The following is a 41,265-nucleotide window of genomic DNA, read 5'->3' on the forward strand; positions in this document are numbered from 1 at the left end:
CTCACAAAAAATAATTCTTGAGTTTTATTATTGCTTCATGGCGATCATTTCTGCCATATCTTCAGATGAAATCATCTGAAACTTGCCTTGAGAATTAGCAATTTGCGCGATCGCAGCATCAAGACAATCAAAGCCATCCTGCACCGACTCAATCCGACAGAGGCGATCGCGCAAAGCCGCCGCACCGACAAAGCCCTTCGCATACCAAGTCATATGCTTGCGGGATTGCCTGATGCCACGGATACCTTTGTAATCCCAAAGCCCTTGTAAATGCTCTTTAGCCACTTGCAAACATTCGATCGCAGTCGGTTTTGGTAAATATTCACCCGTTTTTAAAAAATGATCAACCTCGCCCACCAAAAACGGATATCCCAAAGTCCCCCGCGAACACATCACCCCATCCGCACCCGTCTGCTCTAAACAAGCGATCGCTGCCTCCACCGAAAAAATATCACCATTGGCAATTACAGGAATCGTCAGCACCTCTTTGACCTTACGAATCCACTCCCACTTGGCAACACCCGTATAGCCCTGCGATCGCGTCCTCGCGTGGACGGTGATCATCTTTGCTCCTGCATCCTCCATCCGCTTAGCAAAGTCCAAAATCGTAATTTCGGCATCGTCCCAACCGATGCGGGTTTTCACCGTGACAGGAATATCGACGGCATCGACCACCGATCGCACAATTTGGGCGGCGAGTTCAGGCTGACGCAACAGAGATGAACCACCGCCTTTTTTAGTAATTTTATTGACTGGGCAACCCATATTAATGTCTACGGTGTCTGCGCCTTCGATAACTGCTTTTTGGGCAGCCTCTGCTAAGAAATCAGGACGACAATCAAAAAGCTGAATGCTAATAGGTGTTTCATGGCGATCGATCTCCATTAATTTGGGCAAAGCTTTCATATGATGCAAATCCGTAGCGCTGATCATCTCGGTGTAAAGCATCGAATCGGGCGCATAGCGCCTTACTAACCGCCGAAACACCAAATCTGTCACCCCTGACAATGGCGATTGCAGCACCCGACTTTTGAGGATGACATTGCCAATAGTTAAAGTATCAGCGAATTTTTGCGGTAATTTTGATAGACCAGAAATCATGTCTGCAAATTTTGCCCTCAAAGTTGATCATTTTTTGCTTTCTTGGGCGCTATATACAAAGGTATAGTAGTTTTAAGATTTTTTGTGACTCGACCCCATTTAGGAATTGCCAAAGATCGCCCTAGCCTCCCTAAAAAAGGGGAAGAATTAAATTCTTGTCCCTTTTTTAGGGACTGAGGGGATCTCTTCGAGTCTTTGACCGTAGAAAGTAATTCTTAAATGGCTGCTGCGGGCGATCGCACTCACGCTAATAAAAAAGCACATAAATTAAATAAAATTAAGGAGAAAAAATTTGTCTAAAAAACATCCAGTTATTTCTGTAACAGGCTCGTCAGGGGCTGGTACTAGTACCGTTAAACGTGCTTTTGAACATATCTTTTTGATGGAAAATATTAAGGCAGCGATCGTCGAAGGCGATAGCTATCACAAATATAACCGTGTAGAGATGCGTGAAGTGATGAAGAAAGCTACGGCTGAAGGTCGCAACATGAGTCACTTCGGCTTAGAAGCAAATGTGTTAGATAAGCTAGAAGCACTCTTCAAGGAATATGGCGAGACTGGGAATGGGCAAAGACGTTACTATCTCCACAGTACCGAGGAAGCTGAGCATCACAATGGTCGCTTAGGTACTGAGGCAAAACCTGGAGAATTTACTCCTTGGGAAAGCATCGAATCTGACACAGATATGCTTTTCTATGAAGGTTTGCATGGTGGTATCGTTGCCAAAGATATTGACGTTGCTCAGTATGTTGATCTACTAGTGGGTGTAGTTCCCATTGTGAATTTGGAATGGATTCAAAAAATTCATCGTGATAATGCTGAACGTGGCTATAGTGCAGAGGCGATCGTCGATACAATTTTGCGTCGGATGCCAGATTATGTAAACTATATTGCACCTCAATTCTCGAAAACTCATATCAACTTCCAGCGTGTTTCGACTGTTGACACTTCCAATCCTTTCATCTGTCGCGATATTCCGACCCTCGACGAAAGTCTTGTTGTTATCCACACCAATCGTTGCTTCCGTGAAAAGTTTAATATTGACTTCCCTTACCTTCTCGACATGATTCATGATTCTTTCATGTCTCGTCATACGACCTTGGTTGTCCCTGGCGGCAAGATGGGCTTTGCAATGGAGTTGATTCTCCAGCCACTCATCGATTCAATGCTGATTGAATCGAAAAAGTTGAGATCATAAAAAAAGGGGCGCAATGCGCCCCTTTTTTATGATCGATCGCACCAAGCCTGTTCTACAAACTCCAAAAACTCTGTTTGAAATCTCTCCGTTGAGAAGCGCATCGCATTTTCGTGACAAGTCGCAGGTAAAATGCGATCGCTATTCTCTTCAAACTCAAGCACAGCTTCACGGATACTCATCACCGTTTGTTGTGCAAAAAATACACCTGTGGGGCGATCGCAGTCTAAGCCGCGCACTGATTCACTTACCCCACCCCGACCGTAGGCAATTACTGGCGTGCCACAGGCTTGAGCCTCTACAGGCGTAATCCCAAAATCTTCCTCAGATGCAAATACAAAGGCTTTAGCATTTTGCATGTATCCGCGTAATAAATCTGGTTCTAAATGCCCAAGAAACTTGATATTACTGCTTGATTTGGCACGAATTTTTGCCATCTGTTCGCCATCACCAATCACAATTAATTGGCGATCGCCCATTTGCGAAAATGCTTCCACAATTAGATCAATCCTTTTATAGGGAACCAACCGTGACGCAGTGAGATAGAAGTCCTGCTTTTGTTCGCACAATGTATAATTTTGCAGATCTACAGGTGGATAAATTACTTCTGCCGATCGCCGATAGACTTTTTGAATCCGACGGGCGATAAACTTGGAATTAGCGATAAACAGATCAACACCGTTTGCCGTGCGCGTATCCCAAATTCTGATCTGATGCAAAATCCATCTAGCAATCCAGCTTTTAATACCACGATCTAAATTTGACTCTTTTAAATATTGATGTTGCAAATCCCAAGCATAGCGAATTGGTGAATGCACATAGGAAATATGTAATTGATGCGGTGCTGTCAGCACTCCTTTGGCGACAGCATGGGAACTAGAAATAATGAGATCATAGGCTGACAAATCTAGCTGCTCGATCGCTAAGGGCATGAGCGGCAAATATTTGCGAAACTTTGTTTTGGCGAAAGGAAGCTTTTGAATAAAAGTAGTTGTAACTTTTTTGTTTTGAATAAATCCCCGTTGAAAATCATTGAAAAAATCCACGACCGCAAACAGATCGGCATGGGGAAATAAATTTAAAATTTGCTCGACCACGCGCTCCGATCCTGCATAGGTCACAAACCATTCATGGACGATCGCAATCTTGAGATTTTCGAGTTTTGACATGATTAAGCTAAGACCAAATTCACAGTTTTCACGAAGATTGTTTTGATAAAAGATAATACCAATTCACAAAAATGTGACAACAATTCTGTGAATTAAAAATCAAACCCTGTAAGGGTTTTAAAAACACAAAATGGCTGCGCTACTTTGTGTTTTGGTATAAAAGCTCAAAAGAGAGTTGCGGCGCTTTGCGCCGCAACTCTCTTTTGAGCTTTTATCTTGTCCTAACATAAGTGGCTATAGCTATGTCGTTTAATAGTGAAACTTACAAGATATAATGGCGATCTCCTCGTCTGTTACCCGATACACTAGGCGATGTTCATCTGTAATGCGTCTCGACCACAAGCCTGACAGCTCATGCTTTAATGCTTCGGGCTTACCTAATCCAGTGAAAGGATCGCGATGGATATCTTTGATGAGGGTGACGATTTTGCTGTAAATTTTCTTGTCTTGCGTTGCCCATTGGCTAAATTCATCGAATCCACGAGCTAAAAATGCTACTTTTCTCATAATGCAGCAATGTCAACGTAGATATAGTTCTGTGGTTGTTTTAATTCTTCCAAGCCTTCTATTAGATTGCGGCGATTAGCTTCTGTGGAGAGTAAATATGCTGTTTCGTCAATATCTATTTGTGATTCTTGCTCAATTAACAAGATAGCTTCCACAATAGTTCCTTCAGGAAGATTGATGATCGGCATATCTAGTCTGCCATTTTTTACTATGGCTTTGTATTTGATGGCGTTCATCGCGTTTTAGATAAGATGACTATAGTTTGTATTGTATGTCAGGGTAAAGAAAAAATACTGATTTTAGAGTATTTGGCGCTGAGAGAATTATGGTTAAAATAGCAACGTTGAACAGGTCTGCCTTATGAAGTTTCGCCGATTATCTTCTACATTATCCTCCTTGGGTCTAGCGATCGCTAGTCTTGCCAGCCTCTCAGCGTTAACATTTTCCCCGCACATGACTGAGACTGCGATCGCCCAAGAAGCAGCTCCCACTGTGACAACAACATCCAGTGCCAATGAGATCGCCTTAGCCAAGCATTTACGTAAAATCGGCGCAAAGCTATATACCGCCTATTGGTGTCCCCATTGCCATCACCAAAAACAACGCTTTGGCAAGGAGGCTGTAAAACACTTAGAAGTCGTTGAATGCGATCAGCGCGGTGTCGATCCTCAGACCCAACTTTGCCGCGACAAGAAAGTGCGAGCTTATCCGACATGGGAGATCAACGGCAAACTCTATCCAGGAAACCACTCCCTAGAGAGTATTGCTAACTTCTCAAAATATCGTGGTAACTTGTAGACCCCAAAGATTGAAAGGCGGCGCTTCGCGCCGCCTTTCAATCTTTGGGGTTGCATGATAGGGCTTTACATGCATTAATTGAGTCCAATGCACTAAATAGCTAAATTTGCAACTAGTAGTTTCGGGAAACTTGTTAGTGTAGTTACCGTCCTACTAAAAAATAGTAATTTTCTGCATAAACATTGTATATAGGTTAAGAAGGTATTTAATAAGCCCTTGATTTTGTGCTTATTGATCTTCCAGTTTCTTTTGATTACCGCGAACCTTGCAGGCTAATATGTCTACTCTTGTCATTGTCGAATCGCCCACTAAGGCACGCACCATTCGGAATTTTTTGCCTGCTGGATATCGAGTAGAGGCATCAATGGGGCATGTGCGCGATTTGCCACAATCAGCTAGTGATATTCCTGCCGAGCTAAAGGGTACGGAGTGGGCAAAGCTCGGCGTAAATGTTGATGCTGACTTTGAGCCGCTATACATCGTCCCAGATGACAAAAAAAAGATAGTCCGTGAACTTAAGTCAGCGCTAAAAGGTGTCAAAGAGCTCATTCTAGCGACTGACGAAGACCGTGAAGGCGAAAGTATTTCTTGGCATTTGTTGCAAATCTTGCAGCCGAAAGTACCGATTAAGCGCATGGTTTTCCATGAGATTACCTCCGAGGCGATCAAAGCGGCGCTAAAAGATTGCCGCCAGATCGACGATCGCTTAGTCCATGCCCAAGAAACCCGCCGTATTCTCGATCGCCTTGTGGGTTACACACTTTCGCCTTTGCTTTGGAAAAAAATTGCATGGGGCTTGTCAGCGGGACGAGTACAGTCCGTAGCTGTGCGTGTGATCGTCAACCGCGAACGCGAACGCCGCGCTTTTAAATCTGGGAGTTATTGGGACTTGAAAGCAAATCTATTTGCGCCAAAACAAGAATTTCCTGTGCAGCTAGTCTCAGTTGGCGGCGTGAATGTTGCCACTGGTAAAGATTTTGATGAAGCGACGGGCAAAATCGCCAAAGGACGTAAAGTTTTATTGTTGGATGAAGCGGCTGCGATCGCACTGCAACAGAAACTAAATGGCAAAGTCTGGTCGGTGAGCAATCTTGATGAACGTCCGACCACCCGCAAGCCTTCACCACCTTTTACTACATCAACATTGCAACAAGAAGCTAACCGTAAACTGCGCTTGTCGGCAAGGGATTCGATGCGTGTAGCTCAAGCTTTATACGAGCAAGGCTTCATTACCTATATGCGTACTGACTCAGTGCATCTGTCCCAACAGGCGATCACGGCGGCGCGTCAATGCGTGACTAGCATGTATGGTAATAACTTCTTGAGCAAAGAGCCACGCCAATATGTGACCAAATCCAAGGGCGCACAGGAAGCCCATGAAGCAATCCGTCCCGCAGGCGCAACTTTCCGCACTCCGCAAGAAACAGGACTGTCAGGGCGCGAGTTAGCCCTCTATGACCTGATTTGGAAGCGTACTGTTGCCTCACAGATGGAAGATGCACGCCTGACGATGCTTAGTGTGCAATTGACCGTTGAGGATGCTTTATTCCGCGCATCGGGTAAGCGTATTGATTTCGCAGGATTTTTCCGTGCCTATGTGGAAGGCTCTGATGATCCCGATGCAGCGCTAGAAGAAAAAGAGGTAATGTTGCCTCCGCTCAAAGTTGGGGATCATCCAGTCTGCCGTGAATTAAATACGGTCGGACATGAAACTCAACCACCTGCAAGGTTTACCGAAGCTGCCCTTGTGAAGATGCTCGAAAGTGAAGGCATTGGTCGCCCCAGTACCTACGCCAGCATTATTGGCACGATCTGCGATCGCGGCTATGTACAGCTTGTAAATAATACGCTCATTCCTAGCTTTACCGCTTTTGCTGTCACTAGTTTATTAGAGGAGCATTTTCCCAATCTCGTTGATCCTAGTTTCACTTCCAAAATGGAACAAACCCTCGATGACATTTCCACAGGAAGTGTGGAATGGTTGCCATACCTCAAGAAATTTTACTCAGGAGAACAGGGCTTAAGCGGACAGGTGAAGTCTCGCGATAGCTTAATTGATGGTGAATCCGCAAGAACGGTGCGTCTGGAAGGTTTAGATGATGATGTCAAGGTTAAAATCGGTAAGTTCGGCGCATATATCCAAGTTGGAGAAGGCGATCGCACAGTTAATTCCTCCATTCCTCAAAACTTGACTCCTTCTGATCTAGTTCCCGAAAAAATCGAACTTCTGCTCAAGCAGAAGCTCGAAGGCCCTGATCAAGTTGGTATTCATCCAGAACTGAATGAGCCAATCTTCATGATGATGGGTCAATATGGCCCCTATGTACAGCTAGGTCAAGCTACAGATGCTGTGCCTAAACCTAAACGGGCTTCATTGCCCAAGGGAATGCAGCCCGAAAATGTCACCGTCGATATTGCGGTCAAGTTACTAGCTTTGCCTCGCACTTTGGGCGCACATCCTGAAACTGGTAATCGTGTTTTTGTGAATACGGGTAGATTTGGCCCCTATGTTTGTCATACCAAAGGGAACGGCGACAAGGACGACAATCGATCGCTAAAGTCCACTGATGATCCCTACACGATCACCTTTGAACGCGGCTTAGAGTTGCTCGCCCAGCCCAAGACTCTACGTGGAGCCGCTGCCGCCAAGGTCTTGAAATCCCTCGGCAAACATCCCGATGATAGTGAAGCGATCGAGATTCTCGATGGTAAGTATGGCGCATATGTGAAGCATGGCAAGGTGAATGTGTCGCTAACTAAGGAGCAAACTGTGGAAGGTCTGACCTTAGAAGAGGCGCTGTCGATGTTGGCAAGTAAGTCTGGCAAAAGTACTAGTAAGCGTACTAAGTCTGCTTCTAGCGAAACCAAGAAGGCCACCACTAAAAAGACCACCACAAAATCCACAGCGACTAAAGCCGCAACGACCAAAACTGCCGCGAAAACGACTAAAAAGACGACAACGAAAAAGGCTGCTGCAACTAAGTAACCTGCGATCAGTTTACAGAAATAACAAACAAAAGCTTTGCTCAGCAAAGCTTTTGTTTGTTTGGTCTCAAGAGAATACAATAACTAATTTTAGTGATCGCATTTTTTAACCGATAGTGATCAATTGGAATCATACTATGGGTGAGTTTTGGACATTAGTTCTAGGATGTCTAGCCATAAAATTCTAAAACGTTATACTAACCAATTTTTTAGGGGGTATAAGTAACTGTAGTTTTTACTTCATTTTCAAGCAGAAAAAATTGTGAAATATAAATTTACTTGTAAATTTATTAAATATTCTATCAGGGTTACTTCAAACTTATTAATCTGATTAACAATGTAAGTAATGAGTAAAATCTTGACATGGAATTGTTGTAAATCAAATAGATTTATAATTAAAGAGGCTTACAACATGAAATCTCAAATACCAGACAAGTCTTTTCCTCCAAATCAATTAAAGAATGGCAATCATTATTTCAAGTATTTGCTACACTTTTTGAATGAAAGATTGATAAGATCTATACATTTTGATCTGGGGTTACAGTTTTTAGTATCTATAGTTTTTACTGTGGTTTTTATTTATATAGGACAAATCGTAATATCTACATTGAATCCTAAAGATAAAATTATTTCAAATCCTGTATTGAGCATATTAAAAGCTGGAGTTGGTTTCGGCAAAAATCATGACAATGCTATCAGTAATCAGATTTTACAGAAGGAACAAATCTTAAGTGACAAAAAAGAATCATTTGGCTTTATTGTGTCTGCCGTGGCAATAGCAGGATTATTTACAACAGCTAAAAGTATACATGACCGTAACCATCAAGAAAGACTGACAAGGGCAGCCTCTTTTGCTACAGAATGGTATAGCTCCGAGATGAAAGAGTCAACACTAAAAATTAGACAATATACAAGTAAGAAACTTGAAGAACTTGAAGAAATTAGAAAGATTAATAAAGATGGTAATAACAATAAAATAGGTGCAGTAAAGGTGTTAATGGATTTGAAGAATAAGAATCCTAGTGCATTAAAAAATATCCAAAAAAATATACACAGATCTTTTGAGTCAACAGGAAAATATTATGAATTGAAAGACCACTTAACTCAAATATTAACTTTTTTTGAAAATATGAGTCTAGATGTCAGGCTTGGGGTTGCTGACGAGGAATATTTAAAAGAGCTGTTTTTCTCGGTCGTGATTAAGTATTATGAACTATTCAATTGCTACTTAAATAGTGCAAGAGAGAAGCATGGTTCACTAGCCTACTGCAATTTTGTAACTCTTGCTCATCGATGGGAACAATCTCTCATCTATCCTGATACTCCATCTGGTTGTCCACCAGTTCTTGATGAGCAAGCTTTTTTTGTGGTCTCTAAAGAAGAAGATAATATAAGACTAGAATCTTATAAAGAAGAAGATAATATAAGACTAGAATTTTACAAAGGAGAAGATACTACGTAGAAGGAGCATAATGTATGAATATGCAGTCTAAGCCAAATAATTTGAAAATTTAGCACAGTGATCGCAGTATGGTCATAGCATAAGAAATTAACCACACTGATGACTTCCAAAGAAATCACCGATCGCATCACTAAACTCTCCGAAGGTTTGCTATTCCCAAGCGAGTCCGAATATCCCCTAGAACCTTTCACTTGGAAATCGGCAACCCTCAACCGTAAAACTATCCTGACTCAAGCGGGTAAACCCACGAAAACGCCCATCGAAGCGATCGCCTTAGAAGATTTCTTTGCGCCCGTTGTCACCGATGAAGATTGGTTTGAAGATGAAGATCGAGAGATCGCGCAAAGGTTTCGCGATCTCCAAGCTGCGATCGCCACATTAGAAAATGTCCAAGTATTTCGCCTTGGCAAAATCGAGATCGATGTTTATATCGTTGGTGCGATCGGGCGAGATCTAGTGGGCTTAAAAACTAGAGTTATTGAAACCTAACAGCCTTTCTTTGACTCAATTTGCTCTTGAATATCGGGCGGCACATTGGAAAAGAAGTCGTAGCCTGTTAATTTTTCAACATCATCAACCGATACGCAAAAATCTTGCCACTTATTGTTGCGTCCTTGCTTGTTCGGCATAAGCACAGCGATCGTTCTCGTACTAGCGGTTACACCTGCCAAACCTTTGGTGGGATCGTCGAGAACCAAGATCACTTTCCACATGGTTTCAGGCACAGAGACTTTGCCCTTCAACTGAGAAACAACACCATTGCTGCCTTCTCCACCAGTGCCAAAGCCACCAGCGATGATATAAAGCTCTTTGCCTTGATTAGCTAACTTACGACTGTAGCTTTCTAACTTTTCCCATCCGCCTTGGTTGTTATCGGGTGCTTGAGGCACGATGTTCGTCATCAAAAAAGTCGAGGAGTTAACCTCCACCGATTGACCGCGATCTTCAGAATTAACGAGATGACCGCGATCGAACCCTGATCCGCCATAGTTAGTAGTTACTACCCGATACCATCCCTTAGGTAAAGCTGGATCAGGACGAAAATTGTTTTGACGCTTTGCCTCACCCATCCATGATTTATTTAATTGCCATGAAGCCCAGTTTGCTATGTTGCGACTTTTGCTATAGCTCAGCACATACTCAGGCTTGAGCATCAAATAGTTATCGGCATTAGCAACGTCAGGCTTTGCTTTGCTAGGGTTTCCCGCTTTTAAATTTGGATTGCCATAGTCATTGTCAAGCGTATGTGCGGGGTTTGCCTGAATAGGGACTGTGGTTGGTGTTACTTTATTGGTGACATTGTTGTCAAGCGTTTGCTCTGATTGTGCGTGAGCTCGGTCTATGGCTAGTGTAGTAGTTTGGCTAAAACCGATAACCAGTAAAGCCGTCAGCAATAAGGCTAGTGGCGATCGCATATTGTTCTTAGGAGGAATTTGCCAATAGCATAGCGCTTGAAATACTAATTCTCAAAATGGCGTTGCCATAGTGGTCTAAAAAGCCAAAAAAAAGTTGCGGCACTTTGTGGCGCAACTTTTTTCTCTAAAGTCTGGGTGGGGCTGGCTCGGTAATTTCTGATGGTCTGTTTTGATTCATGTTGTGTAGCGTTACAGGATCTGGCGCACGCAGCCCTATTAATCGATATTTTTTAGTGTAAGTAGGAGCAATCTCTGGGGCTTCTACCCACTCATTAGTAGCCACAAAATCTTGAGAGGAACTACCACTTAAACCAGTTCCAACGGCATTACTGCGATTTTCACTGGCTCTCGATTTGGAAGCTTCGTCTCTGGACGGGGCTGAAGCTGATGGAGGAAACTCTTGAGTTCTAGGTAATGGCTCTAACGCGATCGCAGCTCGGCGTTTAATTGGCTTAAATGTGACTTCAATTAAACCTAAATCAGGGTTGTTAATGCCGCCATCTCGATCTAGTCCTGGATTCCCTTCTTCTAAAACAATAAACTGCTTCGCGATCGCACGAGGACGTTCCAAGATGACAGAGCGATCGCAGATTAACCCATCAATAATGGAAACACCATCAATTTTTACGCTAACTGCACTGGTGTAGTTAGGTGAGTTAATTTCAATCTTGTAGGTTTCTCGAATACCTACATTGATATATCCCCTAGGGTCGGCTCTGCGGATATTCCCATTCTGGTTGATGGCGATCGATACAGCCGAGTTTTGAGGGATATAAGGTCTTGATGGTACTGAGGATATGGTCTCTGTAGAGTTATTCCTGAGCTTCTCTTCGCTTAAACGATTGGCAGTAGCTGATGACGCAGTTGAACGAGCAAAACTAGCAATAACAATGCCGCCAACCAATACAGAACAAATTGCCAAAATTCGCAGGTTTGATGGGTTAAGCATGTGAGAAGCCTCAAATTTCTATTACCTTCAATTTACTCTAAGTAACGTTTCAATTTTTGCTGGTTACAAATTTAGTAACGAAATTGTTTTGCGATCACAAAGCCCAAAGAGGATATGGAGCTTTTCTCTGCATCCCCTTTGGGCTTTGATCTGTTCCAACTTAATCATTGCTATATAGCTGCAATTCTTACTTTAAAGATAAAAATTTATTCCTGATTGCTACAGCCCATTGCCGATCGCAAAAAATGCTGACCAATAATTAGGATGATTGTATTTTGGAGATTTAATCAGAGCAACTTGCGCTCTATGTAAAGCCTCAGTGGGTGAGATATCGCCTTTTTTGAGTTCGCTATAAAATGCTTCCATTAACGCTTGAGTACCTTCATCATTGACTGACCAAAGCGAGGCGATCGCATTTTTTGCTCCTGCTTTTTGGACTTGATAACCAAAACCTAAAACCTCTACACCATCACCGAGTTTGCCTATTCCTGTCTGACAGGCACTAAGAATGATCAGGTCTATATTTGGGATTTGCCAATCGCTAATTTCGTTTAATCGAATTTTGTCACCATTACCAAAAATGATGAAAGAGTTGTCTGGTACACCAACATTAAATTTCGCATGGGTGGCAAGATGGAGAATATTATGATTTTTGAATTTGGCTTCGATCGCTTGGCGGCTAAATTGATCTTCGATGAGGGTGACTGAGTTTTGAAATGAATTTGCGATCGCTTGAACTTCTATAAGTGTGGCAGGTAATCCAATTTGTCCAAACTTTTTCTCGTTAGCCTTGCCGCCAAATGCTCCTGCGAGGATGTTGGGTTGAGTTTTTAGATTTGGGGCAAAGTCGAAGAGGCTGTAGGCGATCAGGTTACTAATGCGGTATTTCTCTGCTAGCCATTGTTTGCCGTCATAGATTGCTGCAAGGGGAATATAGCGCAAGATGCCATCGGGTGCGTAGAGGATTGTGGTGACTTTGGCTTGGGTGAGTTCGGCTTCGATGGGTTTAATCAGTAATTTGTATAGTTTTGCCGCAGGTTCTTTGACATCTTCAGAGCCAGAATCAAGGAGACCCGCTCTAAAATCAATCACTAGGGTTTCTAGTTCTTTTTGCGAGATTCTGACGGTGCGGCTGATGGGGATGGTGTTGGGTGAGAAGAGGATGATTTCTATGCGATCGCCTAAAATCAAGGGATAAAGTAAAGCTGTTCCTTGAGGAATTTTTTGGAGATATTCGGGTACTTTGTTGATTTCTGATTTGGGAAGTTGTTGAATCTGTTTAGCAAGTTGACTATTGATTTCTTTGCTATTGTCTAAGCTAACCGCTAACAATTTATCGCTAATCGCTTTCTCTGGTTCTAAAAGTCGGACACCTTGAGCCGATCTGTCACTACCTTTGATATTTTTGAAATATTCTTCAAGTTCTTGGACTTTGAGAAGATCGAGGATTTGCAGAGCTTCCATGATGCGACCTTGCTTGAGAAGGAGATCCGCAAGGTTTCGATAGCTACTTGCAATGGTATTGGTAAAAGATTGCTGTTCTTCTTCTCTAAGACCTTTGAGACTTTGGCGAATAGACTCAAATACATTAACAGATTGCTTATAAAAGAGAATCGAGATTTCAGTCTGACCAAGCTGATTAAAATCAACACCCAAATTATTGAGTGATGTTGCCTCACCTTGGCGATCGCCAATTTGTTTTTTGATTGCCAAGGACTGCTGATGTAAATCAATTGCTCTTTGATACTGTCTAAGATTTTTGTAGACAACACCCAAATTATTAATTGACTTAGCCTCGCCTTGGCGATCACCGATTTTCTCCTGCATTTCTAAAGCTTGTCCATAGAAGTCAATTGCCTTTTGATATTGTCCAAGCCTTTCATATGCTGCACCCAAATTATTGAGTGATCTTGCTTCAATACTGCTCTCACCGATTTGCTTGGCGATCGCTACGGACTGCCGATAAAAATCAAGCGCCTTTTGGTACTGTCCCAGATAGTCATATACAAGTCCCAGATTATTGAGTGACGTTGCTTCACCATCGCGATCACCAATTTGCTTTTTGATCGCTAAGGATTGCTGATAGAAGTCTATTGCTTTCTGGTATTGCCCAAGATTTTTGTATATAGCTCCCAAATTATTGAGTGATCTTGCCTCTCCATTGCGATCGCCGATTTGCTTTTTAATTGCTAAGGATTGTTGATAGAAAACAATGGCTTTTTGGTACTGTCCAAGATTGTCGGACGCAAGTCCTAAATTATTGAGTGATATTGATTCCCCTTCGAGATCGTCGATTTTCTTTTGAGTTGCTAAGGCTTGCTGATAGAATTCAATTGCTTTCTGGTACTGCCCAATATTGTTATAAGCTAATCCCAAATTATTGAGTGACGTTGCTTCTCCATAGCGATGACCAATTTGCTTTTGGATTGCTAAGGCTTGCTGATAGAGTTCTATCGCTTTCTGGTACTGTCCAAGACTATCGTATGCGCCACCTAAATTACTGAGTGCCATTGCCTCCCCTTTGCGATCGCTGATTTGGGTTGTGATCGCTAGAGATTGTTGATAGAAATCAATTGCTTTCTGATATTGTCCAAAGTTTTCGTAGGCAGTACCTAAATTATTGAGTATAGTTGCTTCGCCTTTACGATCTTTGATAGTGCGATAGATTTCTAAAGCTAGCTGCCATGTTTGAATAGCGTCTCTATACAGACTGGCTTGATATAACTGATTTCCTTGCCTTAATAGTCGAGTTGCTTCTGCTTGGGAGTTTTGCGATGTTTGAGCTTGGATACTTTCAATGATTATGATGGACATCGGTAAACAAGACAAACAAGCCAACATTACAATACCGATCGCCTTATTCATCGTCCACATCCTCACATTTACATCAAAACCACAGTGGCACACCAGCCAGCATAAAGTGATATTCCCCAAAACAGGCAATCGTTACAAAAAACATAACCAAAATCCACCAATTCTCCGTAGGGGCGAAGCATTACCGCCACCATTTATGCATATCACCCCAATTATCAAACGGTAATGCTTCGCCCAAACCTCACAACGCAGCCACAATTTATCGGCGGGAGCGAAGAGGGTTAAGCATTTGCGTATTGAGATTTTTTGTGAGGAGTTTGAATATTGTGGCGCAAATGCTTAACCCCTACAGATCGGTGATAGAGACAAATTACAACAACTCATCAATCCCCTGTGGGGCGCAGCATTACCGCCACCATTTACGCATATCGCTGCGATTAGCGATCGGTAATACTTTTTCAAGAAAAAAAGGAAAGGTAAAAAAAATTTTCCTTTTTCCTTTTTCCTTTTTCCTTTTTCCTTTTTTTACAGTCCATTGCCGATCGCAAAGAAAGCTGACCAGTAATTAGGATGGTTGAAATTAGATGATTTAATTAGCGAAACTTGCGCTCTGTGTAAAGCTTCAGTAACATCAACATCACCTTTCTGTAACTCTTGATAAAAAGCAGCCATAAGAGCCTGTGTCCCAGCATCATCGACCTTCCAAAGCGAGGCGATCGCATTTTTTGCACCTGCCTTCTGGACTTGATAGCCAAAGCCTAAGATTTCCACACCATCGCCGAGTTTCCCAACTCCCGTTTGGCACGCACTCAACACAATCAAATCCAGATTCGGGATTTTCCAATCCGCGATTTCACCCAGACGGATTTTGTCACCATTGCCGAAGATGATGAAGGAGTTATCAGGTGTACCAGTATTAAACTCAGCATGGGTAGCAAGGTGCAGCACATTATGATTTTTGAATTTAGACTCGATCGCTTGGCGACTGAAATTGTTTTCGGTGAGGGTAACTGAATTGGTAAATGAATTAGCGATCGCTTGAACTTCTGTGAGAGTGGCAGGTAATGCATTCTGTCCAAATCTCCGCTCTCCCGCCTTACCACCAAATGCTCCTGCGAGTATATTTGGTTGAGTTTTTGGCTTTGCTGAAAAGTCGGAGAGACTGTAGGCGATCAGATTACTAATACGGTATTTCTCAACTAGCCATTGGTTGCCGTCATAGAGAGCAGCAAGGGGAACATAGCGTAGTATGCCATCGGGAGCATAAAGAATGGTTTTAGCTTTGGCAGTAACCAGCTCACTTTCGATCGGTTTAATCAGCACATCATAGAGAGCTTGAGAAGCATCTTTGACATCGTCAGAACCAGCATCAAGCAGACCTGCTCTATATTCACTGATCAATGATTCGAGCTTGGCTTTGGAGATTTTGACGGTGCGACTGATGGGGAGGCTGTTGGGTGAGAAGAAAATTATTTGTAGTTGATCACCTAAAATCAATGGATAGAGTAATACGGTTCCCTGTGGAATTTGTTTGAGATAGTCAGGAACTTTGTTGATTTCTGATTTGGGAAGTTGCTGAATCTGATTAGCAAGTTGGCTATTGATTTCCTTGCTATTGTCAAAGCTAAACGCTAACAGTTTATTGCTAATCGCTTTCTCTGGTTCTAAAATCCTCACGCCCTGTGCCGATCTGTCGCTACCTTTAATGTTTTTGAGATAGTCTTCGAGTTCTTGAACTTTCAGGAGATCGAGGACTTGAAGAGCTTCCATAATGCGACCTTGGTTTAAGAGTAAACCAGCCAACCTTTTGTAGCTGCTAGAGACAGTTTCCAAATAAGAAGTTTGTTCGTCTTTATTGAGCTTACGAATATCTTTGCGAATCGATTCAGTAACATTTATAGATTGTTTGTAAAATAGAATGGCAAGTTCAGTTTGACTAAGATTGGTAAAGATAACGCCGAGATTATTGAGAGACTTTCCTTCATCCTCGCGATTTTTGATTTTCTGCGCGATCGCTAAGCTTTGGAGATAGTACTCAATCGTTTTGTCATATTTGCCGAGCGCATAATATGCGATACCTAAATTACCTAGCGACTGTCCCTCACCCCTTCTATCTTTGATTTCCTGCTTGATTGCTAAGCTTTGGAGTTGGTACTCAATCGCCTTGTCATATTTACCAAGCGAAAAATAAGCAATGCCTAGATTACCTAGAGCCTGCCCCTCGCCCTGTTGATCTTTGATTTCCTGTGCGATCGCTAAACCTTGGAGATGATATTCAATCGCCTTGTCATATTTGCCAAGAGAATAGTAAGCAATACCCAGATTACCTAGCTCCTGCCCCTCACCACTACGATCCTTGATTTCCCGCGCGATCGCTAAACCTTGGAGATGATACTCAATCGCTTTGTCATATTTGCCGAGAGAAGAGTAATTGAGCCCTAGATTCCCTAGTGTCTGCCCCTCACCTCTTCGATCTTTGATTTCCCTTGCGATCGCTAATTTTTGCAGTTGGTAATCAATTGCTTTGTCATATTTACCCAGAGTATAGAAAGCATTTCCCAGATTTCCCAGCGAATTTCCTTCGCCCAGCCGATCTTTGATTTCCAGCGCGATCGCTAAGCTTTGGAGCTGGTACTCAATCGCTTGGTCATATTTACCGAGGGCATCATAAGCGTTTCCCAAATTGCCCAGCACCGAGCCTTCACCTCGACGATCTTTGATTTCCCTAACGATCATTAAGCTTTGGAGATGGTACTCAATCGCTTTGTCATACTTACCGAGGGCAGAGTAAGCAATACCTAGATTTCCCAGTGCTTGTCCTTCGCCCATCCGATCTTTGATTTCTCGAATGATTGCTAATCTTTGCAGTTGAGACTCGATCGCTTTGTCATATTTACCGAGGGCATAATAAGCAATACCTAGATTTCCCAGTGCCTGCCCCTCCCCCAGCCGATCTTTGATTTCCCGCGTGATTGTTAATCTTTGCTGTTGGTACTCAATTGCTTTGTCATATTTAGCGAGCGCATCGTAAGCTAACCCCAGATTGCCTAGAGCCTGTCCCTCACCCCAACGATCTTTGATTTCCCTCACAATCACTAGTCTTTGGAGTTGGTACTCAATTGCTTTGTCATATTTGCCGAGTGCATAGTAGGCGAGACCCAGATTTCCCAATGAATTCGACTCACCCCGTCGATTGGCAATTTCCTTTGCGATCGCTAAGCTTTGCAGTTGGTACTCAATTGCTTTGTCATACTTGCCGAGAACATCATAAGCGATACCCAGACTTCCTAGCGATAGTCCTTCACTCCGCCGATCTTTGATTTCCCTTGCGATCGCTATGCTTTGCAGTTGGTACTCAATCGCTTTGTTATATTTACCAAGAGAAAAGTAAGCATTTCCCAGATTTCCCAGCGACTGTACTTCACCCAGTCGATCTTTGATTTCCCGCGCGATCGCTAATCTTTGTAGCTGGTACTCAATTGATTTGTCATATTTACCGAAAAGCTCATAAGCGACACCCAGATTTCCCAGTGCTCTGCTCTCACCCTGTCGATCTTTAATGTCCTGATAGATAGCCAGAGCTTGTTGCCATGACTGGAATGCTGCCTCAAACTTGCTGAGATTGTATTGCTGACCACCTAAATTCAAAAGCCGATCTGCTTCCGCTTTGCGATCTTGTGTTGTTTGCGCTTGGACGCTCTCACTCATCACTATCTGCACTTGACCACAAGCTAAAAAGGTCAACAGCGCAATACCAAAAACCTTATTCACAGCCAAAATCCTCGCATTTACATCGAAACCTGCGATCGCATACCAGACAGCATAAAGCGATATTCCGAAAAGTAAATAGTCGTTACAAAAAATATAACCAAAATCCCAAATCACCTATTCCCCATAGTTCAGATCCCCGACTTTTTTGTGGTTAGCACAACTAATAGGTGAATGCGCCCAAACCTCACAACGCAGTCACAATTTGTTGGCGAGAGCGAAGAGGGTTAAGCATTTGCGAATTGAGATTTTTTGTGAGAAGTTTCAAAATTGTGGCGCAAATGCTTAACCCCTACAAATTTTTTCCTTTTTCCTTTTTCCTTTTTAAGGATGGACTTGTCCTAAAATTGCGCCGAGGCGATCATAATCATCCTTTAATAGAATGCTGAGCTTGCGTCCTGCTTGAACTAGCCAATTGCGATCGCATTTTCTCACTTGATAGACATTGCGTAATACCGCCGCAATTAGTTCATCGACAGGTGCATTGGTCATCTGGACTAAGGTTCTGATAAAATTCAACTCTTCTGTAAAGTTCTCAATTTCTGAGTCTTCACAGCCATATACGGCTTGATGGATTTGAGGAGGTTGTGAAGGTAGATGTTGATAGATATTGCCAACAGAACTAAAGCCTAATAGTATAACTTTAATTTCAGAACGGAGCATTGCGAAAATTTGGGGCTGCTGTTCGCGTAACTCTTGTAGACTCAAACCTAGAGCCACCGCACGATGAACAGAATCAATTGGGGCTGTTGTCGCATGATAAACCACGCCATAGGTAATAACTTCGCTATTCTCATCCTGTTGCGACTTTACCCAACTACCAAAAGATGGCATCAGTGGAAAATCTAAGTTGTCAGGTTCAAGACACTGAGCGAGAAACTCTGTCGTGGAAGTTGCCACAACTTCAGCAAGATGTTTTGGATGGCGATCGCGGCTAGATTGAACTAAAGGTAAAAACATTGAACTGGTGGTCTCTTAAATATCAAACAAACCATCTGCGGCTCTGCGTCCACCCCAACGCTGCACAATCAGATCGTCATAATGATCAGCACTTTCTAGCACTTCAGTTAAGGCTAGTTTAAATTCATTTTGTTGGCAAGAACTACCGAGCAAAGTCACATGAAATCTGATATCTCCTTCATCAGCCATGCTAAAGCCGCCAAAACGAAAAACATCATTCTGTTTAAGCAAATAGAGCATTAGTTCGTCACGAACTTCTACATCTGTCGCCACATATGCCCAAATATAAATAACGGATTCTGCTTCACGAAAGGGTCGAATCTCCACAAGCACAGTTGCGGAGCCGAACTGCAAACTAAAGATTGGGCTATCACTAACAGGATTGGATATCCGATCGCAAATATCGGGCAGCCAATCAGCTACTTTTTGATAGCAGTCTTGTTGTGATTCTGATTGAAAATTCACGACTGTAAATTACCATTTACTTAAAACCTCTTAGAGTTTACCGCGAGTTTACCGAATAATTTACAGACTTCGCTCTAAAGCTCTTTCGCCCCCCCATGAGGCAACGATCGCATCGTCGTATTTATCAGCGGTTTGAAGGACGGAGGATACTGAGGTCTGTAATTCGTTGCGATCGCAGGTGGAGCCAACTAAGGTTGTATGAAAACGAATATCACCATCATCATCAATACTGAAGACTCCAAATTGCATCTCAGAATTTTTTTTGAGCAAGAATTTCAGCAGATCTTGAGTGATTTCTGCTCCTGTAACTACATAAGACCAAGTAGAAATGATTGCTTCTGTATTTCCCCAAGGTAAAACTTCAACAGTTGCTGTTGCTGATCCGAGGGGTAAGACAAATACAGGCATATCGTAGGGCGGCGAATAGACATTTTCGTACAAGTCATTTAGCCAAGGTTGAATCTTTTCGTAACAGGCTTGTTGGATGGGTGTCTCGAATTTCATTTCCTGCGATCCTATTTCTTATCTTCTATCTGCTGTCCAATTTAGTGAAGACTGATGGCATTTGAATTCAAAATTTTGGATTTATTTAACAATTGTGTTACTAAACATTAATTTTTTCAGTATTCTCTGTTACGCGATCGCAACTTGAATAGTTGTCGTTATGCTCCGAGAAGAAAAAGACAGCGCTTCGCACTGCTTTCTTCTTCTCAGAGCATAATGAAAATTATAGCGATTAACTTTGTCTGAATTTGGTGTGAATAATTTTTATGGCAGCTAATCCAGTTTGGACAATGGAAGGGAATATTTTGTTTCCCACACCAGTTTTTAGCTTTGCAGCGCTTTGCGCTCAAACCCAAACCAAGAAAAAAATTTGAAAGCGTTGCGAAGCAACGCTTTCAAATTTTTTTCTTGTGATTCGTTTGATCGGTAATTGCTGTAACTACGTCTTTCTTCGACCTTTATAAGCTGGTTCTCAATCTTCTAAAAACGTCTCTTAGAAAGAGGCGAATCATCCAGATCAGGAATGACCAGAGGAACTAGATTCGGATTTGAAGACTGGGTAAGTTGGAAGGTTGGCAGCGAAGTTGGCGCTACAACAACGGGAGAGGTAATATCAGAGGGCGAGATACTGAGATTAAAGTTGCTAAAGTCACCTAAAACCGTAAAAGGAACTTCAGGAACATCCGCAACAGTATAGACGCTGAAATCTGGACTTGTGACTTTGGCATTGGCTTGAAATGTGACAAGGCGATTATTGATATTGGCAGTGCGCCCATCACTTAGCGCAATCGTGCCATTTACGACAACGCTAATATCTGCTGGGCTAGCAATAGGAATGAAAGATCCACATTCGCATGGAACCGATGCAGGAAATGTAAAGGTAAGATTGGCGGTTCCTAGTGGTGTGATTACACTATTGAAGGTAATCTCAGGAAATGCGGCTTGGTTATCAGGGATATTGAGTGTAAACGTTCCATTTGTAATCGGAATCACAAATTGGGGTGAGGGCAATGGACTAAATGCAGACTGCGGCACATTGACTGAACCACTGCGGAAGTTTGCTGTAATCTCTGTGATTGCGCCAAACAATGGCTCGTCAGGGGAAAAGGATGTTTTCCCCACAGTCACTTTAGCGATCGCTTGCAAAAATGCTGAGCTGTTAACAAGTGCGGCATTTCTACCATCATTGAGAGAAACACTGCCATTGATGTTCTCGATATTGACCCCAATTGGGGTATCGGTTAAATTGATCGAAATTCCACCTTGCCAAACAGGAAGATCAGGAGTACCCGTTACCGCAATAGTGCCAACTGGAGTAACAAAGGTTGGAGTAGTAACATATTCATTGGAGCCCCATGGGTTGGTGTCGTACCGAACCACAAAGCCACCACCAGAGACAGGTACTGCCACCGTCTGCGCTTCGGCGGATGGCATTTGCATCACTGCTGTACCTGTCGCCACTGCCACAGCCGAGATTTTCAACATTAATGAGTTATACATGTTTTCTCCATTAATTAAAATAAAATTATACCGAAGCAAAAAATGGCTACGCCATTTTTTGCTTTAAGAGCGTGTTTGAGAAGTTTTTACCCCCTCTAACTCCCCCTTGTAAAGGGGGAGGATCTGAGTTTCCCCCCTTTGCAAGGGGGGATTAAGGGGGGTAAAAGCAGAAATTTACGCTAAATTAAGAGACTTCTCAAACATGCTCTAAGAATCCTTACTGGGTTTGATCTTTAATATCCAAAAGTGTCGTCACAATTTTGGATATTGGTATTAGAACGAGAAGGTAGTACGTAAAGTACCAACCGTGATCATGTCACTGCTGCTGGTATTAACTGGGTTGAACAGAAACAAAATCCCAGGGGTCACACTGATATTATTGGAGACACGAAAACGATAAAAAAGCTCGGCGTGAGTTGTACTAGCGGGTTGCGCTCCAAATACGCCCCCAGTGCCTGAAATGGCGCTAGGCAAATTTAAAGCAGGGACACCATTTAAGCTGATAGTGCTACCAGTAATTTTGGGTGGTTGACCTACATAAATACCCGCCAAATCACCCTCGGATAACAGATTGGGCATATTTAAATATACCATCCAATTTGTGGTTTCAACCGTGCCAGACAAGCCTGCACCTAGTACATTTGTCGTAGTGTATCCACCCCAAGTTCCCAAGATCAAATTTCGACTAGCCCGCCACGAAAGGTTCGCTCCAAAAGCATTGGTTGATAGTCGTGAGCCAAGAGAACCAATAATGTTGTCACCCACGCCAGTCCCCAAAAGCGCATTGGTCGAGTAGGAATTGAGGTAATACAGCGTGGTATCAAGGCGATCAACAGGAATCATCGCTAACTGTACGCCAATTGTCGAAGGTCCATTAAACAAGCCACCGCTACCTGTGGGGTTGGCCGCGCTATCAAAGCCGTTGCCTGCTGAATAAACTGCTTGTAAGCTAGCGCGATCGCTAATTTGCCAGTCAATACCAAGCCCCGCTTGCGTATTTCCTAAACCAAGGATGGGGTTGCGTTGAGCAAAAGCCGAAATTGCCCCTTGTCCAGCACTCTCATAACGATTTGGTCCACGAAATACTGTGATTGGATTCACACCCTGTGACCCCACAATCAAGGCGAGATTGTCGCTAACTCGATATCGATAGGATAAATCACTCAATGAAAGTCGATTACCAGTATCCGACTCGTATCCTAAGCGCGTAAATGTATCGTTGAGAAAATATGGAGCATTGCTAAATCCTGCGCCTGTATTCAGATTTCCAGACTGTAAACCTGTGATTAAGTAGCCGCGATCGCTGAGCTGGGTCAGCAAAGTTAGCTGTAAACTGTATCCATAGGTAAGTGTCGCCGCAGGATCGCGAGTATCTTTAACACCATTCCGAGGATTTAAATCTGCGGTGTTACCAAAGCGCCCCTGTAAACCAAAGATAGCTTGTCCATATAGTTTGGTCGTCGTTGAAAACTGCTGTGATTCTAGTTTTGCGGTCTTTGCATCCAAAGCATCTACGCGACCTCTGAGGGTGGCTAACTCAGCCGCAAATTCTTCTTGCAATTTTTTGAGAGCGGCGAGGTCTTCTTGGCTGACTTTATCGGCAAGTCCAGAGGAAATAATTTCATTAATTTTATCGAGGCAAGCATTTACACCTGCGGCAAACTCATATCGCGAGATGGAGCGCTGTCCACGAAACGAGCGATCGGGATAGCCTGCAATGCAACCATACCGCTCAACCAGAGACTGTAAAGCTGTAAAAGCCCAGTCTGTGGAGCGCACGTCAGATAGTTGTGATATCGAAGTGACATTCTGCGCTGTCGGTTGGGTTACCGCTTGAGTTTTGCTTGGGGATATATTTTGAGGAGCGCGAGGATAATTGAGTTTTTGTTGATCCAGCTCATTAAGCATTTGACGTGTTTCATTTGAATCACTGCTCGCTGAACTAACAGGTGTTTTGGCAACTGGATTTGTGGATTTGGAAGTAGCCAAGGGTGAAGCGATTGGCTCAGCTAAGACAGTACCCCCATAACTCACTGTTAGACCTAACAAAAATAAATATAAAAAAGTTTTCATAAATTTTCCTCACATCAAAGAAGCTGATTACTTCACAAATTCTCACGACGCATAATACTACTCTCCTTGTTCACTAGCAGCAAGTCTTTTTAATTATGAATTTGTATTACCTCATCCCTTCTGCTAAATACTCTAGATTCATGCAAAGAGATGAGGAGTGATTGCTTAGCTTGCCTAAATCTTCCAATTGCAAATTACACATATTTTTAAAAACAAACAAACTGATAGCCCGTTAGTAGAGTTGTCTCTTTAAAAGCGGCGATCGCTGATTTTATCTCGCAAGGCTCTATTCGCGATCGCCTTGCGAGATACCGCAATAATTAAAATCTAGCTTCACCTGATGCTTTGTTAACAAACCCGTGGGGTTAACCCATGACAGAGCTATTTTTTTGTTTGTTCGTGCAATTGAGACATAACCGATATGATAGCTAAATCCGAAACGCAAAAAAATTGGTTGTTGTTTTTAAGGTCAAAATATCATGAAGATAGAACAATTGTGCTGGGATATAGCTCAAGGATGGCAAAGTAAGTCACCTGAGAATAAATTATCTGCAAATTTAGTACTGGTGTTTGGGGAAAGAACAGTTTTAAAAGCCGAAAATTCTCTTCAATATCTCAAGGAAATGTACCCCAACGCGATTGTTTTGGGATGTTCTACCGCAGGAGAAATTTGTAACACTCAAGTTATTGATGGGACAATTGTTGCCACGGCGATCGAATTTGAACACACTCAAATTAAGGGAAACTATCTGCGGGTAGAAGAATCAGAAAATAGTTTTGTGGTGGGATCGAAGCTAGCGCAAACCTTTGATACAGAAGGATTAGTACACTTATTTCTGCTGTCTGATGGATTATGCGTCAATGGTAGTGATTTAATTTCAGGACTACGATCGCAATTACCAGAGTCCGTAACAATTACAGGTGGTCTGGCGGGTGATGGTTCGAGATTTCAAGAAACCTTAGTAATTTGGAATGAAATTGTCGAAAAAGAGCTAGTTGCGGCAATTGGCGTATATGGCGATCGCATCAAAATTGGGTATGGTTCTCTAGGCGGTTGGACTACCTTTGGGGCAAAAAGGATGGTAACTAAATCTAAAGGAAATGTGTTATATGAACTTGATGGTGTGTCCGCTTTAGAACTCTACAAAAAATATTTGGGTGAGTACGCTTCGGGACTACCTGCAACGGGACTGCTCTTCCCCCTTAGTTTATATAACGAAACTGGCGATCGCGCAGTCGTGCGGACAATTTTAGCTGTAGATGAAGTTGAGCAAAACCTGACATTTGCAGGTGATGTGCCAGAAGGTAGTGTTGTACAGTTGATGCAAGCTAACTTTGATCGGTTAGTTGATGGTGCGATCGCGGCTGCCGAGAATAGTTTGATTAATATTTCTGGTTCTCCAGATTTGGCAATTTTAATTAGTTGTGTTGGGCGTAAATTGGTACTCAAACAGCGCATTGAGGAGGAAGTAGAGGGTGTCCAAGAAATGCTGGGACAAACAACTATTTTGACTGGATTTTATTCCTATGGTGAAATCGCTCCTGAGACTTTTGGCGATCGCAGCGAACTTCATAATCAAACCATGACGATTACAACTTTTCAAGAGCGTTAACCTGCCTTAAAATCCCATGCATCGCCTACTCCAACGTCAATTAAAAAAATATTTAAGTCAAACTTTGAGTGGTTTCACTGGCGACTTAAACGACTTAAATAGTATTCCCTTGGAATGGCAAAATTTTCTCAAAGCCATAGATGAGGCTTACGTTCAGTATGATGCTGAATATCGGATGATTGAGCGGTTGCTAGATTTAAGTTCTGAAGAACTATTACAAGCAAATAATCAATTACGAGAAATGCTCACAAATGTTGAAGGGAAAGTTGCGGAACGCACTGCTGAACTGATAAAGGCAAATAGCGAATTGGCACAAGCCTTAACGGATCTTCAACAAATGCAAGTTCATCTGATACAGGCTGAGAAAATGTCTTCACTGGGACAGCTTATTGCAGGTATTGCCCATGAAATCAATAATCCTGTCAATTTTATTCATGGCAATCTCAGGCACTTACATACCTATGTGATCAACCTGTTAGCCTTTGTGGAACTGATCCAAGAATGCTCCGAGAAAGTGAATTTAGAACTAGAAAGTAAAGCCGAAGAAATTGATCTAGAGTTTATCAAAATTGATTTGCCGAAAATTATTAAGTCGATGGAAGTTGGTACGCATCGCATCCGCGAGATTGTAATTTCCCTCAGAAACTTCTCTCATATAGACGAAGCTGAATTAAAGGCAATTGATATTCATCAAGGAATTGAAGATACATTGCTAATTCTTGGGCATCGCATCAAACCTCAGAAAAACTCTAATTCTCCACGAATTCAGATCATTAAACAGTTTGGCGATCTTCCCTTAGTAAATTGTTATGCTGGTCAACTAAATCAAGTTTTTGTGAATATTTTAGTAAATGCCATAGATGCCATAGAAGAATCTGCATCTAGAGAGAATAGCCCACAGCTATCAAATATATGCGATCGCCAACCATGCATTAAAATCCTAACCCAAGTAATTGATGATAACCATGTCGAGATTGCGATCGCTGATAATGGTTCTGGTATTCCCGAAGCAATTCAGCAGCAAATTTTCAATCCATTTTTTACGACTAAACCTGTAGGGAAAGGTACAGGTATGGGGATGGCAATTAGCTATCAAATCATCACCGAAAAACATAAGGGACGATTATCTTGTGTTTCTAGTGTTGGTAAGGGAACTGAATTTATTATTCAAATCCCTATTAATCTGTAAACTTTGCCTAAAACAACACAATGTTTCTGAGCAAGACCTGCGATCTCGACAAACCCGTGCATTAGTAGAAGGGAAACCCTCAAATACATGTCTATCCGCGAGATCACGCAAGACTCAATTAGCGATCGTCTTGTGATCTCCCTTAATTCTTCTCTCATGTTTCGCTCTAATGTAAAAACTTCCTGTTCAATATAGTTTGATATAATGAGCAGCTAGAGTCACTTTGTTAGCTTAGGTATAGATCGAATGACCAGTCTGTTTCTGGAACGTCTTCACAGCAGCGATCGCCCCGTCATTGTATTTGATGGTGCGATGGGTACAAACTTGCAAGTACAAAATCTCACCGCCGAGGACTTTGGTGGCGCGGAGTATGAGGGCTGCAATGAGTATCTGGTGATGACGAAACCTGAGGCAGTTGCCACAGTTCATCGTGATTTTTTGGCAGCGGGAGCCGATGTGATCGAGACTGACACCTTTGGCGGCACATCGATCGTTTTGAATGAATACGATCTTGGGCATATGGCTTATGAACTCAGTAAAAAAGCAACTGAGCTAGCCAAATCCGTAGCTGCCGAATTTTCGACACCAGAAAAGCCTCGTTTTGTGGCGGGTTCGATTGGCCCAACGACCAAGTTGCCGACCCTGCTGCATATTGATTTCGATACGATGAAGCAGTCATTTATCGAGCAGATCGAAGGGCTGTACGATGGCGGTGCAGATTTATTGCTGGTTGAGACTTGTCAGGATATTCTGCAAATCAAAGTTACATTAAGTGCGATCGAAGAATTTTTTGCAAAGCGCGGAGTCCGTCTGCCTGTAATGGTTTCCGTGACAATGGAAACTACTGGCACAATGCTAGTTGGCTCTGATATCTCCGCAGTAGTGACGATTCTGGAACCTTACAATATTGATGTATTGGGGCTGAACTGTGCGACGGGACCAGATCAGATGACCGAGCATATGCGTTATCTGAGCGCTCATTCTCCCTTTATTGTGTCTTGTGTCCCCAATGCGGGACTACCCGAAAACGTTGGTGGACAGGCATTTTATCGTCTCACTCCTGACGATCTGCGCGATCATCTAAAACATTTTGTTGAAGACTTAGGCATTCAAATTATTGGCGGTTGTTGTGGAACTACACCTGCTCACATTAAAGCATTAGCTGATGCAGCGAAGACCCTCAAACCCAAACTCCGTGAGCCTCTAGTCGTGCCTTCAGCTGCTTCCATTTATAGCTCTCAGCCCTATATTCAAGATAATTCCTTCTTAATTGTCGGTGAGAGATTAAATGCTAGCGGTTCTAAGAAAACTCGCGATTTATTAAATGCAGAAGATTGGGATGGATTGGTGGCGATCGCGCGATCGCAGGTTAAGGAAGGCGCACATATTCTCGATGTGAACGTGGACTATGTGGGAAGAGACGGCGTGCGCGATATGCATGAACTGGTTTCGCGCCTTGTAACTAACGTGACTTTACCTCTGATGTTGGACTCCACCGAATGGGAAAAGATGGAAGCTGGGCTAAAAGTCGCGGGTGGGAAATGTATTCTTAATTCCACTAACTATGAAGATGGCGAAGAGCGTTTCTGCAAGGTGGTTAGCCTCGCTAAGCAATATGGCGCTGGTATCGTCATCGGCACAATTGATGAAGATGGTATGGCACGGACTGCCGATAAGAAGTTTGAGATTGCCGCCCGTGCTTACAAACAAGCAACGGAAGAACTGGGTATGCCAGCCAGTGAGATCTTCTTTGATACGCTTGCTCTGCCAATTTCCACAGGTATTGCCGAAGATCGCAAAAATGCTGCCGAGACCATCGAATCAATTCGCCGCATTAAGGAAGCAATGCCAGAAACCCATGTATTGCTTGGTGTTTCTAATGTTTCCTTCGGCTTAAATCCTGCTTCACGAGTAGTTCTCAATTCTGTGTTTTTGAATGAAGCAATGAAAGTGGGTATGGATTCTTCCATTGTGAATGCCAGTAAAATCGTACCGCTGAATCGAATTGGCGATCGCGAAAAAGAAGTAGCGACGCAACTGATCTATGATGAGCGCGAGTTTGATGGCGACATTTGCACTTACGATCCGCTCGGTGAGTTCACAACATTATTTGAAGGGGTATCAAGCAAGCGTATCAAGGTCGATAAAGCTTACACTTCCATCGAAGAGCAACTCAAAAATCATATTATTGATGGCGATCGCATTGGTTTAGATGATGCGCTCACCGAAGCCATGCAAAAATATGATCCACTGGTGATCATCAATCAATTCTTACTTGATGGGATGAAAGTCGTCGGTGAATTATTTGGCTCTGGTCAAATGCAGCTTCCCTTTGTATTGCAATCTGCGGAAACAATGAAGTCGGCAGTTGCGTTCTTAGAGCAGTTCATGGAGAAAGTAGAAGGCTCGAATAAAGGCGTGTTCTTGATTGCCACAGTCAAAGGCGATGTACATGACATTGGCAAAAATCTAGTCGATATTATTCTCTCTAATAACGGCTACAAAGTCGTGAATATCGGCATCAAACAGCCCGTTGAGAATATTATCAAAGCCTATGAGGAAAATCAAGCTGACTGCATCGCCATGAGTGGATTACTCGTCAAGTCCACTGCCTTTATGAAAGATAACCTTCAAGAATTTAACCGCCGAGGTATTACTGTGCCTGTGATTCTCGGTGGAGCCGCGCTGACACCAAAATTCGTTTATCAAGATTGTCAGAATAGCTATAACGGGCGTGTCGTATACGGCAAAGATGCCTTCTCTGACCTCAACTTTATGGACAAGTATATGCCCGCGAAGTTGGAAGGCAAATGGGAAGATGCTAAAGGCTTTTTGGATGAAGATCTAGCGATCGAAGATTTGTCGGCTGATGCTATTGACGGCATTTCTAGTGAAGAGGAAAAAGCCAAAAAAGAAGCGCTACTTGCTGAACGATATCTGGACATCGTGCGTTCTGAAGCCGTAGATACTGATATTCTTCGCCCCAAGCCTCCTTTCTGGGGAACCAAGATTCTCCAAGGTGATGATATTCCTTTTGAGGATCTATTCTGGAATCTAGATATGCAAGCTCTAATCGCAGGTCAATGGCAATTCCGCAAGCCGCAAGATCAATCTCGTGAGGAATATGATGCATTTTTGCAAGAGACAGTCTATCCAATTTTAGAAACGTGGAAAGAGCGCATTATCAATGAGAAGTTACTAGCCCCGACTTCGGTTTATGGCTATTTCCCTGTGCTAGCCGAAGGCAATACGGTCTATTTCTACGATCCCAAAGACATTGATGATATTCACGCAGCCCAGCCAATAAACTCGTTTGTCTTCCCCCGCCAAAAGTCGCTGCGTCGCCTTTGTATCGCCGATTTCTTCTCACCCAAGGAGTCAGGAATTATAGATGTGATGCCATTGCAAGCGGTCACGGTTGGACATATCGCCACTGAGTTTGCTCAAGGTCTATTCAAAGCTAATCAATACACCGATTATCTCTATTTCCACGGTCTAGCCGTGCAGATGGCGGAAGCAGTTGCGGAATGGACACATACTCGCATTCGTAGCGAGTTAGGTTTTGCGGCGGAAGATCCTGATAATATTCGCGATATTCTAGCGCAGCGCTATCATGGCTCCCGCTATAGTTTCGGCTATCCCGCCTGTCCGAATATGCAGGATCAGTTCAAGCTCTTAGATTTGCTCGATGCGAAGCGCGTTGATTTAGTCATGGATGAGAGCGAACAACTCTATCCCGAACAGTCAACCACGGCGTTAATCGTGCATCATCCTACGGCTAAGTATTTCAGTGCTTAAATGGATTAAAAGTTATAAGTAGGAAAGCTTCATTATTTGTAGGATGCGTTAGTGTAACGTAACGCATCTATACAATTAAACGATGATGGGTTACGCGATCGCTAACCCATCCTACACACGATTACTTATATGCCTAGTAACCAATTATGTTGAAATCTATCAAAATCGAAAATTTTCGCTGCTTCCCATTCTTTGAGATGGAACAACTAGGAAGGTTAAATCTCATTGTTGGTACTAACAACAGTGGCAAAACTTCTATTTTAGAAGCAATTCAATTACTTCTAAATTTACCCGCCAATGTTGGTGTATTAGACAATATCATTCTTGGTCGAAGTGAATATATCTTTAATGAAGAGAATCAAGAGCGAGACCTAGTAATTCGTCATCTTTTTTATGATCACAAAATTGATTTTGGTAGTCAATTTTCAATTAGAGGAGTAAATGATCATAATGTACCAATTGAAGTAGTTCTTTCTGTAGAGGATATAAAAACACTAAACTCAGATATAGAATCACCAACTTTATGTATCAAAGGGGCTAACAATATTACTGATATACCATTCAAACTTTCCAAAGAAGGAGTCCTCTCTTCCGATTTACTCCAAATGCAATATTTCAGAAAAAGCTTAGCTGAGCCAAATTCAAATATCCAATTTGTAAATTCGTCTTCACTCGACACACAAGAAGCAATCGAGTTATTTGACGAATTGGTACTAACATCAGAGGAAGATCTTGTAACTCAATCACTGCAAATCATTGAACCTCGAATCAAACGAATCGCAATAGTTAGTTCAGTAAGGTTTCGCTACGTAGGCTCGCGTGGTGGTTTTGTTGTGCAATTTTTCGACGAGAATAAGCGCATCCCTATTGGTAGCATGGGTGATGGGATGTGGCGAATGTTAGGACTCGCTCTTGCGATTGTAAATGCAAAAAATGGAGTTTTACTTATTGATGAAATTGATACTGGGCTACACTTTACCGTGATGTCTGATATGTGGAGAATGCTCTGGGAAACTGCAAAACGCCTTAATGTACAGATTTTTGCGACTACCCATAGTAATGACTGCTGGCAGAGTTTAGCGGATATTGCGAATGCTGAAAATCCTAGTGAAGATGGGATTACGATTCATCGAATTGAGAAAGGAAAGCCACACAGTATTGTTTTCACAGAGCGACAAATTGCGATCGCAGCCGAACGCAATATTGAGGTGCGGTAGAAATGGCTTTAATTCATAAGAACGTTCTACTGGTAGAAGGCGTACAAGAAGTTCGAGTCATTCCAGAACTAATCGAGGCAAGTGGCATAGATTGGGGAACAAAGAAAAATCCTATTGTTTACATTCGCGATAACGTTGGTTACTCAAATTTAAGCGACCCCGATCTGATTGCTACAGAGCTACAAGAATCGGGACGTTCCGCACTTGGTATTGTGGTGGATGCAGATGAAAAACCATCAGATCGTTGGCAAAGCATCAGAAATGCCTGTCTTAAAAGTGTTCCTGATTTACCCGCAGATCTACCAGAAAATGGGTTGATTTGTGACGCTCCTAATGGAATTAAGTTTGGTATTTGGATGATGCCAGATAATAAACAGAGTGGTATGCTCGAAACGTTCTTGGCATATATGATTCCTAATGAAACCGAGATGTTATGGCAGTTTGCTCAATCATCAGTTGAAGTAGCCAAAACTCAAGGAGCAAAATTTACAGAATTTCAGATTGACAAAGCCAACATTTACACTTGGCTAGCTTGGCAAAATCCCCCAGGGCGGCAGTTGCACCAAGCAGTAATGGAGAAAATTCTTGATCCACAGCATCCACGCGCTCAGAAATTTGTGACTTGGTTTAAGGAATTGTATGGCTTGTAAGCGATCGCAAAAGAGCCTCTACAATTGATGAATTGCCTCTACTTTTTGCTGGAATTGATTTGTATTAAACCGATCGCGTCATTTGCACTCGATAACGTTCTTTCTTAGTAATCATAATTTCGCCAATCGTGACTCGTCCTTTGCCACGAATCGCGATGAGGTCACCTGCTTTGAGTTGAAAATTGGGCGAAGATATAGTCTTCCAATTGACGCGCACATCTTCGCCGTTGATCAAGTCCACCATTTTGCTGCGCGACATTCCGAAACCAAAAGAGGCGATCGCATCTAATCTCAAGGAAGCTTCAGTGGAAGTGAGTTCTTTTGTTACAGGTATGCGAATTTTGAGTTCTTCCCAATCGATGGCATTTACCTTAACGGGAACTGTGCGGACTTGAGTGAAATGGAGTTGCAAATATTCCAACAACTCAGGTACAACGATCGCCTGTGCGCCTTTTTCACCCAAGACATTCACATCGCCGACCTTTTGGCGCTCGATGCCACAGCCCAGCAAAGCACCGAGAAAATCGCGATGGGTGGCGGTGTCGAATAAAAAATTACCAGAGATCGAGATCGGTGTGAGGCTGACCATTGATATATCAAGGGGCAACTCACTACGAGCGATCGCTAATCTTTGGCGTTCGGCTTGCTCGTAACCGCCCCATGCTATGCATTGGATCTCGGTCATTTTGCCAAATACTCGCAATGCCTCAGCAACTTCGGGCGGCGACAAAAAATCGCTGCACACGACTTCCCAAGTTTGGATAGCGCGATCGCCTAAATCCAATAGTCGGCTAATCGTTTCTCTGTTTTCTACATGATTAAGGAGGTCACGGGGTAGCATTAGATCTCGTCAAATTCCTCTTCGGGAATGCGTTGTTTGGACTTGTCAGGAATCTTGGTTTCACCCCAAGCATCACGGATTTGTTGTTGGGTTTCGTTACGAAAATTAGGCTTAGAGTCTAGATAATCATCTTCAAAATCATCGTAGTCGTCATCATAGTTGTTGCTCGACGATGGTGGTGGTGCGATCGGGCGCGATGGCTCAGGACGAGCTTCGGCTCTGGCTTGACGACGTTGCGGTGGGTTAGCAGGGACACGCTCTTCTGCCCAATTGTCGCCATCATCCCAAGATTGCTCTTGGCGATAGACGGGGCGTTGCTGCTGTGGTGGTGGAGAATAGGTGCTTCTTGTACCTGATGACAGGGCATTGTCACGAACTGTTGTCGATGGTGGCATGTAATCATCATCAAAGTCGTCTTCCCAAGGTGCTTTACCTAGTCCTAGACGCTCTAGCAATCCTTTGCTAAGTTGGGTCATGCGATCTTCCATGCCTTCGGTGACGATGATGCGATCGCGTCCTACGGCGATGATTTCATTCACATCCAGCTCATAGGTACTGATTAAACTCGCTGGAATAATCGGATTGCCGATGGATGCAACGATTAAAAACTGTAAACTACCTGTCTCAGGCTCAAATTTAAAGTCTCTGACTTTACCCAGTAATTCGCCAGACTCAGTGACGACCTCGTTGTTAATTAGGCTGGTGTAGCGCTCGGTAATCAAGATGTCTTCGAGGATCGATTCGTCATCTACCAAAATCGCATCTGGTCCCAGCAGGTCAATGTTATCGAGGGACATGAAGAATGTGTCACCAATGCCAATCGGTGTTCCTGGGACGAAGCGCTCAGCGACGGTCATACCGACAACTCGCCTCTGATCGACATCTAGCCAGATTTGGGTGACTATGCCAAGCCGCACGGCTGAGCGCTTGCTAAAGACTTGCAAACCCAAGACGGCGGCACGTTGACGAAGATTTTCCGATTGCATCATGGCGGTGACGTGGCTCTAAAAAGATTCCCAAACGATCCCCAACGAGTGGGGCATGAACTAAGCAGGAGGGTAAATACCTAGCCCTGATTCTAGCAGACTAGATCCCCGTCGGTATCTTAACGTTTGTTCGGTCGATTGTTCGGGCGATCGCATTTTCTAATAAGTAGTTCAGCATCATTAAAAACTAAAACCAGCGGGCGGTACGCTCTCTGGTTTTAAGTTTACTTATGCTTTGCTACTTATTTAGTCTTCAGGTATAAGTTGCTAATATGTATGGGAGTGTCACCTAAATCAAAATATGACTACTACAGCACGAGAGCAATATATTGTGGATGCAAACGGTACTAAAACAGCCGTGATTTTAAGTATTGAGCAGTATGAGCAAATGCTAGAAGACATTCATGATTTAGCGATCATTGCTGAACGTCGAGTAGAACAGCCGATTAGTTTTGCTGAGATGAAAAAAAGACTAAATCTCAGTGGAAGTCTATAAAATCAATTTTCAATAGCCCTGCACTCAAGTGCGGTCTAAAAGCTCAAACCCGTTGAAACGGGTTAATTAACGGTATTCTGTAGTCCACTTCAGTGGACTTGAGCTTTTAGCCAAGAACTTGAGTTCTTGGTTTATTTATGTCCTAAGGGATTGATTTACAGCATGGGTGAAGAGATTTGTTTTGATGATTATTTGCGATCGCTGGTAAGTGCTTATCAGCAATGGTGGCGCTTGTATACGCTGACAGATGCGACGGGACGGGAATCGCAACGGGTGGAACGCGATCGCATTGCACCTGCTTTTTTTGATTTCGGCTTGATGGTGCAGGTGCAGACGGTGGACAAGGAAAAAGTAGAAAGTCAAAAGGAAAAAGGGGAAGAGGAAAAGAAGGAAAAAATTGAGCGGTTGCCTGTGCTGGAGGGGATCTGTAAGTATGCATCGGATCATGTGTTGCTGGTGGGTAGATCAGGATCGGGGAAGTCTACGGCTTTGGCGCGGTTGTTGTTACAGGAGGCGGAAAATGCGTTAAGCGATCGCTTAGCGAAAATTCCTGTGTTGGTGGAGTTGCGGTATTTGCCTTCGGAGGCGAATGAGTCTTCTGTATGCGATCGCATTCTTGCTTTTATGCACAAACACGATCCTGCTTTGAATATTGATGAGGCGGGGATTAAGCAGCTATTGCGTCAGGGGCGGTTGTTGCTGTTGGTGGATGGGGTGAATGAGTTGCCATCGGATCGCGGTCGCGCTCGGGTGAATCAATTTCGGGAGCTTTATCAAAAAACTTGCCCAATGATCTTTACGACGCGGGAGTTGAGTGCGGGTGGGGATTTGGGGATTGCCAAGCGGTTAGAGATGCAGCCTTTGACGGAGCCGCAGATGCAGCAGTTTGTGATGGCGTATTTGCCGAAGCAGGGGGAGAGATTGTTGCGGCAGTTGTCGGGACGGTTGCGGGAGTTTGGGCAAACACCTTTGTTGTTATGGATGCTTTGTTCGTTGTTTCAGCAGTCTGAGCAGATTCCACCGAATTTGGGTATGGTGTTTCGGGCGTTTACGGTGGGCTATAGAGATAGCAAGAAGGAGTTACTGTCAGAGCGCTTGCGGACATGGTGTGGACGGTTGTTACAGTATCTAGCGTTTAAGATGACTTGCGGCAAAAATCTGACAGATGCACGGGTGACGATTCCGCGTCAACAAGCAGAAAGTATTTTGGTTGATTTCTTGAAAGGAAAAGTAGAATATCCTGATGACTGTGCAATTAGATGGCTAAATGATTTACTAAAGCATCATTTAATTCAGATTAATAATGATCGCGTTGAATTTGAGCATCAATTAATTCAAGAATATTATGCGGCGGAGTGGTTGTTAGGACTATTAGAAAATCAACAAATCAGCTATGAACGATTACAGCATGACTATCTCAATTATTTGAAATGGACAGAACCTTTGGCGTTGATGTTGGAGTTGGTGGAGGGTGAGGAGCAGGCGGTGCGGGTGGTACGGCTGGCGCTGGAGGTAGATTTGCGGTTGGGGGCGAGGTTGGCTGGGGCGGTGAAGTATGAGTTTCAGGAAAAGACTGTTGGGTTGTTGATTCGGGAAATTGAGGAACGGGAAATACCTCAGGGGTCGGCGATTGAGCTTTTAGGAGAAACGAAATCTGATTATACGATCATATCCCTCTTGCAATTTTCTAAACAGCAAGATGCTGATAAGTGGATGAGTGCGCTAACTGCTATAGGAGCTATTGGTACAAATAAAGCTATCGAATCTCTTATCCAATGTCTCGAAGATCAAGATTTTGGTATTCGTATAACAGTAGTAGAGGTGCTAGGCTCAATTGGCAGTGATAATGCTATTGAATCCCTTCTTAAATCTCTCCATGATCAAAGTCCTCATGTTCGTACTAAGGTAATAGAAGCATTAGGCTTAATTGGCAATGATAGAGCAGTTGAATCTCTGATCCAAACCCTCGAAGATCAAGATTCTGATATTCGCATAAAATCAATAGAAGTGCTTGGTAAAATCGGCAACAAGCAAGCCGTTCAACCTCTTATTCAATCTCTCCAAGATCAAGATTCGTTTGTTTGTAGAAGAGCAGCAGAGGCATTGGGGGAGATTGGCGATGAAAGAGCTATTGAACCTCTTTTTGACATACTTAGAAATCGAGATTCTAATCGTAGTAGCGAGGTAGAGGCTCTAGGAAAAATCACAAATGACGAAACTATAAATCCTGTCTCTACTGATGAATTGGATATTCCTTGCCTATGGGAATTTTGTCAAAGTACTTGTGATTTATTAATTGCCGAAATAGATGATGCACCTAAAGCGGCATCAGAAGCTTTAGCTAGAATTGGAGGTGATCAAGTTGTAAAACATCTTATTGATGTCCTAAAAAGTTGTAGCGATGAAGTCCGCAGATTTGCAGTAGAAGCTTTGGGGATAATTGGTAGTGAAGAATCTATTGATGTTCTTATTGAATCTCTGCGCGATCCAATTTATGAAGTTCGTCAATATTCAGCAGAAGCATTAGGAAAAATCCGTAACAATAGATGTATCGCCCCTTTAATTGACTTACTCAAAGATAAAAATATCCTCGTTGTTGGAGAGGCAATATGTGCAATAGAAAAGATTGGCAACGATCAAGCTGCTGAAGATATTATCTGTAATCTCCAAGATGAAAATAATGATAATTATATTCGTAGAAATCTAATTGAGGCATTAGGGAAAATTGCCAGTGACAAAGGTATTTGTCATCTTATTAATATGCTTAATGACCCAAATCCTGATATTCGGGGACAAGTAGCAAAGATTTTAGGTAAAACTGGAAGTAGAATATCTGTTGAATCGCTCATTCAATCTCTCCAAGATCAAGAAACTAATGTTCGTAGTAAGGCAGTAGAGGCATTAGGGGAAATTGGAAGCGAACAAGCTATTGAACATATTATTGATTTACTTAAAGATAATAATCCCAATGTCCGCAAAAGTGCTGCAAGAGCTTTAGGTGAAATTGGGAATGAAAAAGCAGTTCAGCCTCTTATTGATGAAGTGTTTAATGATTTAGATCCCTATGTTCGTGAGAGTGTTGCGTGTGCATTGAGCCAAATTGGCTCTTACAATACGGTTGAGCCTCTAATAAAAGTCTTAAAAGATCAAGAACATTTTCCTTATGTTAGAGCAATTGCGGCAGAAGCATTAGGCAAAATTGGAGGTGAAGAATTTGTTGAACATCTTATTGATTTGCTGAAAGATGAAAATTCTTATATTGTCGAGAGCGTAGCAGAGGTAATGGGTAAAATCGGCGGTAAAAAAGCACTTCATCATCTTATTGAGAGTTTCAACTTCCGCGATGTTAATTTTAATTATTCAAATGTACAAAATAAATTAATAGGCGCATTAGAAAATATTGGCGGTAAACAAGCAATTGAATCACTTATTCAATCTCTGAAATATTGCGGTTTTGATATGCATTTGCGGGTACAAGAGGCGTTGATTAATATAACTAAAAACGATCGCAACTTACCCACCCTCACCCAACAACTCCCCCATCTCCTCACCCTCATCCCTACAGAAGCCAGCCAAGAAGCCCTCTCAGTCATCACCGCCATACAAGCCCGATGCAAATACTACAACTACGACATAGCTCAAACACCTTTACCCCCTGAAGATAAATCCAATCCAAAAGACTCGCAGAACACATTCAATGCACCAGTAGGTCAAGTAGTTATTGGAAATCTAATAGTACAGGGTGATAATATTGCCACACAAAACAACCAAAAAGCACCTGAGTCCTAACCAACCACCAAACATTACCCAACGAGAAAGATATGACCTTTAACTTCAACGCCCCCGTAGGACAAGTCATCGCAGGCGATCAAACCGTCACAGGCGACAACATCGGCACACAAAACAACTACTACGGCACAGACGACCCCAACACCCAACAACTAGCCAAAGAACTCGTTGAAATCCTGCAAGGAATCGTCCCCCAAATCTCCGATCCCACCAGCGAAGCAGGCAAAGAAATCATCACCGCCGCCGCAATGGAAGAGATAGAAAACAAACCACCCCTTAAAGATCGTCTAGTTGCTGCTCTCACAGCAGGTGCATTTGAAGCCATCAAAAAAATTGCCAAAAATGATTTTGTTGAAGTCTTCCTTACTGCCTTCAAAGCAGGAATTGAAGCCAAACCTAAAAAGTAAAGCTCCTATTCTAGATATCAGCCGTATCAAAAAGTGAAACTTATGACAGTACAAGACCTAGCGATCGCCAAAATCCAACATCTTCCCAATGAACTCGCTCAGGAAGTCAGTGACTTTATTGACTTTCTCATGCTCAAACAAGACAACCAACGCTGGCAGCAATGGACGCAATTTAGCGAATCCCTAACCATCAGCGAATCCGACTTTAGCGACTATCTCAAAAATCTAGAAGACTACGAAGAAAGACTAGTACGAGAAGAAATAAAATTTTAAAATGCATGTTTAGCATGACATCCGTGTTATTATGCTAAATCATGATTGTCTCATTCAAAAATCAAGGCACTGAAGACATCTTCAACGGCAAAAACTCTCAGGAGGCAAGAAAAGTTTGTCCAGCATCCATTTGTAAAGTTGCAACCCGCAAACTCGACCAAATCAACGCCGCAACTACCCTCAACGATCTGCGCGTTCCACCCAACAATCGACTAGAAGCATTAGCAGGCGATCGTAAAGGTCAGCATAGTATTCGCATCAATAATCAATATCGAATTTGCTTTATCTGGACTAGCACAGGTGCAAATCAAGTAGAAATTGTAGATTATCACTAAGTTAAAGATAGAAGTATTAAATATGACACGCATACCAACCCATCGCCCACCAACCCACGCAGGGGAAATGTTATTAGAAGAATTTCTCATTCCGTTGGGATTAACGCAGCAAGAACTAGCCAACGCCATTCATGTCCCCTATCAAAGAGTAAATGAAATCATCAATCGCCGCCGAGGTATCACACCTAGCACTGCCCTCCGCCTAGCCAAATTCTTTTCCACATCACCAGACTTCTGGATGAATCTTCAACAATGTTGGGACTTATATCACGCTCAACAAACAGAAAATGATGAATTGCAAACCATTCAACCACTAACAACGTTAGCGATCGGCTAAATCAAAAATGACAAATGCAACCAAACTTCAAAACCTTCCAGCCTATACAGTAGCCGATGCCGCTCGTTACTTGCGGATTCCATCGGGTACATTACAAGCTTGGCTACATGGGCGTACCTACAACACCAAAGACGGACAACAATTTTCTGCCCCCCTCATCCAGCGCCCCAGCACCGAATTTTCACAACTCTCATTCATCAACCTCGTAGAAGCTCATGTATTGCGAGTGATTCGCCAAGACCACAATATCCGCTTAGACAAAGTTCGCACCGCCCTTGACTACATCGAACGTGAATTTGCCACCCCACATCCCCTCGCAAGCATTGACTTCCAGACCGACGGCGTAAACCTCTTTGTCGAATCCGTAGGAAAACTGATTAACGCCTCCGAAAATGGACAGTTAGCCATGCGTCAAACTCTTAATCAACTCCTCAAACGCATCGAATACGATCGCCAAGTTGCCATTCGCCTATTCCCCAACCTGCGCCCCAATCAATCCGATAGTCCAAAACTTCTCGTCTTCGATCCCGCCGTATCCTTTGGGCGTTTAGCGATCGCTGATACAGGCATTCCCACATCCATTGTTGCCGAACGCTATCGAGCAGGAGATTCTATAGATTTACTGGCTGAAGACTACGGCTGCACAAGACTCCAAATCGAAGAAGCGATCCGCTACGAACTCCCTCCTCAAATTGCGTGAACAAGAAAAATACCGATAAGCCTATCTTTTTTGTAGATAGAGCCTTAGGCAAAAATTTAGTCAAAATCCTACGCAACGCAGGCGCAAATGCTGAAGCGCATATCGATCATTTTGCCCCCAATTCTCCAGATGTCGAATGGTTGTCAGAAGTCAGCCGTAGAGGATGGATTGTCTTGACTAAAGATGCCAATCTGGGACGTACGCCCTCTGAGCAAATAGAGATCGCTAGTTCTAAGGCAAGAGTTTTTGTTTTAGCGATCGGCGATGCCAGTGGTGAAGAAATGTCACAAACTTTTATTCAGGCTCTAGACAGCATCGAGAGATTCATCAAGGGAAATCAATCCCCTTTCATCGCCAAAGTTTATCAAAATAGTAGAGTGGCAATCTGGCAAAATCACACAAAACTTTTGAAAATGCTACAACGATCTAATGAATTGTAAGGATATAACGGCAACTTCTCGATTCTCGATCCATTGACAGCCGATGAAATTGCTAATCAATTGCTTTATATTTAATGCGATCGCCACATCAACATATAAATCCAAGACTATACTGTAAAGATAAATCAGGAGGACTGATGTACTTAACTGAATCAGCAAATACTTCCATGAAAGTCTTCTCTCTACAAGTACAAAAAGAAGGACAAATTAGCATTCCTCAAGATGTGCTAAACACCCTGCAAACCCACGAAGGACAAACCCTCACCCTGCTCCAAATCGGTGAATTTGCCGTAATTGTCCCCAGAATTCCCCAAGTCACAACACTAACAGAAAGCTTTGTATCCTTAATGAATTCAAGCAATGTCACCGTAGATGAACTGTTAGAAGGACTACAAGAAGAGCGTCAATCCTGAAATCTTACCTAATCCCGCGATCGCAGATGTATAGCAAAGTAAGGTTAAGATAGGACATAAAATTGAAACAGAAGAGACAGAAAAAGAAACGAAAATGACAGCAGCTTACAGCATAC

At 42.9% G+C, this 41,265-nt stretch carries 35 protein-coding genes; 20 read left to right on the top strand and 15 right to left on the bottom strand.

Translation table 11 applies throughout. The features are described 5' to 3' along the window. Nucleotides 1-27: 27 nt before the first annotated feature. Nucleotides 28-1,101, bottom strand: coding sequence for a tRNA dihydrouridine synthase DusB (dusB, locus tag CQ839_RS04810; RefSeq protein WP_103667139.1), 1,074 nt, complete (start codon nt 1,099-1,101; stop codon nt 28-30). Between the two features lie 292 nt (nt 1,102-1,393). On the opposite strand from dusB, the gene CQ839_RS04815 reads away from it, so the two are divergent. Next, on the top strand, nt 1,394-2,299 hold the full coding sequence (locus tag CQ839_RS04815; protein ID WP_103667140.1) for a phosphoribulokinase: 906 nt from the start codon (nt 1,394-1,396) through the stop codon (nt 2,297-2,299). Between the two features lie 26 nt (nt 2,300-2,325). Here the strand turns inward: CQ839_RS04815 and CQ839_RS04820 are convergent, their stop codons facing one another. From CQ839_RS04820 to CQ839_RS04830, 3 genes are all read right to left on the bottom strand, one after another. Further along, nucleotides 2,326-3,465 carry a glycosyltransferase family 4 protein gene (locus CQ839_RS04820; protein WP_103667141.1) on the bottom strand — a complete coding sequence of 380 codons (1,140 nt, stop codon included), beginning with the start codon at nt 3,463-3,465 and terminating at the stop codon, nt 2,326-2,328. A 249-nt stretch (nt 3,466-3,714) separates the two neighbouring features. Then, nucleotides 3,715-3,972 (bottom strand): Txe/YoeB family addiction module toxin, encoded by a 258-nt coding sequence (locus CQ839_RS04825; protein WP_103667142.1) that lies wholly within the window; start codon nt 3,970-3,972, stop codon nt 3,715-3,717. Beyond that, nucleotides 3,969-4,208 (bottom strand): hypothetical protein, encoded by a 240-nt coding sequence (locus tag CQ839_RS04830; RefSeq protein WP_103667143.1) that lies wholly within the window; start codon nt 4,206-4,208, stop codon nt 3,969-3,971. Before CQ839_RS04830 ends, CQ839_RS04825 begins: the two co-directional genes overlap by 4 nt. 124 nt (nt 4,209-4,332) lie before the next feature. Here CQ839_RS04830 and CQ839_RS04835 point away from each other — a divergent pair, with 124 nt between their 5' ends. From CQ839_RS04835 to CQ839_RS04850, 4 genes are all read left to right on the top strand, one after another. Further along, a complete protein-coding gene (locus CQ839_RS04835) occupies nt 4,333-4,770 on the top strand; it encodes a protein disulfide isomerase family protein (RefSeq protein ID WP_103667144.1) in 438 nt (145 codons plus the stop codon). Nucleotides 4,771-5,047: 277 nt separating this feature from the next. After that, nucleotides 5,048-7,756 carry a type I DNA topoisomerase gene (gene topA, locus CQ839_RS04840; RefSeq protein ID WP_103667145.1) on the top strand — a complete coding sequence of 903 codons (2,709 nt, stop codon included), beginning with the start codon at nt 5,048-5,050 and terminating at the stop codon, nt 7,754-7,756. 411 nt (nt 7,757-8,167) lie between these two features. After that, entirely contained in the window at nt 8,168-9,217 is a 1,050-nt protein-coding gene (locus tag CQ839_RS04845; protein ID WP_181016101.1) for a DUF4760 domain-containing protein, read from the top strand. A gap of 99 nt (nt 9,218-9,316) precedes the next feature. Then, nucleotides 9,317-9,706, top strand: a complete 390-nt coding sequence (locus CQ839_RS04850) for a nuclease A inhibitor family protein (protein ID WP_103667147.1) — start codon at nt 9,317-9,319, stop codon at nt 9,704-9,706. Here the strand turns inward: CQ839_RS04850 and CQ839_RS04855 are convergent. The 3 genes from CQ839_RS04855 to CQ839_RS04865 all read right to left on the bottom strand — a co-directional run bounded on the left by CQ839_RS04855 (nt 9,703) and on the right by CQ839_RS04865 (nt 14,395). Next, complete coding sequence (locus CQ839_RS04855) at nt 9,703-10,632, bottom strand: DNA/RNA non-specific endonuclease (protein WP_103667148.1); 930 nt, start codon at nt 10,630-10,632, stop codon at nt 9,703-9,705. The two genes, CQ839_RS04850 and CQ839_RS04855, sit on opposite strands and share 4 nt — an antisense overlap. A gap of 124 nt (nt 10,633-10,756) precedes the next feature. Then, entirely contained in the window at nt 10,757-11,581 is an 825-nt protein-coding gene (locus CQ839_RS04860) for a hypothetical protein (RefSeq protein ID WP_103667149.1), read from the bottom strand. Nucleotides 11,582-11,800: 219 nt separating this feature from the next. After that, the gene (locus CQ839_RS04865; RefSeq protein WP_181016102.1) at nt 11,801-14,395 is read right to left on the bottom strand and encodes a tetratricopeptide repeat protein; all 2,595 of its coding nucleotides are present in this window, start codon (nt 14,393-14,395) and stop codon (nt 11,801-11,803) included. Between CQ839_RS04865 and CQ839_RS25040 the strand changes: the two genes are divergently transcribed. Beyond that, complete coding sequence (locus CQ839_RS25040; protein WP_181016103.1) at nt 14,385-14,621, top strand: hypothetical protein; 237 nt, start codon at nt 14,385-14,387, stop codon at nt 14,619-14,621. The genes CQ839_RS04865 and CQ839_RS25040 overlap by 11 nt on opposite strands. Before the next feature lie 299 nt (nt 14,622-14,920). On the opposite strand, the gene CQ839_RS04870 is transcribed toward CQ839_RS25040, so the two are convergent. The 6 genes from CQ839_RS04870 to CQ839_RS04895 form a co-directional block, all read right to left on the bottom strand. Continuing rightward, a complete protein-coding gene (locus CQ839_RS04870) occupies nt 14,921-18,280 on the bottom strand; it encodes a tetratricopeptide repeat protein (RefSeq protein ID WP_103667151.1) in 3,360 nt (1,119 codons plus the stop codon). A 207-nt stretch (nt 18,281-18,487) separates the two neighbouring features. Further along, complete coding sequence (locus tag CQ839_RS04875) at nt 18,488-19,123, bottom strand: HAS-barrel domain-containing protein (RefSeq protein ID WP_103667152.1); 636 nt, start codon at nt 19,121-19,123, stop codon at nt 18,488-18,490. Nucleotides 19,124-19,138: 15 nt separating this feature from the next. After that, nucleotides 19,139-19,588: a YbjN domain-containing protein gene (locus CQ839_RS04880; protein ID WP_103667153.1), complete on the bottom strand. Its 450-nt coding sequence runs from the start codon at nt 19,586-19,588 to the stop codon at nt 19,139-19,141. Between the two features lie 60 nt (nt 19,589-19,648). Further along, a complete protein-coding gene (locus CQ839_RS04885) occupies nt 19,649-20,092 on the bottom strand; it encodes a YbjN domain-containing protein (protein ID WP_103667154.1) in 444 nt (147 codons plus the stop codon). Between the two features lie 480 nt (nt 20,093-20,572). Further along, nucleotides 20,573-21,592 (bottom strand): hypothetical protein, encoded by a 1,020-nt coding sequence (locus tag CQ839_RS04890; RefSeq protein ID WP_146048696.1) that lies wholly within the window; start codon nt 21,590-21,592, stop codon nt 20,573-20,575. A gap of 273 nt (nt 21,593-21,865) precedes the next feature. Then, nucleotides 21,866-23,665 (bottom strand): iron uptake porin, encoded by a 1,800-nt coding sequence (locus tag CQ839_RS04895; RefSeq protein ID WP_219817720.1) that lies wholly within the window; start codon nt 23,663-23,665, stop codon nt 21,866-21,868. Between the two features lie 479 nt (nt 23,666-24,144). On the opposite strand from CQ839_RS04895, the gene CQ839_RS04900 reads away from it, so the two are divergent. From CQ839_RS04900 to CQ839_RS04920, 5 genes are all read left to right on the top strand, one after another. Next, nucleotides 24,145-25,278, top strand: a complete 1,134-nt coding sequence (locus CQ839_RS04900; RefSeq protein ID WP_103667156.1) for an FIST signal transduction protein — start codon at nt 24,145-24,147, stop codon at nt 25,276-25,278. Nucleotides 25,279-25,294: 16 nt separating this feature from the next. Beyond that, nucleotides 25,295-26,467, top strand: coding sequence for a sensor histidine kinase (locus CQ839_RS04905; RefSeq protein ID WP_103667157.1), 1,173 nt, complete (start codon nt 25,295-25,297; stop codon nt 26,465-26,467). Between the two features lie 246 nt (nt 26,468-26,713). Continuing rightward, the gene (metH, locus tag CQ839_RS04910) at nt 26,714-30,265 is read left to right on the top strand and encodes a methionine synthase (protein ID WP_103667158.1); all 3,552 of its coding nucleotides are present in this window, start codon (nt 26,714-26,716) and stop codon (nt 30,263-30,265) included. Between the two features lie 146 nt (nt 30,266-30,411). Further along, the gene (locus CQ839_RS04915; RefSeq protein ID WP_103667159.1) at nt 30,412-31,482 is read left to right on the top strand and encodes an ATP/GTP-binding protein; all 1,071 of its coding nucleotides are present in this window, start codon (nt 30,412-30,414) and stop codon (nt 31,480-31,482) included. A 2-nt stretch (nt 31,483-31,484) separates the two neighbouring features. Beyond that, nucleotides 31,485-32,132: a DUF3226 domain-containing protein gene (locus tag CQ839_RS04920; protein WP_103667160.1), complete on the top strand. Its 648-nt coding sequence runs from the start codon at nt 31,485-31,487 to the stop codon at nt 32,130-32,132. A 64-nt stretch (nt 32,133-32,196) separates the two neighbouring features. Here CQ839_RS04920 and CQ839_RS04925 read toward each other — a convergent pair whose 3' ends face one another. Beyond that, nucleotides 32,197-32,973: a photosystem II S4 domain protein gene (locus CQ839_RS04925; protein ID WP_103667161.1), complete on the bottom strand. Its 777-nt coding sequence runs from the start codon at nt 32,971-32,973 to the stop codon at nt 32,197-32,199. Then, nucleotides 32,973-33,962 carry a PRC-barrel domain-containing protein gene (locus CQ839_RS04930; RefSeq protein ID WP_103667162.1) on the bottom strand — a complete coding sequence of 330 codons (990 nt, stop codon included), beginning with the start codon at nt 33,960-33,962 and terminating at the stop codon, nt 32,973-32,975. The genes CQ839_RS04925 and CQ839_RS04930 overlap by 1 nt, the downstream gene beginning before the upstream one ends. Nucleotides 33,963-34,260: 298 nt before the next feature. On the opposite strand from CQ839_RS04930, the gene CQ839_RS04935 reads away from it, so the two are divergent. The 9 genes from CQ839_RS04935 (at nt 34,261) to CQ839_RS04975 (ending at nt 41,149) form a co-directional block, all read left to right on the top strand. Further along, nucleotides 34,261-34,455 carry a prevent-host-death family protein gene (locus CQ839_RS04935; RefSeq protein WP_103667163.1) on the top strand — a complete coding sequence of 65 codons (195 nt, stop codon included), beginning with the start codon at nt 34,261-34,263 and terminating at the stop codon, nt 34,453-34,455. Nucleotides 34,456-34,617: 162 nt separating this feature from the next. Further along, nucleotides 34,618-38,244, top strand: coding sequence for a HEAT repeat domain-containing protein (locus tag CQ839_RS25880; protein ID WP_103667164.1), 3,627 nt, complete (start codon nt 34,618-34,620; stop codon nt 38,242-38,244). Nucleotides 38,245-38,276: 32 nt separating this feature from the next. Further along, nucleotides 38,277-38,651 (top strand): hypothetical protein, encoded by a 375-nt coding sequence (locus CQ839_RS04945; RefSeq protein ID WP_103667165.1) that lies wholly within the window; start codon nt 38,277-38,279, stop codon nt 38,649-38,651. 42 nt (nt 38,652-38,693) lie between these two features. Beyond that, nucleotides 38,694-38,924 carry a DUF2281 domain-containing protein gene (locus tag CQ839_RS04950; RefSeq protein ID WP_103667166.1) on the top strand — a complete coding sequence of 77 codons (231 nt, stop codon included), beginning with the start codon at nt 38,694-38,696 and terminating at the stop codon, nt 38,922-38,924. 41 nt (nt 38,925-38,965) lie between these two features. Continuing rightward, the gene (locus CQ839_RS04955) at nt 38,966-39,259 is read left to right on the top strand and encodes a type II toxin-antitoxin system RelE/ParE family toxin (protein WP_103667167.1); all 294 of its coding nucleotides are present in this window, start codon (nt 38,966-38,968) and stop codon (nt 39,257-39,259) included. 22 nt (nt 39,260-39,281) lie between these two features. Continuing rightward, the gene (locus tag CQ839_RS04960) at nt 39,282-39,596 is read left to right on the top strand and encodes a HigA family addiction module antitoxin (RefSeq protein ID WP_103667168.1); all 315 of its coding nucleotides are present in this window, start codon (nt 39,282-39,284) and stop codon (nt 39,594-39,596) included. Nucleotides 39,597-39,603: 7 nt separating this feature from the next. After that, nucleotides 39,604-40,296 carry a DUF433 domain-containing protein gene (locus CQ839_RS04965; RefSeq protein ID WP_103667169.1) on the top strand — a complete coding sequence of 231 codons (693 nt, stop codon included), beginning with the start codon at nt 39,604-39,606 and terminating at the stop codon, nt 40,294-40,296. Continuing rightward, the gene (locus CQ839_RS04970) at nt 40,293-40,736 is read left to right on the top strand and encodes a hypothetical protein (protein ID WP_103667170.1); all 444 of its coding nucleotides are present in this window, start codon (nt 40,293-40,295) and stop codon (nt 40,734-40,736) included. Before CQ839_RS04965 ends, CQ839_RS04970 begins: the two co-directional genes overlap by 4 nt. Nucleotides 40,737-40,873: 137 nt before the next feature. Next, nucleotides 40,874-41,149: a hypothetical protein gene (locus tag CQ839_RS04975; RefSeq protein WP_146048697.1), complete on the top strand. Its 276-nt coding sequence runs from the start codon at nt 40,874-40,876 to the stop codon at nt 41,147-41,149. Nucleotides 41,150-41,265 lie beyond the last annotated feature (116 nt).

The sequence above is a fragment of the Pseudanabaena sp. BC1403 genome (assembly GCF_002914585.1).
In the GTDB taxonomy this organism is placed as follows: Bacteria; Cyanobacteriota; Cyanobacteriia; order Pseudanabaenales; family Pseudanabaenaceae; genus Pseudanabaena.

Coding starts and splice junctions, on each gene's coding strand:
- CQ839_RS04875 (WP_103667152.1), bottom strand. CDS start 19,123: ATGTTTTTACCTTTAGTTCAATCTAGCCGCGATCGCCATCCAAAACAT.
- CQ839_RS04895 (WP_219817720.1), bottom strand. CDS start 23,665: ATGAAAACTTTTTTATATTTATTTTTGTTAGGTCTAACAGTGAGTTAT.
- CQ839_RS04905 (WP_103667157.1), top strand. CDS start 25,295: ATGCATCGCCTACTCCAACGTCAATTAAAAAAATATTTAAGTCAAACT.
- CQ839_RS04915 (WP_103667159.1), top strand. CDS start 30,412: ATGTTGAAATCTATCAAAATCGAAAATTTTCGCTGCTTCCCATTCTTT.
- CQ839_RS04820 (WP_103667141.1), bottom strand. CDS start 3,465: ATGTCAAAACTCGAAAATCTCAAGATTGCGATCGTCCATGAATGGTTT.
- CQ839_RS04925 (WP_103667161.1), bottom strand. CDS start 32,973: ATGCTACCCCGTGACCTCCTTAATCATGTAGAAAACAGAGAAACGATT.
- CQ839_RS04865 (WP_181016102.1), bottom strand. CDS start 14,395: ATGTCCATCATAATCATTGAAAGTATCCAAGCTCAAACATCGCAAAAC.
- CQ839_RS04855 (WP_103667148.1), bottom strand. CDS start 10,632: ATGCGATCGCCACTAGCCTTATTGCTGACGGCTTTACTGGTTATCGGT.
- CQ839_RS25880 (WP_103667164.1), top strand. CDS start 34,618: ATGGGTGAAGAGATTTGTTTTGATGATTATTTGCGATCGCTGGTAAGT.
- CQ839_RS25040 (WP_181016103.1), top strand. CDS start 14,385: ATGATGGACATCGGTAAACAAGACAAACAAGCCAACATTACAATACCG.
- CQ839_RS04885 (WP_103667154.1), bottom strand. CDS start 20,092: ATGAAATTCGAGACACCCATCCAACAAGCCTGTTACGAAAAGATTCAA.
- CQ839_RS04835 (WP_103667144.1), top strand. CDS start 4,333: ATGAAGTTTCGCCGATTATCTTCTACATTATCCTCCTTGGGTCTAGCG.
- CQ839_RS04920 (WP_103667160.1), top strand. CDS start 31,485: ATGGCTTTAATTCATAAGAACGTTCTACTGGTAGAAGGCGTACAAGAA.
- CQ839_RS04945 (WP_103667165.1), top strand. CDS start 38,277: ATGACCTTTAACTTCAACGCCCCCGTAGGACAAGTCATCGCAGGCGAT.
- CQ839_RS04850 (WP_103667147.1), top strand. CDS start 9,317: ATGACTTCCAAAGAAATCACCGATCGCATCACTAAACTCTCCGAAGGT.
- topA (WP_103667145.1), top strand. CDS start 5,048: ATGTCTACTCTTGTCATTGTCGAATCGCCCACTAAGGCACGCACCATT.
- CQ839_RS04975 (WP_146048697.1), top strand. CDS start 40,874: ATGTACTTAACTGAATCAGCAAATACTTCCATGAAAGTCTTCTCTCTA.
- CQ839_RS04950 (WP_103667166.1), top strand. CDS start 38,694: ATGACAGTACAAGACCTAGCGATCGCCAAAATCCAACATCTTCCCAAT.
- CQ839_RS04930 (WP_103667162.1), bottom strand. CDS start 33,962: ATGATGCAATCGGAAAATCTTCGTCAACGTGCCGCCGTCTTGGGTTTG.
- CQ839_RS04890 (WP_146048696.1), bottom strand. CDS start 21,592: ATGTATAACTCATTAATGTTGAAAATCTCGGCTGTGGCAGTGGCGACA.
- dusB (WP_103667139.1), bottom strand. CDS start 1,101: ATGATTTCTGGTCTATCAAAATTACCGCAAAAATTCGCTGATACTTTA.
- CQ839_RS04960 (WP_103667168.1), top strand. CDS start 39,282: ATGACACGCATACCAACCCATCGCCCACCAACCCACGCAGGGGAAATG.
- CQ839_RS04965 (WP_103667169.1), top strand. CDS start 39,604: ATGACAAATGCAACCAAACTTCAAAACCTTCCAGCCTATACAGTAGCC.
- CQ839_RS04900 (WP_103667156.1), top strand. CDS start 24,145: ATGAAGATAGAACAATTGTGCTGGGATATAGCTCAAGGATGGCAAAGT.
- CQ839_RS04860 (WP_103667149.1), bottom strand. CDS start 11,581: ATGCTTAACCCATCAAACCTGCGAATTTTGGCAATTTGTTCTGTATTG.
- CQ839_RS04955 (WP_103667167.1), top strand. CDS start 38,966: ATGATTGTCTCATTCAAAAATCAAGGCACTGAAGACATCTTCAACGGC.
- CQ839_RS04845 (WP_181016101.1), top strand. CDS start 8,168: ATGAAATCTCAAATACCAGACAAGTCTTTTCCTCCAAATCAATTAAAG.
- CQ839_RS04935 (WP_103667163.1), top strand. CDS start 34,261: ATGACTACTACAGCACGAGAGCAATATATTGTGGATGCAAACGGTACT.
- CQ839_RS04825 (WP_103667142.1), bottom strand. CDS start 3,972: ATGAGAAAAGTAGCATTTTTAGCTCGTGGATTCGATGAATTTAGCCAA.
- CQ839_RS04830 (WP_103667143.1), bottom strand. CDS start 4,208: ATGAACGCCATCAAATACAAAGCCATAGTAAAAAATGGCAGACTAGAT.
- metH (WP_103667158.1), top strand. CDS start 26,714: ATGACCAGTCTGTTTCTGGAACGTCTTCACAGCAGCGATCGCCCCGTC.